Here is a 57,671-nt window from a genome sequence, read left to right as displayed (position 1 = left end):
TACCTGTTATGTTTTGCGCTTCTCCCTTCAACCAGTACCTTTGCCTGCACTTTCAGAAAAAGCAATCGCAATGAGTACAAATTTGTCAGAACAGGAACTATTAAGAAGGGAAAAACTGAATTCTATAAAAGAGATGGGCATTGATCCATACCCTGCGGCATTATACCCGGTTAGTCATCAATCTGCATTTATTAAATCAAATTTCACAGAAGAAAGAAAAGATGAGTTTGCAACAGTAAATGTAGCGGGACGTATCATGAGCATAAATGATAAAGGAAAAGTTTGCTTTATTAAGATCCAGGATACAACAGGGATCATTCAATTATATGTAAAGCGGGATGAAATTTGTCCAGGCGAGGATAAATCTTTCTTTGATAAGCTTGTTAAACACCTTCTTGACCTCGGAGATATTATTGGTGTATCCGGTTTTGTATTTATTACAAAAACCGGGGAGACTTCCATACATGCAAAAACACTTATGCTACTTTCAAAGTCATTGAAACCTTTGCCTGTTGTAAAACGGGATGAAGAAGGTAATGTGTTTGATGAAGTAACAGATCCGGAATTTAAATACCGTCAGCGTTATGCAGACCTGATCATCAATGCTGATGTAAAAGAAACTTTCCTGAAAAGAACAAAGCTGATCAATTCCATTCGTGAGTTTTTAAATGATCATGGCGCTATAGAAGTGGATACACCTGTGCTCCAGGCAATACCCGGCGGTGCCGCTGCAAGACCTTTCAAAACACATCATAATGCACTGGATGTTCCGTTCTATTTGCGCATCGCAAATGAACTATACCTAAAACGTTTGATCGTTGGAGGATTTGATTGGGTGTACGAGTTCAGCCGCAACTTCCGTAACGAAGGAATGGATCGTACGCATAATCCTGAATTTACTATTCTTGAATTCTATACAGCGTACAAAGATTATTTCTGGATGATGGAAACAACTGAGCAACTATTGGAAAAAGCAGCATTGGATGTTTGCGGCACTACTGATCTGCCGGTAGGAGATAAAAACATTTCATTCAAAGCGCCATTCAAACGTATTTCTATTTTTGATGCTATAAAAGAACATACAGGGATTGATGTAAGTGAAATGGATGAAGACGGATTGAGGGCTGTTTGTAAACAACTGCATATACATACAGAAGCAAGCATGGGTAAGGGAAAATTAATTGATGTATTGTTCGGTGAAACCTGTGAGAAAAAATATATACAACCAACTTTTATTATTGATTACCCGGTAGAAATGAGCCCACTTACCAAAAAGCACAGAAGTAAACCTGGACTGGTGGAAAGATTTGAACTAATGATCAATGGTAAAGAAGTAGCTAATGCTTATAGTGAGTTGAATGACCCGATCGATCAACGTGAACGGTTTGAAGAACAAACAAACCTGATGAAACGTGGCGATGATGAAGCGATGTATATTGATTACGATTTTCTCCGTGCATTAGAATATGGTATGCCTCCAACATCAGGAATCGGTATTGGTATTGACAGGTTGTGTATGCTTATCACTAATCAGCCTTCAATTCAGGATGTATTATTATTTCCGCAGATGAGGCCAGAAAAATTTGAAGAGTAAGCATTGGAATAAATCTTGTTATTAAAGTTCTGTCTTTGACAGAACTTTTTTTTGCTATCATGAAAATCTTCTTATCTTTCATTATCCACAGTCACTTTTTTGCTTAATCTATTCCACCCTCTGAATTCATTTTTATTCATCTTTAAATTATTTTTTATTATGAAAAAATGGATTTTATGTTCATGCGTTATTGCTATTTCCTTTTTAGTAATAACAGCATGCAACGATTCAAAAAAAGAACCTGCTGCTGAAGCAAAACAAAGTTTTGGCAGTTTTGAAAGCCAGCTAAAATGGGGCGAACATCTTGTTAAGGTAGCCGGTTGTAATGATTGCCACACCCCAAAAAAAATGGGACCTAACGGTCCAGAGCCTGATATGAGCCTGTTGCTTTCGGGGCATCCTTCGCAAATGCCTCCAGCTGATTTTAATAAAAATGAAGCAGCAAAAAAAGGTCTCATAATTACCCAAACATTTACTGCATGGACCGGACCATGGGGAATAACTTATGCGGCCAATCTTACATCTGATGCATCAGGAATTGGTGGTTGGAAAGAAGAACAATTTCTGAAATGCCTGCATGAAAAAAAATGGATGGGTCTTGAAGGCACAAGGCCTCTCATGCCGCCTATGTCTATGATGCCTGCGACTGAAATGAGTGATGATGAGCTTAAAGCAATTTTTGCTTATCTCAAATCAACACCCCCGATTAAAAATGTTATTCCGGAAGCAGATTTGTTGCCACCGCCGCCACCGGTTGCAAAATGATATCACCCAAAAATAGAAAGAGGATTGAACTATATAGTTCAATCCTCTTTTGTTGTAAGACCATTTTACTCAGTAAATAAATCAGTATACAATTTGGCTCCGGGCACAACAGAATATTTACTTAGATCAGTAATTCCTTCTTTAGCCAGCACATCTTCATCTAAAAAAGTATTGCCGGTACATTCAGTTGATGGTTTACTTAAAATGGCATGTGCTGTATCAGCCATAATGTCGACCGTGCGGCTCATGTTTGCAAGCGTTGAGCCGCCCAATAAGTTTCTTACTGCTGCTGTATCAATTGTTGTCTTTGGCCACAATGCATTGGATGCAATTTTATATTTTTTCAATTCTGCGGCCCAGCCAAGTGCCATCATACTCATGTTATATTTTGCCAATGTATACGCCAAATGATTGGCAAACCATTTCGAGTTCATATTTATTGGCGGCGAAAGTGTAAGTATATGAGGATTCTCTGCTTTTTTTAAATGTTCAATACAAAACTTCGTTACAAAATAAGTTCCCCGTACATTAATGTCATGCATCAGGTCAAAACGTTTGGGTTCTGTTTGTTCTGTATTGGTAAGATAGATGGCTGATGCATTATTGATCAAAATATCAATACCACCAAAGGTTTCTACTGCTTTACTAACAGCATTTTGTATCATATCTTCCATCCGAATATCACATTGCACAGCCAGTGCTTTACCACCTGCGTCTTCCATTTCTTTTGCAGCTGTAAAAATTGTTCCTCCCAATTTGGGGTTTTCTTCTACACTTTTCGCAGCAATAACTATGTTGGCGCCTTCTTTTGCTAAACGCAGGCCAATAGCTTTACCAATGCCTCTTGTTGCGCCGGTAATAAAAACTGTTTTATTTTTAAATGACATAAGTAAATTTTAATACTCCGGCAATACCGGTTTGGTTTGAATAATATTTTCTATCTCGTTCATGAGTTCTTCAGAAAGCTTTGGATAAATATCTAATGCCTTTAAATTTTCAGTCAGTTGTTCTTTCTTAGTGGCACCAAGAATTGCGGTAGTTACATTCGGGTTTTTTATACACCATGAAACAGCCAATACTGCTAATGAAGTACCGAGCTTATCAGCAACAGCTTTCAGTTTTTTTACTTTGTTGAGTTTTTCTTCTGTTAGTGTTTTATCCGCCAGCCAGTCAAACCCAGCAATTGCCATGCGGGAACCTTCCGGAACGCCGTCATTATATTTTCCCGTAAGCAATCCACTTGCAAGCGGACTCCAGATGGTAGTGCCCAGACCAACTGTTTTAAAGATCTGGAGGAACTCATTCTCTATTTTATTCCGATGAAACATATTATACTCCGGCTGTTCCATTGCAGGACCGATCAAATGATTTTTTTCAGCAACCATATGTGCTTCCATTATTTCCTGTGCACTCCATTCACTGGTGCCCCAGTATAAAATTTTTCCCTGCTGTAATAAAATGTTCATTGTCCAAACCACTTCTTCTATCGGAACATTTTTATCAGGCCGGTGACAGAAAAATAGATCAAGGTAATCGAGCTGTAATCGTTGTAATGCCTCGTTGCATGCTTCAGTTAAATGCTTACGACTAAGCCCAAGCTGATTGGGTTTATTATTTTTACCACGCCAGCCCCAGAATGCTTTTGAAGAAATGACTAATGAAGTACGATCCCAGTTTTTCTTTTTTAATATCCGGCCCATCATTTTTTCGCTTTCGCCCAACGCATATACTTCTGCATTATCAAAAAAATTTACGCCATTGTCGTAAGCAATGCTCATCAGTTCGTCTGCTGTGCTATCATCAATTTGTTTGTGAAAACTAACCCAGCTTCCATAACTCAGTACGCTTAGCTGTAAACCGGTTTTGCCCATTCGCCTGTATTCCATCTTCATTTATGATTTGAAGTTTGAAGTTAAGGGAACTCGTCCAAATGCAGCTATGCCGTTAAATGGTGATTATGATAAATGCTTGAAAGAAAAACACTATTGAGGAAACCCGCTTCCAGATGATTTAATAGTTCCGGTTGGATATTTGAACTGAACGCTACGCATATCCTGTGTGGCACGTAGCCCTTTGCCGCCGTAGATCGTTTTGGTGCTGCTATAATATTCTGCGTATTTATCAGTGTAAAATATTTTTTCATTTTGGTCCCACCACAGGTCAGGAGTTTTTAATGTATCTCCCTGCATCGTAATTGCAATTACACTATCCCTGAGGTAAACTTTGCCGAGTGTTTCAAAATACTTCGCATACTTACAATCAAGAAAGGTTTCAATTTCCATACTGTCATTATAAAAATCAACATGCAGGTTTTTGGGAAACTCAACATAAGGACTGTCTGATGCAGGTACTTTGATCATTAACGGAGCCGTTAGATTTGCTTTCATCTTTCCATTCTGACTGAAAAGAGTTTGTACATTTATTGCCACATCTTTCAGCACAACATTTTTTGTCAATGCATCTACTGCCTTTCTATCATTTTCGCAGCTATTAAAAAATATCGTAATGAAAACAGCTAAACAGAGAATTGAACTCCGAACGGAGTCCTTCGGCAAGCTCAGGATAAACTTGCAACAAAGTTTAATAGTATTGTTGCAGCCGGTAATCAAATAAAAATTATTTCGGGTTAAATGACAATGTCCTTATTCATATTTCTGCTTAGTAAACCAAAGGTCGCTGAGTGAAAGTCCAAATGATATGCGCATTACATCTTCTTTCAACACATTACTGTTGTTTCCTCTTTTAGTGTATTCAAAAGCAAAATTAATGATGGTTGCCTGTGTTCCTGCAAGACGGTTGTAATTGGCGATCGGCAGTCCCATTCCGAATGTAGCGCCAAACTGTGTAAGGCTTTTGCCGGTATTGATATAATCAGGGCCGCCAAATAATCCTGCACGGTAGGTAACATTACTGAAATAGCCATTACCTGCAGCCGGACGAAATTGACCACCAATATTTGCCTGCCATGTGTCCTGGGTAAAATCTGTTTGCCCATAATAACGGTAATCACCCCATGCTGTGGCAGTGAAGTCTGCACCAAACATCCAATTAGATCTTTTATACTCAGGTTCGCTACCTATTGTAAATCCAAAGGTGAATGAGCCTGGATATTGCATGGTTCCTTTTACATCAGATCGTGTATATACACTATCCAGCCTTAGATCGAGACCTACAGTTGTACGTGTAAATGTTTCAACAACACGATCTTCATGCGCATTTAATGTAGTACCTAAGTTACCTGTAGCGCCAAGAGTAATATTGATTTTGTTCTTGGTTGTATGTTTGTATTGCAAACCGCCCTGAAGGAAAATACTTCCATACGTTGCATTTGACTCGTGATTGGACGGGTTGTATTCAATCGTATCATTCACAAAACCGCGACGGGTACTGTATTCTTTTTTGCCAAACAAATAACCAGTATTGACACCGATACTAAATTTTCCCAATTTTACGGCTGTACCAATATTAGGAAGATAAGCCCCACCATCACCTTTGTAAACAGTAAGTACGCTGTCGGTGGTATTGGTCAGTTGTACTCTTTCCCGCATTTCAATTTCGTAACTGATCCGTGATACAGGACGTATACCAAATGTAAGCCCCCACTTTGAACTCAACGGCATACCAACCTGCATATAGGAGAAAAAAGCATTTTGTGCTACAAATTTTTCGGGGCCATCAGCCTCACGCAGTGTCCTGCGATCATAGTTAATTCCAACATCAAATAATACCCGGCCCGATTGCAACTTGTTTGACCTTGCTTCTTTTAATGATTGAAAGTGGGCATACGATGCTGGATTGCTGAAATTGATAGCCAAAAAATCGGTGTATCCTGCAGAGATACGTCCCATACCACGGCTAATAACATTCGTAGAAGGAGACAGGTCACCAATACCATAACGGCTATAGGGTGAGTTGTCCTGGGCGGTGGCGAACTGACAGTAAGCCATTGATAATAAACCGATAAGAGCTATCCTAAGGGAAAAATTTTTCTCAATTGTTAGTTTCACTAATTGCATACAAACCTTTAAAGATTAAATCAGGGTCTGCAAATATCTTGTTTTTAAGGTGGGGAGCCAAATGCGATAAATCACCCCCGGTTAAGGCCACGTTAAAGTTCCCGAACTTTTGCTGGTAAGCATCTATCATTCCATCGATTTCCATTGCCATACCAATGACCACTCCGCTTAAAATATTGGTGTTTGTATCATAGCCGATCAACGGTGCATTGCTATCGGCTTTTATTAATGGCAATTTTGCTGTGTAATAATTCAACGACTTCAACCGCATTTCCATACCGGGAGAAATGCCTCCTCCTATGAACTCATGATATTTATTGATGAAGTTGTAAGTAATGCAGGTACCCAGCCCGATGATGAGATTGTTTTTCTTTGGATAAAAATGAACGGCAGCTGCTGCCAATGCTAAACGATCGGCGCCAATCGTTTCAGGTTTACCAACAGGTGTAGTAAAAGAAAGTTTGGTAAGATGACTGAGTTTGTGAAATTTAGTTTGTGATGATAAAATTGTTTCGATCTCAGCGTTATGATTAATAACTGATGAAAGAATTGATTTCTGTGGTTTGAATTGATCAATGAGTGATTGAACCGAGTCATTTGTATCATCATTCAATACGATAGCTTCTTTTATTTCATCGTTGTGAAATATACCGGCTTTTTTTCTTGTATTACCAAAATCGAGGCAGAGGGTGATTTGCATGATCAAGTTGAATTCGGGATTAAAAATAAGAATTTAGAAAGTATCCAATAATTTAAACTATAAATAGAATTAAATAGCTTTATCGAACACACTTAAATCAAATCAGATGACCACACAAGAATTTATTGAATCAATAAAAGTAGTAGTAGTTGATTCTTCAATTGAAGGATTAAAATCTGTTTTAACCAAACCAGCAGGAAGAAGCCCGAATAAAGAAACAATAAAACTATCAAATTGGTATAACAGCTTAACTGAAGATGATCAAGAAATGGTTCAAAAGGTAATTAAGGAAGCTGTCAATGCTAGTGTTTTTGGTTTTTTATGCGTTTTAGATGGCGTAAAAGCAATTGAGGGTCTTGGTGAAAAAGGAGTCTTGGAATTGCATTACATTAAAGAAGGCAAAAGGAGTTTATTAAATGATAGAGAAAAAGAGTACTCCACAACTTACTTTAATCGGAAAAGCTATCCTTCAAAATTAAATCCCTTCAGGTTTTTAAAGTGGCCGTTCTGTTTTACTTTAAGTTTTAAGCCTTCCATTTCTGCCACCATCGGTATTACTTTGGTTAAATATCGTTTCAGGTATTCCTGCCGCTGTAGTTCTTGCATTAATTGCAATAATTCATATTCCTCCCGCAGGCTCAGGCCGATATGATGGGCCACATCATATGCATTGATCACTTCATCAGCTTTTTTAAAATCCTTATCCACCTCAAGCAGTTTATGCAATTCAACAATGCTGCTCATTACTTTGCGCATCAGTTCACGGTTACCATTGTCAATATTATCGGGATAGTTTACAATAGCGCCACTGTAGAGTTTATCCGGTATTTCTTTTATAAGTTCCAGGGTTCTGAATATTCTTACGCCGGCGGTTTTTATATCCATCTCGCCATTGTCATACAGTTTACTCAGTTCAGTTATCTGCACCATCGAACCATACTCCTGCACTTTATTTTCAATTACCGTAGGAATGCCAAATGGTTTTTTTGCCTGGTGACATTCAGTGATCAGTTGTTTATAACGAGGCTCAAAAATGTGCAGGTTTAGTTTTTCACCGGGATAAACAACGATGCCGAGAGGGAATATGGGAATGAAATTGGTCATTTCAATGCAAGGTAAAAATTATTGAATATTGAACAAGGAACAGGGAATGTCCAATTGAAAAGGATTGCTTAAAATTCTATTATTCAGTATTCTTTGTTCCTTGTTCAATATTCCTGAGTTCATTTAATCGTTTGTATTTTAAAAAAGTATAATAAGCTGTCATCTTTGCACAAGTAAATCCAGCCCGGCCATCCAAAATACCGAGTTTAAAAATATAGTTCTGTATAAATGAAAATGCCGGCGATAACCATTGCTTCAACATTGAAGATCTTTTTCCTTGTCGGAAATATTTCTCCGCATTCAGCCGTGCATAGTTTTCCATTTTGTTTTTGTAATCTGTTTCATCCTTCATAGTGTAATGAAGTACGAAGCCATTCAATTCTTTTATCTTTACATTGGCTGGAAATATCAATTGCTCATGCACTTCTGCGTCGTTCCATTTTACCTGTTTGCGGTTAAAGAGGCGGATATGTTTATCATTGCCCCATTCACCATAACGTATCCATTTATTCTGGAGAAAATTTTTAAACCTGAATTTAAAAACCGCTGCTTCATCAGCACCAGAAAGATTTGATATTATTTTTTTCATTTCTTCATCCGGTATTTCATCTGCATCAAGGCCAAGTATCCAGTCATGCTTTGCATAGCTGTTGGCTTTGTTTTTTGTTTTACCAAAACCTTCCCAAGGACCTTGTACTAAATTCGCCGGGTATGTTTTTACAATTTCAATTGTATTATCTGTGCTGCCATTATCATATACAACTATATCCGGCGCAAAGCCCTGCAAAGACTGCAATGTCTTTCCGATAATAGCTTCTTCGTTTTTACAAACTATGACCACAGAAAACTGAAACATGGTGCAAGTATAATTTATATTGGTGTAATTAGTGCCCAGATTCAGTAACTTACCACCCGATTATTATGTGGCAGGAATTACTTAATCAAATCAAACAGGGCGATATAAAATCGCTGGCTAGGGCAATTTCGCTGATAGAAAATGAGCAGGAGGGTTATCATAAATTGCTGGAAAATATTACTGCACACCATCCTACAAAGATCATCGGCATCACTGGTCCGCCGGGTGCAGGCAAAAGCACATTGGTTGATTCATTGATCGGTGTATTGACCTCCACAGGGAAAAAAGTTGCAGTACTATGTGTTGATCCCTCCTCTCCATTTAATTTGGGTGCTGTACTGGGTGACCGTATACGTATGAGTGACTGGTATGTAAATCCCAATGTTTTTATCCGATCATTAGCTACCAGGGGAAGCATGGGCGGCTTGCACCCGAAAATTATTGAGATAAGTGATCTGTTAAAAGCGGCACCATTTGATCATATCATTATTGAAACAGTGGGTGTAGGCCAAAGTGAAATTGAGATCGCCGGGCTTGCTGATGTAACTGTTGTTGTGATGGTACCGGAGGGTGGCGATGAAATACAAACAATGAAAGCAGGGCTGATGGAAATAGCAGATGTATTTGTTGTGAATAAAGCAGACCGGCCCGATGCTGATCTGTTTGTAAAAAACTTAATGCAGATGCTGGCACCAACATTCAGCAAACATTATAATGAAGTGCCGGTAGTAAAAACGGTGGCTTCACAAAAAACAGGAGTAAAGGAACTGGCTGAAATTATTTTGAACCAGTTACACAAATCCCATTTAACAGATAAACGTTTCTGGCTGCTGGCAGAAAAAGCTTACTGGCTTATTCAACAAAAACGAATGAAGGGTGTTTCTAAAGATGATCTGAAAAAAAATATTGAAGAAGAATTCGTAAAAACTAAATCATTCAACCTGTACCAATTCATTAAGCAATTCTAATTATACCGTATGGAAAAAATACCAAATGAAAATTTACCTAAATCAACAGACTGTGAACCTATTGGTATCGATGTGGTACCCGGGAAGGTTTATTCCTGGTGTAGTTGTGGATTGACTGCAACAACTCCCTTTTGTGATAATGCTCATCGTGATATTGAAGATGAGCCTTACCGAAGTATAAAAGTTCAGTTTGACAAAGCCGAAACTGTCTGGTTTTGCCAATGTAAGCACACTAAAACACCTCCGTTTTGTGATGATACTCACAAAAGTCTGAAGTAGTCATAATAGTTGATCAAAACCTCAGGGCTCAACATAACCGTCTTGACGTAACTATAAATTTTGCGTTGTTAACTTAATACTGTAGATTCAAATTATTTAACACCAGTATGTCCATCTTAAAGAAAATCATTTTTTTACTTTTGCTTATACTTTACTTTTCTTGTCAAACCCAACTCGAAAAACAAGGCTGGCAACGAACGACTATAGTTTCACGATTGGATACATCAACCATAAATAAAAAGGATAAAGAACTATTTGTTATCAAGATTCAAGGTTTTCCTTCTCGGGATTCTGCTGGCGAGATTATAAATCAACCATTTTCATTTCAGGATAAAAATCAAGCTTATGCGTTCAATATTTTTGTGAGGGACTCTGCTGGCAAGATCATAAATGAACCGTTTCCAGTTATATGGGGGAGTATATCATCTAAATCTGATTTAGCCTATTATAAGTGGGAATCGGATTCCGTGTGCCTGGTAAATATATTGAATCATGGGAGTGTTCAGGATTCCTTTAAGCTTACTTATTCTCATAATTCTAAATCATTGAAATATCTTAATGAACCGACGAAATAAAATCTACGCTTTAAAAAATAGTTTGTTTGATTTAACATGTTTGAACCCTGCAAACACTTCCATAATTGCATGTTCATCGATTCTGCAATACTGTTTATCGAAAAAGTTTCTCCTCGGCATTTACAGAAGATACTTTGGTGGCATGAACCAAAATCTTCAAAATGCGAATCTTATCAATCCTTCTTTTATTAATAGCGTCACAAAGCTCGGCGCAAAAGAATGAAATTGCCAACCGCCTTCTTTATAATATTACGGTTAGTATTGATCATATTTCTTACCCGGGTAATAAAAAGTACCGGCCTAAACATACTGAGTACCCCCGGCATTCTCTGCATAGAGGATGGGGAATATCAGCCGGCGTAGATATACCATTTTCAAAAAACAATTCTAACCATTTCCAGTGGAGTCAAAGTTTTCGGGCAGGATATCTTAATAACCCCGGAATTCAACATGCATTCAGATTGTATACAGAGCCAACACTTTTATACAAATTATCTTTTGAAAACTCTCAAATTCTGCAAACGGGCTTACAACTGGGCTATATGAGAGTTTACCCCAAAGGTGGTATGATCAGCAGGCAACAGGGAAAAAATTATATTGATCGAAACGGCAGAGGACAATTTACAGGTGGAATTATGCTGGGTGCCGGTCATCGTTTTCAAAATGTTTCTGCAGAATTACAAAATACCTTGCAATATCATTTCTGGTTACAGGGGCCGTTCATTCCCAAACGTGCTCCCCTATTACCACATCAGTCCTTTTCTTTTTCATCCTCTTTTCATCTATAAATATTTTATTATGAAAAATTTATTTTTCCTGGTAGTGGCAGTTTTACTTACAGGACACACAGTGCTCCAAGCACAACCATCCGTTCAAAATATTATTAAAAACCAGAACTCTGTTTTCAAAACTTCGAAGCTTCAAGGATTGGTAAATGATTACGTAAATAAAGGTTTACCCGGGATGATACTATTGGTAAAGAATGGTGATTCCACCTGGCAAACAGCCGCCGGATTTTCTGATATAGAAAAAGGGGTCGCTATGGAAACCACGAATAAATTAATGATCGCCAGTATTACCAAAATGTTTGTAGCTGTTGTTACGCTCAGGTTGCAGGAAGATGGAAAACTGGATATTGACAAACCGATCAATACTTTTAAGTGCGGGTATAGATTTAAAGACATTCCAAATGCAGAGAAAATCACCATCCGGCATCTATTGAATCATACAAGTGGGTTACCTGATTTTATCAAAACCAGTCGTTTTGTTACCAACCTGCTTGATCATCCTTTAAATAACTGGAAAAAGAATGACCTGTTGAAATTTCTGGCGAACACAAAGCCTGAATTTATTCCCGGAGAAAAAGGAATGTATAGCAACTCGAATTTTTTATTATTATCGGTAATACTTGATGAAGGATTTAAGGACTCGATCGATCATGCATCCTTGATCCAGAGAGATATCATTGACCCACTTCTTTTAGATCATACACATTATATTGATCGCAAGGCTCCCCCAAAAAATTTGGCCCAAGGTTATGCCGACCTGTACAGCAATAACCATCTTATTAATCTCACACACCTGAATATCGGTGGATCAGGGAATGGGTTCAGTGGAATGTTTAGTACCGTTGCAGATCTATCTAAGTTTTTGGATGCGCTATTGATCAAAAAGACCTTGTTGAATGATAGCAGCTTAAAGCAAATGCTGAGCTTTACGCAGGATACTGAAGAAAAAGCAGTAGCATTTGGGTTGGGCATTTGGAAAGATTTCCAGGATACAGGAACTGACAAATTTGCTTATGGCCATAGGGGAAGAGAAGCGGCCTATACTGCTGACCTGTTTTGGTTCCCAGCCCAGGATATTATGTATGTTTTAATGATGAATTGTGGTATTGGTACGGATTCACCCTTCAAAGAAATGTTTCTCGAGTTTCGTAAAGAATTGGTCACTGAATTACTCAGGGGATCAGAAACTGATCAGAAATGATACTCTACTTTTAATTCGTCGTCAAAATGCCCATGTACAACGAAATAATTTCCCTTCTCTCAGGGATACCAATAGTTTTGAATTATAAAAATTGAAATATGAAAAAAGTAGCTATAATTCTCGGTTTCACTTTTCTAATTATTTTCTTAAGCGGTTGCCTTAACACCCTTCATCCCATTTTTACTGAAAAAGACCTGGCTTACGATCCAAAACTTATCGGTACCTGGAAAATCGAGAACCAGGGAAATAAAGGCAGCGCAGTTATCAGCAATCTTACTACAGAAAGCTCTTTAGATATCCCGGGAACTATTTCTTCTATTAAGCAAAAAGGCTATTTTATCAGTTACCGGGATGAGAATGGAAAAGTTTCAGAACAGTATATTGCCTTTCTTGCACGGATCGGTAAACACCTTTATTTTGATTATTATCCGGCTGATAAAAAAGAAGACCGGAAGATCGATGAATTCTTCGGAGTGCATTTAGTAAAAATGCATACATCTTATCGTGTCGAAATTTTAAATGACGGAAGTTTTGAATTAAGCCAATTAGATGGATCGTATGTAAAAAACCTGATCGATGAAAAAAAGATCCGGATCAGTCATGAAACAGATGCTGATGATAATATAACAATAACTGCTTCTACTAAAGAGCTTCAGCAATATCTTCTTAAATATGGTGATGAGCCTTCGGCTTACAGAAGTGAAAAAACAGCTTTTAAAAAATAACTATTATATCTAAATATAAATTTTTAGAAAATGAAAAAGATATTCTTCGCTTTATCCATCCTGGTTGTTACGGCTTCTTCCTGCGTTACTTCTCTTCAGCCTCTTGTCACCTATAATACAGCCATTGCTGATAGGAGGCTTGAGGGGGCATGGACGCAAGACGGGCAGGAATATATTGTTCAAAATGTTTTCAATAGTGACTTCTACAAAAAGAACCAAAAAGACCTTGAAAAGAGTCGTAATGAAAATAATGGTCAATTATCGAAAAAAGATAAAGAAGATTCCGCTCTTTTTTCCAAATCTTATATGATAGAATATACTAAAAATGGAATACGATATCTGTTGTTTGGAAGCATGATCAAACTGAACGGTCTTTTATTTATGAACTTCACACCTGTGGTTATGACAAATACAGATAGTGCCAATAATGAAGCTGTAATCGATCTTCCTAACCGAATCAATTCTTATACTATTGCCCGTATACATTTCAGCAATACGAACACACTGCAATTTGATTTTATTGATGGAGGTTATCTGCATGACCAGATAAAGTCAGGTCGGATGAAAATAAAAAATGAAACCGATGAGTTCTATGATACCTTCTTGATCACTGCCTCCACCACAGAATTGCAAAAGTTTCTTGAAAAGTATGGTAATGATAGTCGTTTCTTTACCAAAGAAAATTCTGTTACCTTGATTCGTAAAAGCTGAGGAATGAAGAAAAAGTATTGGGAACTCAATCATCCGATATTGAGAATTATTCAGCACCTGGCATTCTGGGTGCTATCATTCTTTGTGTTCCTTTATCTTTTTAAAACTGGGGCTAAGCCTGAAAAGATAGATTACATCTATACAATCCTATTCCAGCTTACACTCTTACCGGCTGTTTATTTAAATATAGAATTGCTTTTACCAAAGCTGGGAAACAAGAAACGAATCCTGTTTTATTTATTTTCATTAGTTGTCCTTATCATTCTTTTTGCATGGATCAATTATAGTTTTTTTGACGACTGGTCTGCAAAACTATTCCCTGATTATTTTTTTATCTCCTATTTTACTTACCGTGAGATTGTTCTTTTTTTTATTGTTTACACTATCATCACAATGCTGCTCAAGCTTTCAAAATCATGGTTCCTGGTAAGCGAATTACAAAAAGAATTGCTGGAAAAAGAAAAACAAAAAACTGAAGTGGAACTAAAAGCGCTGAAAGCGCAGATCAATCCGCATTTCTTTTTTAATACACTGAACAGCATCTATTCCATGGCGCTGGATAAAGATGAGCGATTACCCGGTACAGTATTACAACTGTCGGACCTGATGCGATATTTTCTTTATGGGTCCAGAGACAATTTTATTCCGTTAGAAAAAGATCTGACCGTTGTGAAGGAGTATATTGCTCTCCAAAAGCTGCGTTCGGATGCACAATTAGATATTGAAACAAAAATATCCGGAGAGATCAACGATCAGCAAATTGCACCATTGCTTCTTATTACATTTCTTGAAAATGCATTCAAGCATGGCGCTAAAGGAAGTTCAGAAAATACATTTATAAAGCTTGATATAAAAGTGGAGAAGAATAAGCTGAATTTTACAGTGGAAAATAATAAAGGCTACATTGATGATGTAAAAACAGGCGATCATAATGGCCTTGGGCTTGAAAATGTAAAACGCCAGTTAGAGTTATTGTATCCGGGCAAACATTTGCTGAACATAAAAGATGAACAGGATCGTTTTGTTGTCGCATTACAATTAAGTTTATGAGCCGATATAAATGCCTAATAATAGAAGATGAACCCTTGGCACAGAATATCCTTAAAAAATATATTTCTGACCATCCTTCACTAGAACTGGTTGCAGTATGTGCCGATGCATTGGAAGCGCAGCCAATATTATCACAGCAAAATATTCAATTGCTTTTTCTTGATATCAATCTGCCAAAACTATCAGGGATCAATTTTATTAAAACGCTTATTCATCCTCCGCACATAATTTTTACAACAGCTTACCCGGAATTTGCGGTAGAAGGATTTGAATTAAATGCGGTTGACTATTTATTAAAACCATTTTCATTTGAACGCTTTCTGAAAGCTGTAAATAAAGCAATTGAAAAAATAAATTCCTCCGTGACCCCATCTCAAAGAATTGAGCCGTCTCCTCCATCTTTTGCTTTTCTGAAAGCAGATAAAAAATTACATAAAATTAATCTTGATAGCATTCTCTATATTGAAGCAGTGGGGGACTATATGAAAGTGATGACTGAATCGGAAACGTTATTGGTAAATGAAACTATGAAAAAAATGCTGGAAAATCTTCCTGCAAATAAATTTATACGGGTACACAAGGGCTTTATTGTAGCTATCAACAGAATTAAATACATTGAAGGAAATTTTATACGAATTGCTGAAAAAGATATTCCCATAGGTGCTACATATAGTGATGATTTTTTTTCAAAATTTGAAAGAAAGGCAACTTAACCGTTCGACCGGTTTTACTGTTTCTACTATTTAGCAATTCTCTTTTTCGTAGAATCCCAACACCTGTTATAAGAGGTTTACGTCAATTGCAGGATTAATACGGCACTTTACTTCTATTACTAAGGAATTCTTTCTATTTTTTATCCCTGTGAAAGCAGGCTGTTTAAACATATCATCAATTGTCAGGCATTTAAATAAAGCAACACTTTTTTTGATAGCCGCATGCTTATACAGTCAATTAAGTATTGCACAGACCACTAATATCAGCGGGGTGGTCAATTCCTATTACCAGGTGATTGAGGTAATGCCCACTATTTATGCCTTGAAAGTAAGTAACCCCGCCGGCTTAGGTGTAAATAACAGGGTACTGATCGTTCAAATGAAAGGGGCTTCGGTTAATACTGCCAACGACACCGGATTTGGTGATACAACTACACTGAATGAAGCGGGCAATTATGAAACAGCGGTAATCTGTAAAATAAAAACAGATACCATTTATTTCCATCATACATTTTTGAATACTTACTCACCCGTAACTGGTAAAGTTCAAATGGTAAAGATGGCAGAATATTATTCAGCCAATGTTACGGATACTATCAAAGCAACATCCTGGAATAATACATCGGGTACCGGTGGTGTCATCGCAATCTTCTGTGATATGAACCTTACATTGAATGCGCCAATCTATGCAGATTCATCGGGCTATCGAGGTGGAGCATTTGTTGCAAGCAGTGGTACCTGTTCAAACTTTTTTCCGGCCAGCGCCTATTATTATACAGCATCATCCACTTCTCCACAAAGCGGGGCATGGAAAGGTGAGGGTATTACAGCAGTTGTTGCATCACAAAGTGGTGGCCGCGGTGCACCAGCTAATGGTGGCGGTGGGGGTAATAATCATAACAACAGCGGTGGTGGTGGTGCCAATTTAAATGGAGGTGGAATCGGTGGCGGTAATTCAAGTACAGCCGGATGTACAACTATGCTCCGCGGATTAGCAGGAAAAGCGTTGAGTAATTGGAGTGGTCAAAAGGTTTTTTTTGGTGGCGGTGGCGGTGCCGGTCATTCCAACGGAGGAATTTTTATAAAAGGTGGTGGCAATGGTGGCGGAATTATTTTTATTCATGCGGAAAATGTAATTGGTAACGGTTATAAAATTTCCGCTAATGGCGGTAGTGGTGGGCAATCATTATCCGATGGTGCAGGTGGTGGTGGCGCCGGGGGAACCATCATTTCTGATATAACAAATTTTACAGGCAGTATAACCTTACAAGTAAATGGCGGAAATGGAGGTAACTCTGATGACGGTGGTACTGTGGACCGTTGTTATGGCGGAGGGGGTGGCGGCAGTGGAGGTGTTATTTATTTTTCTGCAACAACTCCTGGTATTACTGTTAATAATAATGGTGGAAATGCAGGCACTGAAACAGGAAGGAGTGCAGGTTGTGCGGCGGCCGTTGCAGCCGGTCCAGGCAATAATGGGCAAATCATTCAGAATTATTTTTATAAACGATCTACTGAACCTGCTTCTAATTGCGGGGGTGCTTTACCCTTTAAGTTTTCCTATTTCACTGCAAAAGCTGCGCAACAAAAAGTTTCATTGGAATGGAGAATAACAGGAGCCGAATCAATCAACCATTTTGTTATTGAAAAACAAATTACAAATAATGATTGGGCAACTATTCAAACAATACCCGCATCCCGTCTTTCAGAGATTTACAAAGCAGAAGATCTATATCCCGCGATGGGAAAAAATTATTATCGCATCAAAATAATTGAGAACGATAATAAACAAACTTACTCATCTGTACGATTGGTTGATTTTAGTAGTAGAGCAACTGAGTTCTCTGTTTTTCCGAATCCTGCACAGCATACTATTACCATCAGCAGAAATAACACGGCCCCGGTAAATTTGAGAGTGTTGAGCTTAACAGGTAATCTTATTTTGCAAAAACAATTAACCGATCTTCAAACTACAATTTATCTTCCTTCGTTAGCCCCGGGTGTTTATATCCTTCAATCAGCAGGGGTAAATAAAAAATTGATCATTCATTAATCCCAGTCACATCCAATCGGTGCGCCGGGCGGAATGGCACGGTGAATTGTTGGTTTTGCATCAGCAGGCTTATTCATTCTTTCCAATGCTAGCATCAAATGCCCTTTATAGGTTTCATCTGTTACAGTTTTAAGGGAAGATTCTATAAATGTTTTGAGATCTTTCAGCGATTTGGTTAAAACTGATTTTACAGCAAAAGAATTATTATCATTTACACTTGCTGATAATAAATAAGTCAACAACACCTGCTCGGTCTGTAGCTGAATTAATTTTTCTACTCCGGTCATCCTGCTTGCTTTCCATGTTTTTAAAATAAGAATATTCATCATTTCTCCAACTCCTAAGCCGTTATTCACCGCCTCATACTGTACCATTCTATTCAAACGTTCTGAATTAAATAAAAATGACAGTGGCAGATCAGCTGCTGTTTCAGCTGGTGATAAAATATCAAATGCTAATCCTGTTTTTTTCTTAAATAATTCTCTTGTAAAATCATATCCTGCCGGTCGTGGAGGAATCAATTGTGCTATTCGATCCGGCAACAATAAAAATTTCGGGTCTAAGCAATCTATTACAGCATTCAAAGCTCTTCGTTGTTCATCTTTTGTCAATGCTTTTGTAATGAGCTGTCCATCTCCACGTAATGCATATGTATAATTCATGCCGCCAACAAGTTTAGTAGCGGCCTCAATTTGATAACGATGATAAAAATAAATTGGCACCAGCACATCTTCAAGCATTGCCATTGGCATACCGGGTCTTATATTTTTTTCTCCAAAATCAGATAATGCTTTTGCACGAACTTTCATTACATCTTTTAATTCTGTCACGGCATCGTTGCCGTTATCCCATAAATGTGCCTGCGGGTGTAAGCCACCGGGTGCTCTTGCATCCTGGTCAGAAATAAACTGTAATCCTTTTTTCTCACCATCGGCTAGAATTTTATTCAATGCACTCGCTTCATTTGTACCAGAAGAAAAATCCTGGTAACCGAATGTAACTGCTACCTTATCCCAATCGCCAATCTTATTATCATACGCATCACTTAAATCTATTTGCCCTGCCGCATTCAGTTTTGCCATCGGGTGTGGATAATCCATCACACTTGCACGATTACTTACACTTGCTGCATAATTATGCATAAGTCCAATTGTATGTCCCACTTCGTGTGCCGATAATTGTTTCAACCTTGCTAATGCCATTTTAAGCATTTTATCATCAACAGGAGTTCCGTTTTCAAACGGTGCCAATAATCCTGTTGCTATTAAATAATCTTGTCTTACCCGTAATGAACCCAATGATACATGACCTTTTATTATTTCTCCTGTCCGCGGATCAGTCACTGATGCACCATAACTCCACCCTCTTGTGCTGCGGTGTACCCAGTTGATCACATTATATCTTACATCCATCGGGTCTGCGTCCTCTGGCAACAATTTTACCTGGAAAGCATTTTTATATCCAGCTGCTTCAAATGCTTGGTTCCACCAACTTGCCCCTTCAAGCAGCGCACTGCGTATCGGTTCTGGCGTTCCGTTATCTAAATAATAAATAATTGGTTTTACCGCTTCACTTACAGCAGCATTCGGGTCTTTTTTCTTCAGCCGATGCCGCATGATAAAATATTTTTCAATCGGCTCTGATACAGGTGTACTATAATCAAAATAAGAAACAGGAATAAAACTACTGCGGGGATCGAACACTCTTGGTTTGTAATCATTATCCGGTAATTGCACAAAGGAATGATGAATGCGCAATGTAATAGCTTCAGATGATGGGGTAACTGAGTTCACGAAATTCCCGGTATTGCCGTCATTATTTACAAATGTGACCGTTGCTTCAAACTCTGTATTCTGCGGAAAATTTTTTGTACGTGGTAAATAAAATGCTGAGCGGTTTTTATCGAAAGAATAATTTCCCTGCTGGCTACCCCGAATACGGTTGGCTACCTGCATTGCATCACGTAATAAAAAATCAGTTGCGTCAACTAAAATATGAGTGCCTGTTTCCGCTTCTGCTGTAAAACCCCAGATAGTTGATTGGGCAAAAGATTGTTCAACGGCTCTTTTCTCAGCATTATCATTTGTTATTGCCCGATAATTATAGTTAGGCTGTATCAGTAAAATTTTCCTTCCAACTTTTGAAAACTTAACAATGCGTTCGCCACCAAGCAAACCGCGGTCGAGACCAATATCGTTGGAACCTAAGCCAGCCGGCAATGATGTAACGTATAGGACTTCTGTATCCAGCTTATCGACTTCAAGAAAAATCTTTCCGGCGTTTTCATCCCAATAAAAATTTAAAAAGCCTTCATACCTCTTCAGGTCTTTGGTTTTTTCTTCTATTGAAGGAAGCTTTTGAGAAAATATGGATAATGGGAATAAGAATATTAGCAGCAGTAATTTTTTCATAATAGCAGTTTAGCTGCTGAAGTTATGAAATGTGAAAGATGAAAAAATGGTTTTGGACAAAAGGCTATACCTCACGGTTATTTTTTCTTGCCTGGTAATAAATAAAACCAGCAATAAGAAATGGCGCAGCCGCCAGGTAAAGTATCCCCGAGTTCATCCCTTTTGCAGGTTTATCACCCATTTGTTGTGCTGTTTTGGTACAGATAGAGCATTGGGCTGATGAATCCTGAACAAGGAACAGGGAATTGAAAACAATAAACAATAGTATCAGCACAATCTTTTTCACTATAGAAATTTTGACAAAGATAAGCCAACCGGATTTTTAGCAGCCTATTTACCGCAGATTATTAACCGGGCATCACCAAACAGTAACCGTAGCTGAATAATGCGGATTTTCTGCCTGAATTTGTTGAAAATTCCAGACCATGCTTATTAAATCATTCAAAAGCTCGTTACTTTTTGTTATCCCTGTGTTCTTTGTTATTTCAGTTAAAGCCCAAAATGTTGGGATAGGTACTACTGCTCCTGCCGGCAAATTGCATATAGACCTGACCGGTGCGGCAACAAATTTTGCCATATTAATTGACGATGATGATGCCGATAACCCAACTATCCGGTTTCGTAAGGCATTAACATCAAAAGGGTTTATGATGATTGATGGCAATGATTTTAAACTGGGTACTTATAATAGTAACCCTACTGGTAAGCTTATCCTTGAAACCAGCAGTATAAGCCGGATGTATATTTCACCGGCTGGTAATATAGGTATTAGCCAAGCGGATCCAATAAGCAAACTTCAAATAGTGGGTGGTACTGATGCCAGTTCTACACAACACGGATTTATAATGCTTGGAATTGAAACAGCCGAAAATCTTGTAATTGATAATAATGAAATTCTTGCTCGTAATAATGGGGTCGTTTCTACTTTATTTCTCGGAAGAGATGGAAGTAAAGTGCAGTTAGGGAATGGAGCTGATGAGGCAGGCACCAAACTACAGATCACTTCAGGTAATGATGTGGGGCTACCCGATGCTCAAAGCGGATACATGATGATGGGTACGCAAGGAAGTACAAATATGGTTTTGGATAATAATGAAATCCAGGTTCGTAATAATGGAGCTGGTGGCCATTTGTATTTACAAAATGGTGGTGGTAATGTTTTCATTGGTGATGCAACCAACTTCAACAGCTCACACCGCCTTGGTGTAGATGGCAATGCCGTTATCCTTGGCGCTGTAAGGATCGGTGAAACAGTAACACCCGGTGGTTACAAATTAGCTGTAGATGGCAAAGCTATATGTACTGAATTGCTTGTTCGGTTAGTTCCCAACTGGCCTGATTATGTTTTCAATAATCAATACAAGCTGCGTGGTTTAAATGAAGTGGAAGAGTTTATAAAAAAGAATAATCACTTACCGGGTATTCCTTCCGCAAAAGAAGTAGAATCAAACGGCGTCAATGTGGGTGAAATGCAAAAATTACAAATGGAAAAGATCGAAGAACTCACTTTATACATTATTGAACTGAAAAAAGAGATCGAAAAATTAAAAGCAGCAAATTAAATCATCGCTTTTAAAAAACTGCAAAACAATCTGTATGAAAAAAAGACTTTTAACTCTTTTTAGTTTATTGCTGATTTTTATTTCAGCTGCCGATGCACAGGAAGATCTTGTATTGAAACAACAACTACAAGGAAAAACTAATTTAAATGATGTAATGAGTGTGATAAATACTTATTACAAAAATCCTGAAACCATCAACCGGCTGGGGCAAAGAAATGCAAACCGTGATCTTAAACATTGGAAAAGATGGGAATGGTATATGAGCAGTCGTATTGGCATTAACGGAGATTTTGTAAACATCAATCAAAAATTAATAGAAGCAACAGGCTTGCAACAAAATCGTTCTTTACGTTCAGCAGGTACAAGTAATAATCTTTCAAATGCTACACAAACAGCTTCCGGTAACTGGACATTGGTAGGGCCTAACAATACAACAGTTGGAATTGGTCGTGTCGATCGTCTCGCTTTTCATCCAACAGATGCAGATATTGTTTATGCAGGCAGTGCAGGCGGTGGATTATGGAGAACAACAAATGCTGGAACAAGCTGGTCAAATCTTACACCTGATATTCCTTGTCTTGGTATAAGTGGTATTGCTATCAACCCGGAAAATACAAATAACATTTATATACTTACAGGTGATGGTGACAGCAATACAAGCGGATTAGTAGATGATTTTGGATATATGCGTTTATCAATTGGTGTTTTAAAAACAACCAATGGCGGAGCAAGCTGGACAAAGATGGGAGTATTTCCCGGAGCTAATTATTCTACATTAGTAGGTTATCGTCTTACAATGCATCCTACTAATCCTGATACATTATTTGCCTGTACTAACCAGGGTATTTTCAGAACAGGTGATGGGGGTACAAGTTGGACATTGGTTGAAGATGAAGGCCGTTTCTATAATCTTAAATTCAAACCCGGCAGTTCAACTATTTGTTATGCTGTTTCATTAGATGGAAATACAGCCAAATTTTTTAAAAGCACAAACTCAGGTAACACCTTTGTTGATGATCCTGTCATTACAGGACAGATAAACAATCCTACTTCAAGAGTGGACTTGGCAGTAGCCCCTTCTAATTCATCGGTTGTATATATATTATGTGGCGGCGTACAAAATGCAGGCGGTACGTATAAAGGATTGTTCAGAAGTGGGGACTCAGGTGATAGTTTTGTATCGCAAAGCAATTCACCTAATATACTGGGCAGGGCCAGTGACGGAAGTGATAATGCAAGCCAGTCATCCTACGATCTTACAGTTGCAGTAAGCAATATTACAAGTAATACGGTTGTAGTTGGTGCCATTGAAACATGGCGCAGTTTAGATGCCGGTGCCAACTGGGCCTTTCGTGGTACTGGAATACATGAAGATGTTCATGAAGTTGGTTTTCATCCGGCAGATAATAAATTATGGGTAGCCAATGATGGTGGCGTTTTTAGCAGTACTGATAATGGTGCTAACTGGACCACCCATTTTGAAGGAATGAGTAATAGCCAGTTTTACCGGATAGATGTAAACCCAGATGACTATATTGAAATAATTGGCGGCTTGCAAGACAATGGTACTAAGAAAAGAAATGGCAACACTTCTACATTTGACCGCACCAGCGGGGCAGATGGTTTTACAGTAGGGTATGATAATGCAAACTCTTCGATTTTTTATGCGGTGATCAATTCAACCATTACAAGATTTACAAATGGAGGTTCCAATTCAATTGATATCACTCCACCGAACACAAATAATTTTGCACCGAGTATGGCTGTACATACTTCATTAGGCAATGCACTTTTCTTTGCTGCCGATTCTTTCTGGAGAACAACCAATGCAATATCACCGAATACCTGGACAATGACTCCTAACCTGAATGGCGGATGGTTTATACGCACCTGCCCAAGTAATGGCAACCGTGTATATATGGCCGGTGGTAATAGTTACCAGGCTACATCTGGTGTCTTAAGAAGAAGTGATGATGGTGGTGCAACCTGGGCAGGAGCAGGAATAATAAGTAATAACCCGGGGTTCCCGAATAGTTATCCAAAAATCACTTCCATTAATGTTGATCCCAATAATTCAAATAATGTATGGGTCACTTTTGGTGGTTATATGGATGGAGTGAAAGTTTATTATTCCAATGATGCCGGCGCTAATTGGTTTCCACGAAATGGAACATTACCAAACCTGCCGATAAATTGTATTGCAATTGATATTAACAACAATGCCTATATCGGAACTGATAACGGTGTTTACTATCGCAGTACAACGATGACTGATTGGGTTCCTTTTTATAATAATCTTCCTTATGTTCCTATAACCGATCTTATTCTTTCCGAAGCAGATAACAGGATACGGGCATCAACATTTGGCCGTGGAGTATGGAGCAGCGACCTATATAGTACCTGTGTAACTGATCTAAATATTACAGGTACACTCGAGGGGCAGGAATTTCATGAAGCATCTAACAATATTTCATCAACAGCATCATTGCTTACATCAGAAGGAAGTAAGGTACAAATGCGTGGAGGAAATGAAGTTTTATTACAACCGGGTTTTACAGCAAGAGAGATGACTTCATTTCGTGCAGCAATCGGCCCTTGTGGTAGCGGTGGTGTGGCAGGCTTTTTTGTATCGGAAATTAATTCATTAACTAAATTGCCGGCAAAACACTTCCTTCCTCCACCTGGTGGTAAAAGATCAATGATACATATTCACTCTGTATCTAATGGCTTAATACAATTTGAAGTAAATCAGAAATATAATGGTGAAACGGATGTAGTAATTACTAATGAAGCAGGGGCAATTGTCAGTACTAAAAACTTTCCATCGACTCAAACGGGCAAATGGAATAATACAATAAGTACTACGGGTTTACAGCCGGGATTGTATTATCTCAGTATAATGCTGGACAAAAGAGTTGAACATATGCAGGAATTAGTTATCAGATAAGAGGTAACCAAAATATTTTACTAACTTATAAACCCAAACAAAAACATTTTTTCTGGCTACAATCAGGTTCCAACTCGTTTTTCCGCGGCTCATTTTGGTAGTTGCTTTGCTGGTATGTATAAACAATATACCGGCACAGGATATTTCATTTTTTCACCTCAACACTTCAAACGGGCTTAGCGATAATCTTGTGTCTTCAGCAGCAAGAGACAAAAATGGCATCTTATGGATCGGTACGGCCGAAGGTTTGAATAGCTACGACGGATACACAATAAAAAAATACTATAAAGAAGATTACCCTACGCTAAGCAGCAACAATATTTCTTCATTGTACATGGATGATTATAACCAGATATGGGTCCGTGATATAGCAGGAAAAATTACATTGATTGACGAAAAAAGAAATTTCATTCCTATTTCTATTTTGGAAGATGGCAAAGAAATAACCCCCATTACTTTTTTTAAAACCAAGCAACGGGGTTTCTGTGCCGTATCCGGTAGTAAGATTTTTACACTCAGCAAACAGAAACCTCACACATTTGAAAAATTACAATGGAATGAAGACACGGCCTTGCTGAAAGGTTATGTACAGGTAAAGAGCGATAATAATGATACCGTAATTCTTGTAGGCGCTGACAGGTTATGTGTATTTGATATAGGACAATTGAAGGTTTTAAATTCTGTATTTATACACGATATCATCGGTGCTGCGTGGCTAAATAATAACGAACTATTGGTAACAACTGGACATGACAGAGAGTTGTTGAAAGTGGATCTCGGTAAAAACGAAGTTGTCCATAATTATGGAGATCTAAAAGACCAGTATGGTCAGGATATATTTGGCTACCTGCGCCATATGAGAAAATTGGCTGATGGAAGATTCATCATGACCAGCGGATATGGTGGTGTGTACATTTTCGATGCTGAACATGAAAAGATCTATCGCTACGGTCATGATCCGCTTAATGTGAGAAGCATTTCTGCCAACAATACCGCACATGTATTTACTGACAGCGGAGGATATGTTTATATCACTACCCGTTCTGCAGGTTTAAATTATTTTAATATCAACTATCAACTAGCCGGTTATCGTTCTGCATTCCAGGAAACAGTTACAGGTAAAATATTTCATGGCTTTGTAAATTATATAACCCGTCATAAAAATGGCAATTACTGGTTGGGCACACAAACCGGTCTGATAGAGTGGAACCGTGAAATGAATACAGCAAAATTTCATGAATATGGTATTATTAATAATGCCCCTTTAAACGGGGTTGAAGAAGTACGGGCATTATGTTTTGATAAGAATGATAATCTCTGGGTTGGACTAAACCGTTACGGAATTGTGGTGTTGAACAAAAAAAGAGAAGTGATAAAGTATTTTAGTGCGGATAAAAAAACAGCTCCCAATAATCTGCCCGGAAACTGGGTAAATAATATCGTTTTATCACCCGATAATAAATTGTGGGTAGCAACTGCAGGCGGGTTATGTATCATTGATCCTGATAAGATGGCTGTAGAAAAGGCAGATGAACAACATGCATTAAAACAACTTGAAAAGATTTATTGCTACAATGTTTGGTTTCGTAATCCTTCTGAAACATGGATTGGAACGAACAGGGGAGCATTTCGTTATCGTCAAAACACAGATCAATTGACTAAATTTTCTACAGAAAATGGTTTATCCTTTAATGGTGTCTTATGTTTTGCTGAAGATAAAAATGAAGTTGTTTATGCAGGAACAAGTAATGGTCTGAATTTGATAAAAGGCGATTCAATTATTAAAATTTATAGAAGGCAAAACGGATTAGCCAATGACCGTTGTTTTGGTTTACTAAATGATGATAAAAATAATATCTGGATCGGTAATGATAATACATTGCTCAGGTATAACGCCAAAGACAGCAGCTTTACAAAATATGATGAAAGCGCAGGGCTTAATCCGGGCGGCTTTCGTTTGCTTTCATATTACCAATCCACAGATGGTGAACAGTTTTGGGGAAGTGACCTGGGGTTAAGCTATTTCAAACCTGATGAATTGGAAAAACTGAGTATTCCGCTTTCTGTTAATATCAGTTCATTCATCGCAGGTAATGAAACGATGAGTTTTTCAGGCAACGAAAAAATTGCATTACCCTATTCACAGAATAATTTATTGTTCGGCTTTTCGGCTGTTGATTTATACAGCAATAAGAATATTTTATATGAGTATAAATTAACCGGTGCTGATAAAGACTGGAAAAGAACGACATCTCCGCAACAGGTGGCTTACACAAACCTGTCGCCCGGCACTTATACATTTTTTGTTCGTGCTACAAGGGATGGTGTCAAATGGATTGAAGCGTCCAATTCATTTTCCATTATAATAAAAACACCCTGGTGGAAGAGCACGGGTTTTATTGCAGCTTATATTTTTTTGCTGGCAAGCATTATCTATTTCTTCATCCGTAGCCGAACGAATAAAATTAAACAACAGAAAGAACAGCTAGAGACCGAACAGGCAATAAATTATTTTGCTACTTCTTTAAATGAACAAAGTACGATTGATGATACCTTATGGGATGTTGCCCGTAATTGTATTGGCCGATTGAATTTTGAAGATTGTGTGATCTATTTACTGGATGAAAAAAGAAATGTGTTAGTGCAAAAAGCAGCATGGGGACCCAAGACAACGAAAGAAAATAAAATTCTTAACCCCATTGAAGTCCCGATCGGGGAAGGTATTGTAGGTCATGTAGCGAAAACAGGTAAAGCAGAAGTTATTCATGATACTTCAAAAGACGAAAGGTATATTGTAGATGATGTGAGGCGTTTTTCAGAGATCGCCGTGCCACTTATTTCCGATGGAAAAGTATATGGTGTAATTGACAGTGAAAATTCAAAAAGGAATTTCTTTACACATAAACATCTTTTCATTTTATCAACTATTGCTTCTTTATGTGCTAACCGTATCGTTCGGGCAAAAGCCGAAGCAGAAAAACAAAAAGCAGAAAAAAGTCTACTGGAAACACAACGACAAACAGCTGAAATGGAAATGCAGGCTTTAAGAGCACAAATGAATCCGCATTTTATGTTCAATAGCCTGAACTCCATCAATAACTTTATTTTAAAGAACGATCCTGATAATGCATCGCAATATCTTACCCGTTTTTCAAGATTGATGAGATTGATACTTGACAACTCAAGAGAAGAATGGGTATTACTGGAAAACGAGATCAAAGCATTACAACTGTATGTTGAAATGGAAGCAATTCGTTTTGATAATGTATTTGAATATAAAATAAGCACTGCATTAGACGTTAATCCTTCATCCGTAATCGTTCCGCCGATGATCGTTCAGCCTTATGTGGAAAATGCCATCTGGCACGGATTATTACATCGCAAGGAGCCGGGCAGCAAATTGGAAATTGATATCTGGAAAAATAACGGTGAGTTATTTATTAAAGTTGAAGATAACGGTGTAGGAAGGGAAGAAGCTGAGCATTTAAAAAGTAAATTCAGCAGTCATAAAAAATCACATGGCATGAAGATCACCGCCAAGCGGTTGGATATGGTAAATAAGATATATAATGTAGATGCACGGGTAAAGATCGAAGATTTAAAAAATGGTAATGAAAAAACGATTGGAACATCAGTCCTGTTACAATTGAAATACAAGACAAGTCACAATGATTAAAATAGAAGTTATGAAAGCAGTTATAATTGATGATGAAAAACATTGCCGGGAAGTACTAACTACATTATTGGGCAAATACTGCTCCGATGTGGAAATAACAGCTACTTTTTCAAACGGTGCAGAAGCTTTGGAGTCAATGGATAAAAATAGTCCTGATATTTTATTTCTTGATATTGAAATGCCAGGCATGAATGGTTTTGAGTTTCTTGAACGTACTACGCATAAAAACTTTGGAATTGTTTTTACCACTGCTTATAACGAATACGCCATAAAAGCAATCAAGCACAGTGCACTGGATTATCTGTTAAAGCCTATCGATAAAAATGAACTGATTGAAGCTGTTGAAAAAGCAAAACAACAGAATGCACAGAAAACATCATCTCGTGTAGAGCAGTTGCTTTCTTCATTAAACCTAAAAAAAGAATCCAAACGTTTTGCTGTACCTACACTCGAAGGGTTAATTATGTTGAACTCCGAAGAGATCTTATACTGCGAAAGTGATGGTCCTTACTGCACTTTTCATTTTACCACACAAACAAAACCACTGCTTACTTCCAAAACACTGAAGGAAGCGGAAGAAGTGTTACAGGGCAGCGGCGAATTTTTCCGTGTTCACCATTCATTTCTTATTAATTTAAAATTTGTACAAAAGTACATTCGTGGTGAAGGTGGTGAAGTGATCATGAGCAATGGAAAAAATATCCCTGTAGCCCGTAGCCGTAAGCAGGATTTTATGAAAGTGCTGGAAAGAATATGATGAAATAAAAAAAGAAGTCCGTGGACTTCTTTTCGTGAATAATTTATACTGCCTGCGCTTCCATTTTTTTCTGCACTTTCTTTCTGTCATCTTCATTCAGTATCACCTTCCGCATACGGATGAAGTTTGGAGTTACTTCAATACACTCATCCTGCTGAATGTATTCCATGCATTCTTCCAGTGTCATTAAAGTTTTAGGAGCAATGCGTGTAGCATCATCACTGCCGCTTGCACGGTGGTTGGTCAGTTTTTTTCCTTCTGTAGCATTTACTACCAGGTCACCAGGTTTAATATTTTCTGCGATGATCTGTCCAGCATACACTTCTTCACCCGGATCCACAAAAAAGGTTCCCCTATCCTGAAGCTTATCTATTGAATAGCCGGTCGTTCTATCTTGAAGTTTTGAAAGTAATACACCGTTATTTCTTCCGGGAATCGGGCCTTTCCATGGTTTGTATTCAGTAAAGCGGTGAGCCATTACTGCTTCACCAGCCGTATTTGTGAGCATTTGTGAACGTAGACCGATCAATCCTCTTGAAGGAATTTCAAATTCAAGATGCTGCATTTCACCTTTTGTTTCCATTACATGCATCTCGCCTTTACGTCTTGTTACGAGATCAATTACTTTGCTGGCAAATGCCTGCGGCACATCCACTACTAAATTCTCATACGGTTCACTTTTCACACCGTTGATCGTTTTTACCAATACCTGCGGCTGACCTACTGTCAACTCATATCCTTCACGGCGCATAGTTTCAACTAATATTCCTAAGTGCAGGATACCACGACCATATACATTAAAACTATCGCCGCTATCTGTGTCTTCTACTTTTAATGCAAGATTCTTTTCTGTTTCCTTCATAAGCCTGTCACGTAAGTGACGGCTGGTAACAAACTTTCCGTCTTTACCATAGAAGGGTGAGTTGTTAATGCTGAACAGCATACTCATCGTTGGTTCGTCCACACTGATAACCGGCAATGCTTCAGGGTTCTCCGCATCAGCAATTGTATCGCCGATATTAAAATCTTCTATTCCTACTACCGCACAAAGATCACCTGCTATTACTTCAGTTACTCTTTTCTTGCCCATTCCTTCAAACACATACAGCTCTTTAACTTTCGTCTTTTTGATTGAGCCATCTGCCTGCATCAATACCACCTGCTGATTTTCTTTTATTACTCCACGACTTACTTTACCAATCGCAATACGGCCTAAAAAAGAAGAATAATCCAGTGAAGTGATCTGCATTTGCAAATAACCTTCATTCACTTTTGGTGGAGGCACATGTTTCAAAATACCATCGAGCAGCGGATCGATTCCTTCGATCTGCGTCAGCGTATCATTGAACCAGCCATTTTTACCCGAACCATAATAAGTAGGAAAATGCAATTGTTCTTCTGTTGCATCAAGGCTGAAGAATAATTCAAACACCGCATCATGCACTTCATCTGGACGACAATTTGGTTTGTCAACTTTATTGATTACAACGATCGGGTGAAGATTTAACTGCAAGGCCTTCTGCAGTACAAAACGTGTTTGCGGCATCGGACCTTCAAAAGCATCCACCAGCAGCAGCACGCCATCAGCCATTTTCAAAACCCTTTCTACTTCACCGCCGAAATCGGAGTGACCGGGAGTATCAATAACATTAATTTTAACATCCTTGTACACCACCGCTGCATTCTTACTGAAAATGGTGATACCACGTTCCCTTTCCAGATCGTTACTGTCCATGATAAGCTCACCAGTTTCCTGGTTATCGCGGAACACTTTAGTAGCATGTAAGATCTTATCTACCAGGGTAGTTTTACCGTGGTCAACGTGGGCTATAATTGCAATATTTCTAATATCCATACTCATTTTTAAACGAGCGGCGAAGGTACGCCAAATCAGCGGGGCAGCGAAGAAAAAGGAGATGTTTATTATGTATCAAATTGTTAAGCCTTGATTGGGCTGATGTTGCAAGTTTATCCTGAGCTTGTCGAAGGACACTCTTGTACTGAAACAATTCTACTCAGCAATTTTAATAGTATCTTAATCCCATGAGATTAAAACTGGCTATTGTCGCAATAATTCTCTTTGCTTTCTCTCAAAAACGGGAAGAAACCAACTCGTGGATTCGTATCAATCAACTCGGCTATCAACCCAACGGAGTGAAAGTAGCTGTATGGTGTAGCAAGGATAGTGTGCGGCTTAAAATATTTCAATTAATAGATGCAAATACAAAAAAGATAGTGCTTACAGACAGCACAAGAAAAGCATTTGGTAAATACGGTCCATTCAAACAAACTTATCGCCTCAATTTTTCATCATTTAAAAAACCGGGTAGATATTATTTACAGGCGGGCGGGGCAAAATCCCCGGAATTTGAAATTGACGAAGACGTATATAAAGGAGCCGCTGATTTTTGTTTACGTTATATGCGACAGCAGCGTAGCGGATTCAATCCTTTTTTAAAAGATAGTTGTCATACACATGATGGTTATGTGTTGTATGGTGAAAAAGCAGGTATACTTGACAGTACATATATAGATGTTACCGGCGGCTGGCATGATGCAAGTGATTATTTACAATACAGTTCAACTTCTGCCAATGCAACATATCATTTACTTGCGGCATACAGGGATTTTCCAACTGTGTTTGCTGATGAAAAACTGGCTAATGGCCTGGATGGGAAAAACAATTTACCTGATGTATTAGATGAAGCGAAATGGGGGCTCGATTGGTTATTAAAAATGAATCCAAAATCAAATTGGATGTTCAACCAACTCGGTGACGACCGTGACCATATGGGCATGCGCATACCAAAAGAAGACACAAACTTTTATGGAAAAGGATTGGAAAGACCTGTATATTTTTTAAGTGGTGAACCACAGCAGCGGGGAAAGTTTATGAACAACACAACTGGTACTTCATCTACTGCTGGAAAGTTTACAAGCGTATTTGCTTTAGCCCAGACTTTATATATCACTGATAGCTTATTTAAAAGAAATGCAAGAATCAATGGATACTATGATAGAGTAATGGAGGCATACAATTATGCAAAGAAGAAAACCGGCACAACACAAACAGCTTCTGTCAGATCGCCTTATATATACGCAGAAGATAACTGGACTGATGATATGGAGTTAGCCGCTGCATCTATGCATTCGATGCTTTCAAAAGAAAAGAATAGCACAGGTGCCCACGGGTGGTACCTCGTTCAGTCAGTTGATTATGCAAAACAAGAAAAGATCACACCCTGGTTGGGTGCAGATACAGCCAAACATTATCAATGGTACCCTTTTATTAATGTGGGTCATTATGAATTAGCAAAAGAATTAAAGACTAAAAAAAATGGGCCTAAACAGGAGGGAGGTTATTATAAAAGTTTTGTAGATAATTTCTGGAACAATTCAGATACGATCATTGGCTTTTACAAAGAAGGAATACAACGTGTATGGAACAAAGCAAAACAAAACGCTTTTTATCGCGGCATTCCTTTTATCTGGTGCAGTAATAATCTTACAACTTCATTTGCTATTCAATGCTATTGGTACAAACAACTCACTTGTGATAAAATATTTGATGAGCTGGAACAGGCCAATTTCGACTGGTTGTTTGGTTGCAATCCCTGGGGAACTTCAATGGTATATGGTTTACCATCATGGGGTGATACGCCTGTTGATCCGCATTCTGCATTTACGCATTTAAAAAACTACCCGATAGATGGTGGATTGATTGATGGCCCTGTATATACAAGCATTTATAAAAATCTTATCGGCATCAAATTGTATGAACCCGATGAATATGCAGAGTTTCAAAGTGATCTTGCTGTTTATCATGACGATTATGGTGATTACAGTACTAATGAACCGACAATGGATGGAACTGCATCATTAATTTATTTACTAGCTGCGAAGGAGGCACAAAGCAAAACAAAAAAGTAACTGCCTCCGGTACAGGAGGCCTTAGCTATAGTAATGGCGGAATCATAAGAGGCGATTCAACACAAAAGAAAATTGCATTGGTTTTTACCGGCCATGAGTTTGCCGAAGGCGGCGATTTTATTGCCAGGAAATTAAAAGAAGAAAATATAAAAGCGTCTTTCTTTTTTACCGGTAGCTTTTACAGAAACCCTCAGTTCTGGCCTGTTATCCGGCAATTGAAAAAAGACAGTCAATACCTGGGTGCACATAGTGATGATCATCTATTGTATTGCGACTGGCAGGACAGAAAAAAACTACTCGTTACAAAAGATCAGTTTATGATCGACCTGTTGAATAATTATGGGCAGATGACGATGTTTAAAGTCGAAAGAGAAGATGCACCCTTTTTTCTGCCACCGTATGAATGGTATAACGACACTATTTCTACCTGGACAAAAAAAATGGGGCTTCAACTTATCAATTACACCCCCGGTACACTCAGTCATACAGACTATACCAATGAAAACGATAAAAATTACCGCAACAGCGAAACCATTTACAACTCTATTATTAATTATGAAAAAACAAAACAAGCCGGGCTGAATGGATTTATTCTGCTTATGCATATCGGCGCAGGGCCTGGAAGAACTGATAAATTTTATGATCATTTGCCTGAGCTGATAAAATATTTAAAATTAAAAGGTTATCAGTTTCAAACAGTTGACAAGCTTCTTAAGACTGATTAAAATCATATCAGTGATTTAACAAAACCCCGCTATCCCCTCACTACTTACCACTCTCCATTCCTTATCTTTGCGCCTTCAAGTTCAACTTATGCAGTTCGAAAAAATTCACAACAAAGGCCAGGCCCAACTCTTTAAAAATCCCTGGCTGGAAATGCTTACCAAAACCCATCCGTTGGTTATCTGGGGTATGTACACACCTGTTATAATTTATATGTTATACTATAGTGGTAACAGTCTCGGTTTTACAACTACGTGGATCCTTCTTACATTTTTGGGCGGTATGTTTTTCTGGACCCTGTTTGAATACATTGCTCATAGGTTTTTATTCCATATGATAGCTAATAGCGGCCGTGCAAAGAAATTTGTTTATACACTTCACGGCAATCACCATCATTATCCTAGAGACAAGCAGCGACTTTTTATGCCGCCGGTTCCAAGCATTATTTTGGCTTCCGTCATTTTTGGTTTGATGTACCTCATCATGCGTCAAACTACTTTTATGTTCTTCCCGGGTTTTATTCTTGGCTACCTTATGTATGGCACCATGCACTATGCTATCCATGCATGGAACCCGCCATTCAAATGGATGAAACCACTTTGGAGAAATCATCACCTGCATCATTATAAAAACGAACATAATGGTTATGGCGTAAGCTCTACCATCTGGGACCATATATTCGGTACTATGTTCGATCTGAAAAATGAAAAGGAAGATAAAGAGAAAGTGAAGGAGCTGATGTTTGAAAAGAAAGACTAATTACCATTTTTCTTCATCATTAATATTATTATCCCGCTTACTGAATTGTTGGCGGGATTTTATTTTTTGCACTTGCCTTTCAATCATCAAGTCAGCAATAATAAGTCCGGCATTGCTATCCGTGTTTTCTTTCAGTAGCAACTTGAGTTTAGGTTCGCTTATATCCATCCGGTAAAGTATACCAACCAGTTTTTCAAAATCAGTTTGAATCAGGTGGTTAAGATGCGCAGAAAGTTTTTCCCTCAGCTCATCCATTGAAATGGATTCAGGCAAATCAATATTCAATGTCTGGCTTAATGCTGGTATCAGATCTGCGCTAATCTGTGTCATCTGTAGTTAAAATTTTTCTATCACCCCGAGACTAAACAAGGCAAAATCATATTTCACCGGGTCATCTTTATCCAATTTACGCAAAGCTTCTGTGAGTTCAAGGGCTGTTTGCCAGTCCGTCTGTTTTCTTTTTATCAAACCCATTTTTCTGGCCACTCTTGCCACATGCACATCTATAGGGCAGATCAATGCTGAAGGTTTAATATTTTTCCAAAGACCAAAATCAACTCCCCTCTTATCATTTCTTATCATCCATCTTAAAAACATATTTACCCTTTTACAAGTTGATTTTTGTAGCGGGGAGGAAATATGTTTCTCTGTTCTTTTCAAATGATCATATGCAAAGAAGTATTGTTTAAAATGATTTAAACCTTCTTCTGTACTCATATCGACTTTTGGAAAGAACGCTGTTTCCAGCGAATCATGTTCTTTAAAATGCCGGCAAAAGAAATCAATGAAATAATACAGATCATCTGTATTAAATGTTCTGTGCTTAAATGATCTTAATTTTTTTAAATCGGTTGGACTGTGATTAATGCAAAATTCATAAGGTTGCTTACCCATCAGGTTCAACAACTCTCTGCTTTTATTGATAATTGTGGTGCGGTTACCCCATGAAAATATAGCCGCGAAGAATCCGGCAATTTCTATATCCTGTTTTTTTGTAAACAGGTGAGGAATGGAAATGGGATCGTTTTTAATAAAAGAAGGTTGATTGTATTCATCAACCTTCTTATCAAGATATGTTTTCAGCTCCCTTAATGTCATACGCAAAAGTAAGACACCCGTCAATTACATACGAACTACTCGACAACTCTATCGCCTCTGATAAGCCGCAATATTATTGCAATTATTGCAACTACAAGTAACACATGAATTAAGTTTCCTGCTGAAAAAACAAAAAACCCAAGAAGCCATCCGATTATTAAAATCACTGCAATTAAATATAGCATAGCCTGCAATTTTAGCGTTATCAAATACACAATTTCCTTACACCTGATAGGATTTACTAATATAATGCCAAAGTTGAGGATTGATGTTTACCCAATTGCTTTCCTTAAATCTTCAATAAGATCATCTGCATCTTCAATGCCTACACTTAACCGGATCAAAGAATCGTGTAAGCCATTCTTTATTCTTTCTTCTCTTGGAATAGAAGCATGTGTCATTGAGGCTGGGTGATTGATCAAACTTTCTACACCGCCAAGGCTTTCTGCCAGTGAAAATAAATGGGTTGATGATAAAACTCTCCTGGCCTCCTCTACACTGTCGTTTTTTAATTCAAAAGAAATCATCCCGCCAAAATCTTTCATTTGCCTTTTTGCAACCGCATATCCTGGATGATCTTCAAAACCGGGCCAGTAAACTTTTGCAACTTTAGGATGTGCTTTTAACCAGTGTGCAATTTTCGCCCCATTCTCACTATGCGCTTTCATGCGAAGTCCCAGTGTTTTTATTCCCCGCAATACTAAAAAACAATCCATTGGGCCGGGTACAGCGCCACAGCTTTTTTGTATAAAGTATAATTTATCACGCAGGTCTTTATCATTCATCATTAATGAGCCCTGTATTACATCACTATGACCACCGAGATACTTGGTAGCGGAATGCATTACAATATCTGCTCCCATATCAAGCGGATTTTGCAAAGCTGGAGAAGCAAAAGTGTTATCAACTGCCAGTAAAATATTTTTTGATTTGGCAATTGATGCAACAGCGGTAATATCTGTAATATTCATCAATGGATTGGTTGGTGTTTCAATCCAGATGAGTTTTGTGTTGGCGGTAACAGCATTCTTTATATTATCTGCATTTGTCGTATCTACATAAACGAATTTGATCCCGAATTTTTCAAACACTTTTGTGAATAAGCGATAGGTGCCGCCATACATATCATTAGCACAAATCACTTCGTTTCCGGGTTCCAATAATTTGATCACTGCATCCGTTGCTGCCACACCACTGCTGAATGCTAATGCATATTTCCCGTTCTCGATCATTGCATAAGCATCTTCCAATGCTTTGCGGGTAGGGTTTTGGCTTCTTGCATATTCGTATCCTTTATTTACTGCCGGTGCTTCCTGTACATAAGTACTGGTTTGATAAATGGGCGGAATAATAGCACCCGTTGAAGGATCAGGGCTCATTCCTGCATGGACGTATTTTGTTGCTGACTTCATATTTAATTATTTCAGAGCGGCAAAGATGAGAAATTATAATTTAAAAGATCATTTGACTTGCTGATTGTTGTATTCATTTACCACTCATCAGTGACAAATTTCCTTTAACAGTTAGTTAACCCTATGTTTAAAATTGAGTAATCATGCTTCAGCAGCTTTGCTTATTCTTTCATCGCTCAAGTTTCAGGCTTCATCGGCCTTAACCTTTATTAACCTGTTTTCGGGAGCTGTGACAGATACCGGTTATTGATATTCGCTTGTTATCGCTTTGTATAGCAGGTATATTTAAGTAAATATTTGTTCATTATAAAACCTTCAGCCATGAAAAAAATCTTATTATCAGCAGCAGTATTATTGTTCATCAACGCCAGCTTCGCTAACAATCCTCCCGAAGTAAATGAAAAAGTTCTGGAGGCTTTTAAGAAAACATTTAATACGCCACAGGAAGTAACCTGGTATGAAAATGAAAATAGTTTTGAAGCCCGTTTTGCATCTGATGGAATAAGAACAATTGTCTGGTATAATAAAAAAGGAATCCTGGTCCTCACACACAGAAATTATGATGCCTCCAAATTGCCTCCGATGATTTTAAACAAGCTGAGTACCGAACTACCGGATCAAAAAGTTTTGGGTGTAACAGAAATTACCAATAAAACAGGCATGCAGTACTACATTACTCTTGAAGGTGAAAAAACCTGGATGAAAATAAAAGCCGATGTGCAGGGTGATTATGAGATTTATGAAAAATTCAAAAAAGCATAGTGGCTACTTATTGAAAAGACTGGCAGCAGAAAGATAACGCCAGTCAAAACTCTCAGCCGCATGTGCATCATGCGGCTGAATTTTTTTATTCAGCACTTCCGGTTTCAGAATTCTCTGTTCCACCAGTTTTGCTTTTGCATCCTGTATCATTTGCTGAACGACGGAATGTTGCATCCATTTTTTTTGAGGTGGTTCAAAACCTACCTTATCTGTCCGCCATACAATTTCTGCAGGTAGTTTTTCCTTCATGCTTTCCCGCAGCAGCCATTTTGTTCTTCCTTTTCGTATTTTAAACTTTGATGGCAGTGCAAATAAAAACTCAACCAGCTCATGACTTAAAAAAGGCAAGCGAACTTCTCTTCCATGTGCCATGCTGTTACGATCTGCATAACGCAATAATTCTTCAAGACCATGAGTGAATGTATTAAACCGCAACACACCATTGAGATTGTAATGTGCCGGAGTGGTATAATAAGCCTCCTTGCTTTGCAGTTGCACAAATTCTTTTGACAAATCAGGCTGGCGCAGTGCATTGAGCAGGTACTGTCTTTCTAAAACAATAGAAGCAAAATCAGGAAACCAGGCTGCAATAGCATTTTTAAAACCAAATTTTTCATTTATTCCCAGTTGATGAGCCGCTTTCAATTCTCCACTCCGAAAGAGTTTTAGCTTTCTGAACAACTCCTGCCAGTACCATTTATAGTATTTCGGATAACCTGCTAATATTTCATCTGCGCCTTGTCCATCTAGTAAAACCTTTATGTTATGTTGCTTTGCCAGGCCATATACTTTATACTGTGCCATTATACTTGCACTTCCAAAAGGTTCTTCCTGGTGATAACAAAGTTTTTCAAAATCATTTACAATATCTGATTCATTTACTTCTGTAGTGTATTGCTGAAGATTAAATTTTTCAGCGATCAATTTTGCATACTTAAATTCATCTCTTTCAAAACCGGGAAATACGGCGGTGAATGAAGTAAGTGGATTAATCAGTGAAACAATTGATGAACTATCCAGTCCGCCACTTAAGGAGCTGCCGATAGCAACATCACTTCTCAATCTTTTTTTAACAGAAGCCTGTAACAAATAGTTGAACTGTTCAACTGCATCTTTATCACTGATCTTGTCATTTATAATTTCAGCATCTACCTCCCAATACTGATCAATGCTTAATTCATTTTGATGCGCATAAAAATTCAATCGGTGTGCCGGTGGCAGTTTAAAAATATTTTCATAGAAGGTTTCTTCCGGTTTATCAGGATTATCTGTATACCCGATCGTAATAAAATTGAAAAGCAGCTTCAGGTTGGAGGTACGTTCAATGCCGGCTGCCCATAGCCCCTTCATTTCGCTGGCAAATGTGAATATTGAATCCTGGTAATGATAAAAAAATGGCTTCTCGCCAAACCGGTCACGGGCAGCAAACAATACCTCGTCTTCACTATCCCAGATAGCAAATGAAAACATCCCATCGAAATGCTCTACACATTCATCCTGCCAGTAATCATAAGCAGCAGCAATTACTTCAGTATCTGTTTTCGAGTGAAAGCTGTAACCGTTCTTCTGTAACTCCTCACGCAGTTCAATATAATTATAGATCTCACCATTATGAATAATTGTGTAGCGGTTGAGATAATGCATCGGTTGTGAGCCTGCATCGGATAGGTCGATAATTGATAATCGCCTGTGACCAAGTGCTGCGTTTGCTTTTTCATTTATCCAATGCCCTTCACCATCCGGTCCTCTGTGCGCCAAGGCGTCAGTCATTTGCTGAATACTTTTTTTCAGCAATAACTTGTTATCATCATTTCTTTCAGGAGAAGATTGAATTATACCTGCAATACCACACATGCAATGAAGGTAACAATCATTGCGGAATGACAGTTATTCAAATATAAAATCGATAGGCAAATTTATCTCGTAGTTATCCCAGCCCACCAGCATATCAGCACCTTTATCACTTTTATCAAATATAATGGTGAAGTACTCTGTTTGATGATCTACCATTTTAACCGGCGCTTCAAAGCGGAATAGGTCTTTTGAAATATCGGGGTGAAGCCCCCATGTATCGACGTTGGAATTAAAGACAATCGTCCATGTTTTTTCATTAGGAATGCAATACATGATGTAACGTCCGGGCTTTATCTTTTTATTCTGGATAGTTACTTCCTTAAAGAATTGTATTTCGGTAGATTCATTGGCTCCTAAACGCCAGGGTTCGCCGTATTTTAAAATATCAGTAAATAATTTTCGTCCGTTCAGATGTGGCCTGCTATAAATAACCCTTACGACCAAAGGAGTGGTAGGCTCACGACTCATATTGAGTTTATAATACTCAACCGGAAAATAACTCATGTCCATTGGTGACACATCAACTGTAGCATATACATTGACACCATAATTATGATTGTGCTGAGTGACTGGTATGCTATCAACCTTTGGCGTTTCCTCTTTTTCTTTTGGAATAGTTTCATCCGTTGGTTTGTTGTTATTACAACTCAGGATCATCATGCAAATAAATACCCAAAAAGCAGTCTTATAATTTTTCATACACTTAATTAAAATGTCATCGGTATTGAAATTTTTACATTATCCCAGGCAACAACCAGGTTAGCCCCGGTAAATGTTTTATCAAAAACCATTGAAAGCGATTCGATCACCTCAGTTGTTTTTTCCACAACTACATCTGTCCGCAACACATCTTTTTTGGCATCATATTTAAATGCACCCCATATATCGGTGTCCTTATTGAGAATAATCGTCCATTTATCTTTTTCCACTATGGCGTACAAAGTATATCGTCCTTTCTGTATTTTTTTCCCGGCTATTTTTACATTTTGATATAGTTCGATCTCTGTTGCTTCATTGGCACCCATTCTCCACACTTTTCCATACTCCACCAGCTCACCAAATACGATACGCCCTGCCTTTTGAGGACGACTGTAAATAACCCTTGCTATAGGGTAATCAGCGGCCTTATCCCTTATTTTCAGTACCGGGTAATTATCCGGGTAGTAAGAAATGTCCATTGGCGATTTATCAACCGCCGGCAATTTGGTTCCTTCTGTTTGCGCTGTTGAAATGACAACCATCGATAACAAAACGCAGCTTAATAACAAGACTTTTTTCATGTGTATAGAAATTATAAGATTCAAAAATAACTGAAACCCCTTTCAGAATAAAACCATTTATCTAAATCATTTGTTTTCCAGCAATGCCTTGAACCTGCTTTCGGTAAATTTCTTAATATCCTTTTCAAACAGGTCATAGCATTTCTGAAATGTTTCAATATGTGTTTCAAAAAGCCGGAAAGCAGTTTCACTTTCTGAAATATAGCTGGCCCTTCTTACCAGCCCGCCAAAACTTTTTTCAATACCCCAGGCTTGCCTGTAGTTAAATAACCAGTTTTGTGATTTCATATAAGGAAACATCCGGGCAAATTTTTCAGGAAACCAGTTTTGTCTCTCCTCAAGTTGCTGGTAGGTGTGTTGGGTAAATTCAAGAAGCGATTTTTCATTAAACAGTTGCTCATCGTTTGCAATAAAATAATCATATACCACATCTACAAAAGCAGCTGCGTATAAACGGTAATGCGGCCGGAAAATTTCCTTAGCCTGCCGGGTTGCTTCGTGTGTGTCTGTGAACTCATCTATTTCCCGGTGTAATTGAATACCATGTTGAATACCGGGGGGGTAAGCAAATTTCTTTTTCCCTTTTACAAAATCACTGATCATATTGCCCACCAGTATTTCGGGGTTGTTGTAGGAGAAATATGCATGACCGAGATAATTCAAAATAGAGAATTAAGCTTTAAAGTTAATGAGCCAAATGTTAAGTAAATGACAGTTCTGTTAACTATGATTAACAGATGCTACCGTTAATCAAATTTGTCTTGTGTATAGGTGTAACACAGGATAGTTTTGTATCGTCTAACTAAGAAAGGATCTAAAACCATAAAACCTTAAACCAGAATCATGAAAAAGATTGTTTTAGCAGCAGCGCTGCTGATAAGTACAGGCATCACTACAGTTTTTGCAGGAGTGCCGGAAATAACCGCCCAGGTAGTCGCAGCATTTAAAAACCAGTTTCCCTCAGCTACAGAAACAGAGTGGTCAACAGGAAGTAATTATTATAAAGCAAGTTTCCTTTATAATAACAATTATGTGAACGCTTATTATTCACCCGAAGGAAATTTTCTCGCCACCCTCCGCAATATTTCATCTGTTGACCTGCCGGTATTGTTGCAGGCAAATTTGAAAAAAGATTATTCCTCTTTTTGGGTAAGCGATCTGTATGAAATGTCAAAAGAGGAAGGGAGCAGCTATTATGTAACACTTGAAAATGCCGATCAGAAAATTGTATTGAAGTCTTCAAACGGAAGTGTATGGACTCAACACAAGAAAACAGGTAAAGTTTAGCAGTTAGTTTTTATATATTCTATGCGAAAGCATAAACAGTAGTTTTGGTGTGTGGTAAAACAAGCCCTGATGTGCCAATGGCAGTCAGGGTTTTGTTTTATACAGTCAGTCCAAATCATTTATTTTTGCAGCCCCGCAATGTCTCGGTTTATTTCGATCTGAAGGCGGTCTTTTAAAAAAATCAATTATGAACAAAGGACCCGTTTCCAAATTTGTTGAACATCATTATCGTCACTTCAACGCTGCCGCCCTGGTAGATGCAGCCAAAGGCTATGAAACGCATTTGCTTGAAGGCGGTAAAATGCTTGTATCTCTTGCAGGTGCTATGAGTACTGCAGAACTCGGTATTTCGCTTGCTGAAATGATCCGCCAGGATAAAGTGCATATTCTTAGTTGTACCGGGGCTAACCTGGAAGAAGATGTAATGAACCTTGTTGCACATTCACATTATAAAAGAGTGCCCAATTATCGTGACCTAACCCCACAGGAAGAATGGGATCTATTAGAGAATCATTTTAACCGTGTAACTGATACATGTATTCCGGAAGAAGAAGCATTCCGTCGTTTACAAAAACACTTACACAGGCAATGGGCAGAGGCGGAAGCAAAAGGCGAACGTTATTTTCCACATGAATTTTTATACAAAACCGTTTTAAGCGGCGATCTGAAACAGTATTATGAAATTGATCCTAAGGATAGTTGGATCGTAGCGGCTGCTGAAAAAAATATTCCGATCGTTGTACCGGGTTGGGAAGACAGTACTACCGGAAATATTTTTGCCAGCTATGTAGTAAAAGGCGAACTGAAAGCCAGTACTGTAAAAAGCGGAATTGAATATATGGTATGGCTGACAGAATGGTACCGCAATAATTCATCCGGTAAAGGGGTAGGTTTTTTTCAGATTGGTGGGGGTATTGCCGGCGATTTCCCGATATGTGTAGTGCCTATGATGTATCAGGACCTGGAATGGCATGACGTTCCTTTCTGGAGCTATTTCTGCCAGATAAGCGACTCTACTACTTCTTATGGTTCATACTCAGGGGCTGTGCCTAACGAAAAAATTACCTGGGGCAAGTTGGATATTAATACGCCCAAATTCATAGTAGAAAGCGATGCTACAATTGTGTGTCCGTTGATCTTTGCGTGGATATTGGGGTGGTAAACAACACTCTTCTCGCTAAAAAGGCGGATTAGGCCGAAAAGTCTTCACCCGTTGCTTCGTTAACAAAAGCAACGGGTCTCTTTCCTTTCTTCGTAAATACAGGCCGGAATGGGTTTGTATATTTGTATCTATAAAAATTCAGTGAGTTATGATCAAGACAGGTAATCCAATTATCAGCATTTATACAGAAATGACGCCTAACCCGGAAACAATGAAGTTTGTGGCCAACAAACTTTTATACCCTGGCAAGAGCATTGATTTTCCTGATGCAGAAAGCGCCAAGCCTTCACCACTTGCGGTAGAATTGTTTGGTTTTCCTTTTATCAAAGCTGTTTTTATTGCCAGCAATTTTGTTACGCTGAGCAAAACACCTGACACTGACTGGCAAGATGTAATTCCTTCTATCCGACAATTTTTGAAAGATTACCTGGAAGAAGGAAAAGCGGTGATCAATGAAGATGAGGTTGTGAGCATAAAAAAAGAAAGCAGCAACGAAATAAGTGCCGATGATGATGACGTGGTAAAACGTATAAAAGAACTACTGGAAAATTATGTAAAGCCTGCTGTTGAAATGGACGGTGGTGCTATTCAATTTAAAAGTTATGATGATGGCGTGGTAAACCTGATGTTGCAGGGAAGCTGCAGCGGATGTCCTTCGAGTATGATCACATTAAAATCCGGAATTGAAGGAATGATGAAGAGAATGATACCGGAAGTGAAAGAAGTTGTTGCAGAAGCAGAATAACCATTCATAAAGATTTTAAGAAATAACGGAGCGAACCTGGTGTTCGCTTTTTTTATTTTAATATGTTTACCGGATAATAAATAGCCATGAACCAAACAAATGCTCATGCAATTGAGACTTCAGAACTCAATTACATGTTTCGCCACGGAAGAAAGGTGGTGAACAATGTAAGTTTAAAAGTTCCCGTAGGAAGTATATTCGGATTCCTGGGTCCGAATGGCGCCGGTAAAACAACTACTATACGACTGCTTACCGGTATGCTTGAAAATGATCGTGACAATATTACTATTTACGGCAAATCATTAAAGAAAAATCTTCCCGGCATTTTTGAAGGAATCGGTTCGTTGATAGAAACTCCTTCACTCTATCTTCATTTGAATGCCCGTGACAATTTAAAAGTGATCACCCGTTTAAGAAAAATGGATGAAAAAAAAGTTGATGAAGTTTTACAGGTTGTTGGTCTTTACAATGACCGCAAAAGAAAGGCGAAAGAATATTCACTTGGTATGAAGCAAAGATTGGGCCTTGCAATGGCCTTGTTGCCTGATCCATCCTTACTAATTCTTGATGAACCAGCAAATGGGCTTGATCCTGCAGGTATCATTGAAATAAGAGAACTGCTGAAAAGACTGAATAAGGATCATGGTAAAACAATTTTTGTATCGAGCCATTTATTGAATGAAGTAGAAAAAACCTGTACACATGTTGGTATCATACATAAAGGTGTCATGCAATTCCAGGGAACAATGGCTGACTTGCAGGAAAGTGCCGGTCATGGTAAACTGGTAACGATAAAAGTGGATGATACAGCAAGATGGAAAAATTTGTTTACAGAAAAATATCCGCAGGCAACAGCTTTATTAAGTAACGAATTTGTTTTGCCGGTTGAGAATAGTGATGATATTACAAACATCACCCGTGAATTGGTGATGCAGGGAGTTCCGGTAAGAGGGGTTCGCACTAATGAAGGATTGGAAGAATGGTTTATTAAAATGACATCAAACTAATTGTTATGAATTTCTTTTCTGATTATATAAAAGCATTTAAAGCAGAGTGGTTAAAGTTGAGAAACTCTGGAACATTTTGGTTGGTACTGCTCATGGCTGCGTTTATTCCTGCGATCTTTACATTGGTCGGTTTATTAACAACTGAAAGTGATTTTACATTTGTTGCTTCGGAAAATTCATGGAAAAGGCTTGTCACCAGTTGCTTTCAAGGTTTTGGTCTTTTTCTCTTTCCAATTTTTCTTACACTTCTTGTGATACGTCTTACACAAATGGAACATCGCGGAGGTGGGTGGAAGTTGATAGAAGTACAACCAATTTCTAAACCTTCACTTTACCTGAGCAAATTCAGCATATCTGTACTGGTGGCATTCCTATGTATAGTTGCCCTTTTATTTTTTAGTTTACTAGGTGGCACTATTATTATGTTGGTAAAAAACAGTCCGGGTTTCACCCAACATTCAATTCCACTTGAATTCATCACTCGTTTCGGACTAAGATTACTCGTTGCGGGCTTGGGTGTTTTGGGTATTCAATATTTATTTTCTGTTGTCATCAGCGGATTTCTATTCCCCTTTTCTATAGGGTTGGTTGGCACAATTGCAGGATCAATATTTTTTGCAATGCGTAAAGTATTATGGTGGCCATACATGGCTCCGGGGCTTACGGTACTAAATCCGGATGGCAGTAGTGCAGGAAATTTTCTGATGTATTATGAATGGCTAAGTATTGCGTGGATGGTGACTGCATTATGGCTTGGCTATCAATGGTATGTGCGAAAAACTTTTAAAAGAGCTTTCTTTAAACCCATTCCAAGGATCCTTTATATGCTTGTGCCCTTGGGTTTGTTCGTCGCAGTCTTTTTATATATAAATAAGCCAATTCAGCTCCCTTCACATAGTCGTACTGTAATTGCCGGAACTGTTGAATCAAAAGATAAATTCCAAACGGCATATTTGTTTGCTGAGCCCCTGATGGATACTGTTCTTGAAATTCCCATAACTGATAATCGATTTAGTGCAAGCACGGAAAAAAATATTCCTGCGGGTGTTTATTCATTTAGACTGGGTGCCATCAATCAAAAGATCTTTTTTGGAAACAAGGATAGTTTGTTCCTTAAGGTAAAAATTGATGGCATTAGTAATCGGCTTACTTCATCAGGAACCAGGATCCCCGAAAATGAGTATTTAAGAAATGGAACCGATAATAATGACAATGGTAGTGATAAATATAGGCTGGAACATTATGGTTCTGAAATGACACCAAAAGCATTTGCGGCTGAGGTCATGCGGCTTTGGAATGACGAGGTTGATAACCTGGATAATTATAAAACAGCAGATAATTTTAAACCAAACAATGATTTTATTGCTTTACAGAAAAAATTACTTTCTCTATACTACATAAAGTTACTCGATGGTAAGTATGCACAGTGGTTCAAAGTGTATCATCCAACCGAAACATTGGAATTTCCAAAATCTGTTGATGCGATCAGGAATGCAGTTAGTTATAATGATAGCACTCTTCTTAGTTACTCTATGTATCGTGATAACATTGCTGACTATTATCAGCAGAAATATAAATTGAATCCTTCCAATGATACGGCTTATATCTCAAAAGTAGCAACCGTATTACCAGCAAGCACATTAAGAGATTATCTTGTTTATAATAAAATAAAAGGACTTGTTGGCAGAACAAGGGATAGTGCAAGCAGGGAAATGCTGATCGAAAAATATCTTCCGGTTATCTCACAACAAAAAACACAGCAGCAAATACTGGCGCTGCATTACACGTTAAATAGTTTAACTCGTGGAAGTGCCGCTCCTGATTTTACTACTACAGCATTAAATAAAGACTCTTTCTCTCTTAAAAATTTTAAAGGACGTTATGTGGTGATAGATGTATGGGCGACCTGGTGCAGAACTTGTACTGGGCAATCGGCCATCTTTGAAAAGATTGCAGAACAATATACAAGTCCTTCGGTTGCATTTGTTGCATTATCCATTGACGATAGTAGATGGGAATGGCAAAATGAAGCTAGTCAAAGATCAATGCGGGTGTTGCATTTGCGTAGTAATAATAAGGACCAGTTTAGCAGATCTTATGGCGTTGATTATATGCCTCGTTATATTTTATTAGACCCGGATGGTAAGATATTGAATGCACAAATGCCCGAACCAGGTAACCCTGCTTTTATAGAGTTATTAAAAAGAGAAATTCCCGGATTTACAAGCTTATAAGAGATGAAACATTTCTTTTTTATTCTTATTTCATTTTTAAGTTTCTATTGCTGTGTTGCACAGGAAGAATATTCTATTCAGGATCTGAAGTCAGGAAAATTTAAAGAAGACAGCAGTTATATTTATTTGCTTCCTTTTGAAAACAAAAAGAAAGTTTTTTTAATACAAGCCTATGAAAGCAAGATGAGCCATAAGGGTGAACGGGCATTAGATTTTAAAGTAAAGAAAGGAACAAAAATTTGTGCAGCAAGAGATGGTGTGGTTATTGCAGCAAGAGAAGATTCTGATGAAGGCGGACTAAAACCGGAAAATCTTTCTGATGGTAATTATATTTCTATACAACACAAAGATGGGTCTGTTGCGCATTACTGGCATTTGAAAAAAGAAGGAGCAGAGGTTAATGTTGGTGATACTGTTTCTGCCGGTCAACTGATTGGTGAAAGCGGCAACACGGGTTACTCTGCATTTCCTCATTTACATTTTGAAGTTGTGGGCAATGATGTAAGTGGCAATTACAAACAATTGGCTACACGTTTTAAAACAAAGAAAGGAATTAAATACCTGCGGCCATCAAAATTTTACCGGGCTATCCATTGATGGAAAAAGGTTTTTAGTCCGGGCATTATTGTTTAACTTTCAAAAAACAAGGCTATGTTAGTAGTGTATATTATTTTAGGTATTATCCTCGGCATTTTACTGCTTGCTTACTTAATGCCTTCAAAGTTCATGGTTGAAAAAACAACGATCATAAAAAAATCAGTGGCCGAAGTAATGGACAAAGTTGGCAATCTTAATTTTTACAGTCAATGGAATCCCTGGCAGCAGGCGGATCCGACAGCCAAAGGAACGATAACGGGTACACCCAAAACACCCGGACATAAATATGGATGGGTGGGAAAGAAAACAGGGGTCGGATTTTTAACTCTCAATTCTATTGACGACAAACATATTCACTTCGATCTGGAATTTATAAAACCATGGAGCAGCAAAGCAAAAGATAACTGGTTGTTTGAAGAGTGGGGCGATGGCAGCGAAGTAAAAGTAACCTGGCAAAACAGTGGTGAATTACCCTGGCCAATGGCGAGATTGATGGGTCCGATGATCAATAAACAACTCAATCAACAGTTTGAAGCAGGACTGCGTAATTTGAAAAAAATGTGTGAAGCATAATCGCAGATCGATCTGAATTTCATGAATTGCCTATTGTTTTTGTTTTCCAGTTTACATTTCTTTCATTCAGGTAATTCAACACAAAATCAAAACAGTTTTTATATTTACCAACCAGTTCAGGTGGAAAAACTCCTTTCTCTGAAAAAAGATCTTGCGCCAGTAAGTTCACAACAGCGGTACAGGTGTATCCTGTAGTACGTGCCATAGAGGATGTTTTTGTTTCCTTGTCGTAATAATCAAGCAGGCTCCACTCAATCGTTTTACCTTCTCCATGCAATATCACTTTCATCACAGTCAGTTCTTCTTCTTCCAGGCCCAACTTCCATTCATTAAATAAAATCTGTGAAGTGACTTTTAAAGGTGAAATTTCTACTCCATTTACCTGGATCGGCTTTTCACTAAAGAAATTACTTTCCTTCAAAGAAATAATTATATCAACATGACCCGGATATCGCATTGTTTTCTCTTTTTGGTTTTTGATATGTGGCATTGTATATAATAAAGAACGCAACCCATCTGTGTTAAATGCTTCCAATGTGCCTACTTCATCAAACTGCAACCACTCTACTTCGCTTAAAGCAGGCTTGGTAAAAATAAACCCATTTTCCATTAACCTTGCTGGTCTTATGTATTCTTCAATTACATCTGCCGGTGAAAACGGAGCTTTGTATTGAAATGGTTTCTTTCTCACTTTCGGTAAACCACCGACATATATTTCAATCGCATCAATTTTCATTTCTTCATTATATCGGCCGACAATGAAATTGCTCATACCTGGTGCTACGCCACAATCAGTAATAACTGTAACCCTTTTTTCTTTTGCCAGTTTATCCAGTTGCAAAACATCTTCAGGAAAAAAAGAAATATCAACAATATTCTTTCCGCAATTGATCGAAGCTTCCAGTACTTTATAGCCCATAAAGCCCGGAACCGCGTTAACAATTATATCAAATGAAGAAAGATGTTGCGGGTAAGATGAATAATCACTGAGATCTGCCTGCTGTGTTTCAATTCTTGGGTTTCTTTTTTTCAGCATATCGAGATTAGTATTGCTTACATCAAATGCAGAAACATGATGACGGGAAGCAAGATCCATTGCGATAGCACTGCCAACCATTCCAGCGCCTAACACTGCAACTTTCATATAGCAAATTTTTGGGAAAGCAAAGATGCAGAAATTAAAATTTATACCACGGCGACGTTTATTTTTAAGCAAGTTTCGGGTTGATTTGGCTTTTGTATGTAAATAGTTTTTTGTTAAATTGAAAACAATGATAGATTACGAACGCATAAAAATGCAATTGAATTCATTCGATCAAACTTCCAGTAACAGCCGGATCTTGATGCGGTGGCAAAAAAAGTTTATCTAAGTCCGTTTTATCGGAGTCTCTTTTTTGTGAAGGCGCCGACTGAACAGAAATTTATATTCCTATATAACTATTACGATAGTACTTCCCCCGTTACATGTAGCAACTTTACCTGTGACATAAAACCCCCAATATTTATTGATAGTGGAGAATTATCCTCATCTTATAAGAAAGGGAATGTGGCAAGTCAAAAAACAGCCAGTATTAAAATGAGGCCGAATTTTTGTTCTGCAAACATTACACTAATCGACCCCTACTAATGTTAGCTAAAACCGCGATGATAATTGATGATGATGAAGACCTTGGCCGTCTGTTAATTCCGATGCTCGAAGCAAGGAAGATATTGACTTTACCTGTCTATTCGTTACACGAAGCTGAAGAATACCTGAGTTATATGAAGCCTACTGTTATCTTTCTCGACAATAGTTTTCCGGAAGGATTAGGTATAAACTTTATTCGCAATATTCATCTCGCAGATGAAGAGATAAAAATTATTATGATGACAGCCGAGTCAGCGAAATGGATAGAAGAAAAAGCAAAGGCAGAAGGTATCAACTACTTTCTCAGAAAACCATTCAGCATGAAGACGATCAATACTATTCTCGATAAGCTCGAACTTGGCAGAAAGTAGATGATGCTTTTACACCACTGTGGTGAGTCTGTATATTTAGCGTAGCATCAAACCCTCCCCAAATTCTCCATAGTCATTTCATTCTTAATATTTCCAGTGTTCAATGTGGTTCCTGGTTCAAACAAAACAACATGCACTTCGTCTTTTGCATTGGGCCTATGTTCAACACCCCTGGGCACTATTATAAATTCACCTTCATTGACAGTAACTGTTTTATCCAGGAACTCCATATCAAAACTTCCTTTCACTACATAAAACAATTCATCCTCCTGCTCATGATGATGCCAGACAAATGGGCCTTTGAACTTCACAAGCTTTACTTGCTGGCCATTCAGCTTACCGGCGATCTTTGGATTCCAATATTCGGAGAAGAGAGAAAACTTTTCGGATAGATTGACTTTTTCCATTTACTAAAATTAGTAAATGAAACCGAAAGTGATTCGGGGTATAGTTCTATTCTAGATCTTCAAAACTCCCTGGAAATAATCCAGCAAACGGGTACGGAAAACATATTCATACCGTGCCTGTGTTAAATTGACCTTTGTTCTGTCAAGATTATTTTTACTGATGAGGTATTCAGCAGAATTAATTACACCGTTCTCAAAACGTACCTCTGCAGCACGGAATGATTCTTCAAAATCCCTGACCTGCTCTGTTAAAATTTTATACCTGTCATAGGAAGAAGTCATATTAAGATGCGCCTGTTCAATTTCACGTTTCAGCTGAGTTTTAGAATTTTCTGATTCAAGTTCTGTGTTCTTCAAACTGAGATTAGATAGCTTCACCTGGTTCCTTGATTGAAAACTATTGAATAATGGTATCTGCATATTAACCCCGAAGTAAGTACCAATGTTATTATTAAGCTGTTTGGTATAAGCTGTTTTAGTTGATGAGTAATTTTGCTCCTGTTTTAATACCGGGTTATGAATTCCATTAATGATCACATAACTACCGGTTTGTACTTCATTAGTTGTTGTTGGTGTTAATGTTTCTGCAAGACTGGAATAACTGCTGAAAAGATTTCCGTTAAGGCTGATAGTGGGGTAAAAACCGGATCGTGAAACCTTGAGTGCTTTTTCAGCGCTTTTTACTCTTAATTCATTTGCCCGTATCAAAGCAAACTGCTGCAAGGCTGTATTATATATATCTGATGAACTAGCCGCATAGCTTGTAATAGATAATGATGCTTCATCTCTTTCTAATTGCAGTTTTGAATTATAATCGATATTCATCAACTGGCACAGATTCAATTTGGCTTGTTCTACAGCATTTGCAGAATTAATGATAGAAATTTCCTCAGTTGCCAGTTGTCCTTTTAGATCTGCCAGCAAATAGTTTCCAGATGCGCCTTCCTTTACCATTACATCCATTCTCTCCACTTGTTTTTTAGTTACATCAGCCTGTCCTTTACTTATAACAAGAATATCTTCATTGCTTAACACCTGCAGGTAAGCAAGAATAATATTAAGCGTTAAATTATCTTTCGATTGCTGCAGATCCATTTTGGTAGCTTCATAAGTCAGGTTGTTTTGTTTGATCAAATTCTGCAGACGCATACCGTTAAATAAAACAACGCCGCTGCTCAATCCAATATTGGATGATGTGAGTTGTTGATTGATGTAACTGTTGGTCAGTGGGTCAACATTTCGTCCCTTGTTAAGTCCATATCCAAAACTTCCATTTAGGTTTGGAAGCATATCAGATTTTGCCTGCTGGCTGTTAATGGCCGCAGCTTCTGTTTGCAAGCCCGATTGTTTTACACGTATATTATTATTTATACCTGTTTCAATACATTGCTTCAGCGTCATTTTGTTTTCCTGTGAATACAGTTGAACAGAATATGTTGCTACAATAAAAAATAAAACTACGATCCGCATATCTTGATGTTTAATATTATTTATTCTTCCGGAGTTTTAAGCCCGGTAATTGTTATTAGTTTTCGATCCTTCCGTCAAGCAGGCTAATTATCCTTGAGCCATAACCTGCATTTTTTTCTGAGTGAGTAACCTGGATAATGGTAACACCCTCATTATTTAATTGTTTAAATAATTCCATGATCTCTTCTCCCTGTTTTGAATTGAGATTACCTGTAGGTTCATCTGCGAGCAATAGTTTTGGTTTTGCGATCAATGCTCTCGCAATACCTACCAGTTGTTGTTGTCCGCCTGATAGCTGGCTTGGGAACAGATCTTTCTTACCAACAATATTAAAACGATCCAGCATATCGGCTACCATTGCTTTACGTTCAGAAGTTTTTAGATCCTGGTAAATAAGAGGTGTTTCAATATTTTCATAAACAGTTAGCTCATCGATCAAATGATATTGCTGAAAAACAAACCCGATATACTGTTTATACAAAGCAGATCTTTGCTTCTCTTTCATTTTATGAACCGACTCATGCAGGAAATGATACTCGCCTTCATCAAAACCATCCAGCATACCAATTACATTCAGCAAGGTTGATTTACCGGAACCAGATGGCCCCATGATAGAAATAAATTCTCCTTCTTTTACTTCAAGGTCAATATCCTTCAGCAAAAAAACTCTTGCCCCGCCTACATTAACCCATTTAAAGATTTTCTTCAGATTTAATAACATAGTTTTTATTTTATTCTATTCGCAATGCTTTAACCGGTTGCCGCCAGTTATTTTAGTACAAGATTTATACGACCGCTATTTTTAATAGTAACCGGGATTCCCCCACCGTTTAGTTTACCGTTTATCTCATCGTCTTCAATTGATCCACTGAAGTTGCTCAGCTTTTCTGTTTTAATTTTTGATCCTTTCACTTTCAGGTCTATCCCTTTATTTGGAATTTCTGCATTAATACTACCTCCTGAGTTACTTATCTTAGCATATTTGCCCAGCTCGATTATTTGTATATCAATATTTCCACCACTCGTTGAAGTTTCAAGGCTGCATGATAATTTTTGCAAATCAATATTTCCACCCGAAGTATGAGCCAAAAGCTCTCCTTTAATAAGTTCTCCGCGAACACTGCCTCCACTGGTAGTAGCATCAATATTTCCATTTAGATTATTAAGTCGTATTGAGCCGCCGGAGGTAAGCAGCTTTATTTTGCCGGTGCAATTATCTGCTTCGATGCTGCCGCCACTTGTGGTGAGATCAATGTCTTCATTACAATCTTTTGCATGAATGCTGCCACCCGATGTTCGCCCCTTTACATTTCCCTTTAATTTATCAACATGCAAGCTTCCACCGCTAGTAGTAAAACGTTGAGTGCCGGATAGATCAGTAAGATGAATGCTGCCTCCGCTTGTTGTTAGCTCAGTAGAAACATTTACCGGAGTATATATTTTAAAAGAAATAGATAAAGCGTTCTTCCAGTTATTGTTTTTCTTCTTTGATTCAGCAATTGCTGTAAGTTTTCCGTTAACAACAGAAACTGTTAAGTTATAATCCTCATCCAGTTTCTTTTGTATTTCCTCCTTAGAAAACGAAGCGTTTTTACCTTTGTTAGATGGCCATACAAATACTTCAACCTTCGCCTGGCCTGCTGAGCCTGTCACGGTTATACTACCACCTGATGTTTCTGCTTCAACATTTTTAATTGATTCACCGGCAAACGATTTGGTTAAATAAGGTGCGTCGTTTTTATCCTGTGCGGATAATGCTATTGAAAAGCAGCTTATCACTAAAAGAAAGAAATACTTTTTCATATTAAAATATTTAAAGGTTTAAATTTCATTTATTCGGTTCTCAATGATTTTACCGGGTTTGCAATAGCTGCTTTGATTGCCTGGAAGCTTACCGTAAACAATGCAATAGACACAACTAGTAATGAGGCGAATGCAAACAGCCACCAGCTTATTGTAATTCGATATGGAAAATTTTGCAACCATTTGCTGGCTGCAGTGTATGCTAAAGGTGATGCAATAACCAAAGCAATTATTACCAGCTTTATAAAATCGGTCGAAAGCGTTGTAGCAATATGTTGCACGGATGCACCAAGCACTTTGCGTATGCCGATCTCTTTGATTCTTTTCTCTGCCGATAAAACAGATAATCCAAACAAACCAATGCATGAAATAAATATGGTAAGTAATGCGCCGAATAAAATAATCTGTTTCCATTTTTCGACATCGGCATATTGTTTCCTGTTTTCATCGTTTTTAAATACATACGCATAAGGGATCATCGGGTAAAACTGCTGATATGTTTTTTGTACCCATTTTAAACTTGAAGTTGCTGTGTTTGGTTTTATCCTGATATAATAAGTTCCATATGAGCCATTCATGTTAAATAATTGCGGCGTTATTTTTTTGGTTAATGATGCAAAGTGATGATCTTTTACCACGCCGATTACATGATACGTTTCATTGCTGCTTCCCAAAATCTGTAAAGTTTCACCAACCGGGTTTTTCCAGTGTGCCGCTTTTACAAAACTTTCGTTCACGATAACAGATTGTGTAGCATCTGCGGGAAATGCTGTTGAAAAATTTCTTCCTGCTGTTAACGGAATTTTTAATAAAGGCAAATAATTTTCATCAACAGTTTCACCGGCAAAGTATACGCTAGAACCAACCGGGTTTTTTGTCCCTGAGCCCCATTGGCCGGCATTCCTTACACTAACGCCGGCAATGTTTGGGTTCTTGAGCAATTCATTTTTAAAAGCAGCAGCATCGCCAGGTTTTAGTCCGTTTTTATTTACAACAACAAGATTATTGTCATCATATCCCAAGTTGGTTTTGGTTAATAAATTAAACTGTGCATAGATTATACCTGTGGCAATGATTAAAAATGAGGCCAGCGTAAACTGCAATACCACCAACGATTTTTGCAGGTAATTTTTTCCTGTTATCTGAAAACGGCTATACAAAGTTTGTACGGAATTGTAACCCGATAGCACCAATGCAGGATAAAAACCTGCAAGCAAACCTGTGATGATATACAAAGCAATATAACCTGCAATCAATTTTGCATCGAACAAATAAGAAATGGCCAATGCTTTATTGGCAAGCTCATTAAACAATGGCAATAACAATTGCACCAGGGCAATAGCTAATAGAAATGCAACCGTGCAGAGAAAAAACGACTCGCCGAGAAACTGAAATATCAATTGCTTTCTATCACTGCCCATCACTTTGCGGATGCCGATTTCTTTGGCCCGCTTTACAGACCGTGCAATAGTGAGGTTCACAAAATTGATACAGGCAATCAACAACACAAACAATGCAATGCCCGAAAGTAAATAGGAATACATCGGGTTGCTTGCGTTAGTTAAACCATTGTTCGCAGGCAGTTGCGTGTTCAAATGCATGTCAAGATACGGTTGCAAAAAATAGGTGCCCATTGGAATATCATCAGGATTGCCACCATCATTTTTCAACATTTCATAAAAAGTTTCTTTCGCATCTGCAACATAAAAGCTTTGCATTTGTTTTTCCACTGCTTGCTGGTTTACGTTATCATCCAATACTACAAATGTGGTCAGAAAGGAATTAAACCAGTTATGTGTGTCCTTTGCATCAGCATCAGATACTTTGAATGGTAGCAGGACGTCAAATTGCAGGGAAGAATTTTGCGGGCAACGTTTTGCAACGGCTGTTACTTTATAAGGAACAAAGCTGGTATCTTCTTTTACCATCAGCACTTTGCCGGCAGCATCGGTTGTGCCAAAATATTTTTTTGCGGCATCTTCGTTCAATACAATGGAATGTGGTTCTGTTAAACAGGTTTCAGGGCTTCCAGATAATAAAGGGAATGTAAGTACAGAAAAGAAATTGGAGTCAACATGTAACACTCCATTCTGTTCCTGCACGCCGGTTTCATTTTTTATGTCTTTAGCTCCGCCCTGCACACGAACAAAAGATTTTATTCCGGGAACATTTTGCGTAAACCTCGGTCCCTGTAAAAAACCAGTGGTGCCATTTACATTGTTGCCGTTTGATTTTCTGGCAATGCGGTAAATATTGTTTACATTTTTATGAAACCTGTCGAAGCTTACTTCATCTTTTACATACAAAACTATAAACATGGCGCATGCAAGCCCGATGCTTAAACCAGCAATGTTGATGAAAGAATAAATCTTGTTTCGTGCAAAATTTCTGAATGCCGATTTGAAATAGTTTTTTATCATTACGATAATTTTATTCGCTTCTTAATGACCTTACGGGGTTAACGGTTGCTGCCCGCAAAGCCTTATACCCGACAGTTATCCATGCAATCAGTATCGAAGCTGCCATTGCAATCACGAAGACACCAGCGCCAATGTCAATCCGGTAAACGAAGTCTTTTAACCAGGTATTCATTAAATACCATGCAACAGGCGCAGCCAGCACAAATGCAATGGTGATCAGAATTGTAAACTCACGGGAGAATAAATACATAATACTCTGCACACTTGCTCCCAATACTTTTCTTATGCCCACTTCTTTTGTTTTTTGTACTACCATAAATGAGATTAACCCATACAAACCCAGGCAACTGATAAAAATGGCAAGCAGCGCATATACTTTATACATATTGCTCAGCCGCTGCTCTGTTTCATAGAACCGGGTAATATTATCATCCAGGAAAACTGAATTATATACATACTCGGGAAAATATTTATCCCAGATAATTTTTATTTCATCATTAGCCTTAGCAAGGTTGGCGCTGGAGAGCTTGATGCCTGCAGTTCTGTAAAATCTTTTTTGTGGGGACAGAGCGATTGGTTGTATTACATCCCGCAAAGATCCCTGCTTAAAATCCTTTACCACACCCACTACCGGCATAGGCTTTCTTCCACCAAGCCGAAACATTTTTCCAATAGCATCCTGCGGATTCGTTACGCCAC

At 38.1% G+C, this 57,671-nt stretch carries 49 protein-coding genes and 2 pseudogenes (1 of these 51 running past the window's edge); 26 read left to right on the top strand and 25 right to left on the bottom strand.

Features of this window, described 5'->3' with window-relative positions:
• Window positions 1-70: 70 nt before the first annotated feature.
• Together lysS and E6H07_05975 are read left to right on the top strand one after the other, a co-directional pair.
• The gene (gene lysS, locus E6H07_05980) at window positions 71-1,594 is read left to right on the top strand and encodes a lysine--tRNA ligase (GenBank protein TMI66479.1); all 1,524 of its coding nucleotides are present in this window, start codon (window positions 71-73) and stop codon (window positions 1,592-1,594) included.
• A 159-nt stretch (window positions 1,595-1,753) separates the two neighbouring features.
• On the top strand, window positions 1,754-2,359 hold the full coding sequence (locus E6H07_05975; GenBank protein TMI65463.1) for a c-type cytochrome: 606 nt from the start codon (window positions 1,754-1,756) through the stop codon (window positions 2,357-2,359).
• A gap of 65 nt (window positions 2,360-2,424) precedes the next feature.
• Here the strand turns inward: E6H07_05975 and E6H07_05970 are convergent, their stop codons facing one another.
• The 5 genes from E6H07_05970 to E6H07_05950 all read right to left on the bottom strand — a co-directional run bounded on the left by E6H07_05970 (window position 2,425) and on the right by E6H07_05950 (window position 7,075).
• Window positions 2,425-3,246 (bottom strand): NAD(P)-dependent oxidoreductase, encoded by an 822-nt coding sequence (locus E6H07_05970; GenBank protein TMI65462.1) that lies wholly within the window; start codon window positions 3,244-3,246, stop codon window positions 2,425-2,427.
• Window positions 3,247-3,255: 9 nt separating this feature from the next.
• Entirely contained in the window at window positions 3,256-4,245 is a 990-nt protein-coding gene (locus E6H07_05965) for an aldo/keto reductase (GenBank protein ID TMI66478.1), read from the bottom strand.
• Window positions 4,246-4,341: 96 nt separating this feature from the next.
• On the bottom strand, window positions 4,342-4,968 hold the full coding sequence (gene lptC, locus E6H07_05960) for an LPS export ABC transporter periplasmic protein LptC (protein TMI65461.1): 627 nt from the start codon (window positions 4,966-4,968) through the stop codon (window positions 4,342-4,344).
• A gap of 33 nt (window positions 4,969-5,001) precedes the next feature.
• A complete protein-coding gene (locus E6H07_05955; GenBank protein ID TMI65460.1) occupies window positions 5,002-6,375 on the bottom strand; it encodes a hypothetical protein in 1,374 nt (457 codons plus the stop codon).
• Window positions 6,350-7,075, bottom strand: coding sequence for a type III pantothenate kinase (locus tag E6H07_05950; GenBank protein TMI65459.1), 726 nt, complete (start codon window positions 7,073-7,075; stop codon window positions 6,350-6,352). Before E6H07_05950 ends, E6H07_05955 begins: the two co-directional genes overlap by 26 nt.
• A 106-nt stretch (window positions 7,076-7,181) precedes the next feature.
• Here E6H07_05950 and E6H07_05945 point away from each other — a divergent pair.
• Window positions 7,182-7,496, top strand: a pseudogene (locus E6H07_05945) (hypothetical protein).
• Between the two features lie 41 nt (window positions 7,497-7,537).
• Here the strand turns inward: E6H07_05945 and E6H07_05940 are convergent.
• Window positions 7,538-8,179 (bottom strand): peptidase S16, encoded by a 642-nt coding sequence (locus E6H07_05940; GenBank protein TMI65458.1) that lies wholly within the window; start codon window positions 8,177-8,179, stop codon window positions 7,538-7,540.
• A 79-nt stretch (window positions 8,180-8,258) separates the two neighbouring features.
• Entirely contained in the window at window positions 8,259-9,035 is a 777-nt protein-coding gene (locus tag E6H07_05935; GenBank protein ID TMI65457.1) for a glycosyltransferase family 2 protein, read from the bottom strand.
• A gap of 65 nt (window positions 9,036-9,100) precedes the next feature.
• Between E6H07_05935 and meaB the strand changes: the two genes are divergently transcribed.
• From meaB to E6H07_05895, 8 genes are all read left to right on the top strand, one after another.
• The gene (gene meaB, locus E6H07_05930; GenBank protein TMI65456.1) at window positions 9,101-10,003 is read left to right on the top strand and encodes a methylmalonyl Co-A mutase-associated GTPase MeaB; all 903 of its coding nucleotides are present in this window, start codon (window positions 9,101-9,103) and stop codon (window positions 10,001-10,003) included.
• A 9-nt stretch (window positions 10,004-10,012) separates the two neighbouring features.
• Complete coding sequence (locus E6H07_05925; protein TMI65455.1) at window positions 10,013-10,282, top strand: CDGSH iron-sulfur domain-containing protein; 270 nt, start codon at window positions 10,013-10,015, stop codon at window positions 10,280-10,282.
• A 1,172-nt stretch (window positions 10,283-11,454) separates the two neighbouring features.
• Window positions 11,455-12,846 carry a beta-lactamase family protein gene (locus E6H07_05920; protein TMI65454.1) on the top strand — a complete coding sequence of 464 codons (1,392 nt, stop codon included), beginning with the start codon at window positions 11,455-11,457 and terminating at the stop codon, window positions 12,844-12,846.
• A gap of 98 nt (window positions 12,847-12,944) precedes the next feature.
• Window positions 12,945-13,571: a hypothetical protein gene (locus E6H07_05915; protein TMI65453.1), complete on the top strand. Its 627-nt coding sequence runs from the start codon at window positions 12,945-12,947 to the stop codon at window positions 13,569-13,571.
• 30 nt (window positions 13,572-13,601) lie between these two features.
• Window positions 13,602-14,282 (top strand): hypothetical protein, encoded by a 681-nt coding sequence (locus E6H07_05910; protein TMI65452.1) that lies wholly within the window; start codon window positions 13,602-13,604, stop codon window positions 14,280-14,282.
• Between the two features lie 3 nt (window positions 14,283-14,285).
• Window positions 14,286-15,332: a GHKL domain-containing protein gene (locus E6H07_05905; GenBank protein ID TMI65451.1), complete on the top strand. Its 1,047-nt coding sequence runs from the start codon at window positions 14,286-14,288 to the stop codon at window positions 15,330-15,332.
• A complete protein-coding gene (locus E6H07_05900; protein ID TMI65450.1) occupies window positions 15,329-16,045 on the top strand; it encodes a response regulator transcription factor in 717 nt (238 codons plus the stop codon). The genes E6H07_05905 and E6H07_05900 overlap by 4 nt, the downstream gene beginning before the upstream one ends.
• A gap of 211 nt (window positions 16,046-16,256) precedes the next feature.
• The gene (locus E6H07_05895) at window positions 16,257-18,098 is read left to right on the top strand and encodes a T9SS type A sorting domain-containing protein (protein TMI65449.1); all 1,842 of its coding nucleotides are present in this window, start codon (window positions 16,257-16,259) and stop codon (window positions 18,096-18,098) included.
• Here the strand turns inward: E6H07_05895 and E6H07_05890 are convergent.
• Window positions 18,095-20,509 carry a zinc-dependent metalloprotease gene (locus E6H07_05890; GenBank protein TMI65448.1) on the bottom strand — a complete coding sequence of 805 codons (2,415 nt, stop codon included), beginning with the start codon at window positions 20,507-20,509 and terminating at the stop codon, window positions 18,095-18,097. The genes E6H07_05895 and E6H07_05890 overlap by 4 nt on opposite strands.
• A gap of 64 nt (window positions 20,510-20,573) precedes the next feature.
• Entirely contained in the window at window positions 20,574-20,777 is a 204-nt protein-coding gene (locus tag E6H07_05885) for a hypothetical protein (GenBank protein ID TMI66477.1), read from the bottom strand.
• A 157-nt stretch (window positions 20,778-20,934) separates the two neighbouring features.
• Here E6H07_05885 and E6H07_05880 point away from each other — a divergent pair, with 157 nt between their 5' ends.
• From E6H07_05880 to E6H07_05865, 4 genes are all read left to right on the top strand, one after another.
• A complete protein-coding gene (locus E6H07_05880; protein ID TMI65447.1) occupies window positions 20,935-22,071 on the top strand; it encodes a hypothetical protein in 1,137 nt (378 codons plus the stop codon).
• A 34-nt stretch (window positions 22,072-22,105) separates the two neighbouring features.
• On the top strand, window positions 22,106-25,018 hold the full coding sequence (locus E6H07_05875) for a hypothetical protein (GenBank protein TMI65446.1): 2,913 nt from the start codon (window positions 22,106-22,108) through the stop codon (window positions 25,016-25,018).
• A 94-nt stretch (window positions 25,019-25,112) separates the two neighbouring features.
• Window positions 25,113-28,694: a GAF domain-containing protein gene (locus E6H07_05870; protein ID TMI65445.1), complete on the top strand. Its 3,582-nt coding sequence runs from the start codon at window positions 25,113-25,115 to the stop codon at window positions 28,692-28,694.
• A 10-nt stretch (window positions 28,695-28,704) separates the two neighbouring features.
• A complete protein-coding gene (locus E6H07_05865; GenBank protein TMI65444.1) occupies window positions 28,705-29,451 on the top strand; it encodes a response regulator transcription factor in 747 nt (248 codons plus the stop codon).
• Between the two features lie 43 nt (window positions 29,452-29,494).
• Here the strand turns inward: E6H07_05865 and typA are convergent, their stop codons facing one another.
• Window positions 29,495-31,306 (bottom strand): translational GTPase TypA, encoded by a 1,812-nt coding sequence (typA, locus tag E6H07_05860; GenBank protein ID TMI66476.1) that lies wholly within the window; start codon window positions 31,304-31,306, stop codon window positions 29,495-29,497.
• Window positions 31,307-31,494: 188 nt separating this feature from the next.
• On the opposite strand from typA, the pseudogene E6H07_05855 reads away from it, so the two are divergent.
• Both E6H07_05855 and E6H07_05850 read left to right on the top strand, forming a co-directional pair.
• Window positions 31,495-34,106: pseudogene (locus E6H07_05855) on the top strand (cellulase).
• An 88-nt stretch (window positions 34,107-34,194) separates the two neighbouring features.
• Window positions 34,195-34,863: a fatty acid hydroxylase gene (locus E6H07_05850; GenBank protein TMI65443.1), complete on the top strand. Its 669-nt coding sequence runs from the start codon at window positions 34,195-34,197 to the stop codon at window positions 34,861-34,863.
• On the opposite strand, the gene E6H07_05845 is transcribed toward E6H07_05850, so the two are convergent.
• The 4 genes from E6H07_05845 to E6H07_05830 form a co-directional block, all read right to left on the bottom strand.
• Complete coding sequence (locus E6H07_05845; protein TMI65442.1) at window positions 34,864-35,193, bottom strand: hypothetical protein; 330 nt, start codon at window positions 35,191-35,193, stop codon at window positions 34,864-34,866. It lies immediately after the preceding gene.
• 6 nt (window positions 35,194-35,199) lie between these two features.
• Window positions 35,200-35,961: a TIGR02757 family protein gene (locus E6H07_05840; GenBank protein ID TMI65441.1), complete on the bottom strand. Its 762-nt coding sequence runs from the start codon at window positions 35,959-35,961 to the stop codon at window positions 35,200-35,202.
• A 35-nt stretch (window positions 35,962-35,996) separates the two neighbouring features.
• On the bottom strand, window positions 35,997-36,155 hold the full coding sequence (locus E6H07_05835) for a lmo0937 family membrane protein (protein TMI66475.1): 159 nt from the start codon (window positions 36,153-36,155) through the stop codon (window positions 35,997-35,999).
• Between the two features lie 78 nt (window positions 36,156-36,233).
• Window positions 36,234-37,373: a cystathionine gamma-synthase gene (locus E6H07_05830; protein TMI65440.1), complete on the bottom strand. Its 1,140-nt coding sequence runs from the start codon at window positions 37,371-37,373 to the stop codon at window positions 36,234-36,236.
• A gap of 321 nt (window positions 37,374-37,694) precedes the next feature.
• Between E6H07_05830 and E6H07_05825 the strand changes: the two genes are divergently transcribed.
• Complete coding sequence (locus E6H07_05825; GenBank protein TMI65439.1) at window positions 37,695-38,135, top strand: hypothetical protein; 441 nt, start codon at window positions 37,695-37,697, stop codon at window positions 38,133-38,135.
• Window positions 38,136-38,138: 3 nt separating this feature from the next.
• Here the strand turns inward: E6H07_05825 and asnB are convergent, their stop codons facing one another.
• The 4 genes from asnB to E6H07_05805 form a co-directional block, all read right to left on the bottom strand.
• Window positions 38,139-39,989 carry an asparagine synthase (glutamine-hydrolyzing) gene (asnB, locus tag E6H07_05820; GenBank protein TMI65438.1) on the bottom strand — a complete coding sequence of 617 codons (1,851 nt, stop codon included), beginning with the start codon at window positions 39,987-39,989 and terminating at the stop codon, window positions 38,139-38,141.
• Between the two features lie 33 nt (window positions 39,990-40,022).
• On the bottom strand, window positions 40,023-40,688 hold the full coding sequence (locus tag E6H07_05815; protein TMI65437.1) for a DUF2911 domain-containing protein: 666 nt from the start codon (window positions 40,686-40,688) through the stop codon (window positions 40,023-40,025).
• A gap of 8 nt (window positions 40,689-40,696) precedes the next feature.
• A complete protein-coding gene (locus E6H07_05810; protein TMI65436.1) occupies window positions 40,697-41,269 on the bottom strand; it encodes a DUF2911 domain-containing protein in 573 nt (190 codons plus the stop codon).
• A gap of 66 nt (window positions 41,270-41,335) precedes the next feature.
• Window positions 41,336-41,872, bottom strand: a complete 537-nt coding sequence (locus E6H07_05805) for a DUF479 domain-containing protein (protein ID TMI66474.1) — start codon at window positions 41,870-41,872, stop codon at window positions 41,336-41,338.
• 240 nt (window positions 41,873-42,112) lie between these two features.
• Here E6H07_05805 and E6H07_05800 point away from each other — a divergent pair, with 240 nt between their 5' ends.
• The 7 genes from E6H07_05800 to E6H07_05770 all read left to right on the top strand — a co-directional run bounded on the left by E6H07_05800 (window position 42,113) and on the right by E6H07_05770 (window position 48,874).
• Window positions 42,113-42,556 carry a hypothetical protein gene (locus tag E6H07_05800; GenBank protein TMI65435.1) on the top strand — a complete coding sequence of 148 codons (444 nt, stop codon included), beginning with the start codon at window positions 42,113-42,115 and terminating at the stop codon, window positions 42,554-42,556.
• A gap of 187 nt (window positions 42,557-42,743) precedes the next feature.
• Window positions 42,744-43,718 (top strand): deoxyhypusine synthase, encoded by a 975-nt coding sequence (locus E6H07_05795; GenBank protein TMI65434.1) that lies wholly within the window; start codon window positions 42,744-42,746, stop codon window positions 43,716-43,718.
• A gap of 148 nt (window positions 43,719-43,866) precedes the next feature.
• Window positions 43,867-44,463: a NifU family protein gene (locus E6H07_05790; GenBank protein TMI65433.1), complete on the top strand. Its 597-nt coding sequence runs from the start codon at window positions 43,867-43,869 to the stop codon at window positions 44,461-44,463.
• Window positions 44,464-44,549: 86 nt separating this feature from the next.
• Window positions 44,550-45,470, top strand: a complete 921-nt coding sequence (locus E6H07_05785) for an ABC transporter ATP-binding protein (GenBank protein ID TMI65432.1) — start codon at window positions 44,550-44,552, stop codon at window positions 45,468-45,470.
• A 5-nt stretch (window positions 45,471-45,475) separates the two neighbouring features.
• A complete protein-coding gene (locus E6H07_05780; GenBank protein TMI65431.1) occupies window positions 45,476-47,704 on the top strand; it encodes a redoxin domain-containing protein in 2,229 nt (742 codons plus the stop codon).
• 3 nt (window positions 47,705-47,707) lie between these two features.
• Window positions 47,708-48,301: a M23 family metallopeptidase gene (locus E6H07_05775; GenBank protein TMI65430.1), complete on the top strand. Its 594-nt coding sequence runs from the start codon at window positions 47,708-47,710 to the stop codon at window positions 48,299-48,301.
• 54 nt (window positions 48,302-48,355) lie between these two features.
• Complete coding sequence (locus E6H07_05770) at window positions 48,356-48,874, top strand: hypothetical protein (GenBank protein ID TMI65429.1); 519 nt, start codon at window positions 48,356-48,358, stop codon at window positions 48,872-48,874.
• Between the two features lie 19 nt (window positions 48,875-48,893).
• On the opposite strand, the gene E6H07_05765 is transcribed toward E6H07_05770, so the two are convergent.
• Entirely contained in the window at window positions 48,894-50,018 is a 1,125-nt protein-coding gene (locus tag E6H07_05765; protein ID TMI65428.1) for a saccharopine dehydrogenase, read from the bottom strand.
• 482 nt (window positions 50,019-50,500) lie between these two features.
• On the opposite strand from E6H07_05765, the gene E6H07_05760 reads away from it, so the two are divergent.
• On the top strand, window positions 50,501-50,872 hold the full coding sequence (locus E6H07_05760; protein TMI65427.1) for a response regulator: 372 nt from the start codon (window positions 50,501-50,503) through the stop codon (window positions 50,870-50,872).
• Between the two features lie 47 nt (window positions 50,873-50,919).
• On the opposite strand, the gene E6H07_05755 is transcribed toward E6H07_05760, so the two are convergent.
• The 6 genes in view from E6H07_05755 to E6H07_05730 are tightly spaced (at most 55 nt apart) and all read right to left on the bottom strand, a layout consistent with a single transcriptional unit that may run on beyond the window.
• Window positions 50,920-51,279, bottom strand: a complete 360-nt coding sequence (locus tag E6H07_05755) for a cupin domain-containing protein (GenBank protein TMI65426.1) — start codon at window positions 51,277-51,279, stop codon at window positions 50,920-50,922.
• 51 nt (window positions 51,280-51,330) lie between these two features.
• Window positions 51,331-52,749 (bottom strand): TolC family protein, encoded by a 1,419-nt coding sequence (locus E6H07_05750; protein ID TMI65425.1) that lies wholly within the window; start codon window positions 52,747-52,749, stop codon window positions 51,331-51,333.
• 55 nt (window positions 52,750-52,804) lie between these two features.
• Entirely contained in the window at window positions 52,805-53,470 is a 666-nt protein-coding gene (locus tag E6H07_05745) for an ABC transporter ATP-binding protein (GenBank protein TMI65424.1), read from the bottom strand.
• 47 nt (window positions 53,471-53,517) lie between these two features.
• A complete protein-coding gene (locus E6H07_05740; protein ID TMI65423.1) occupies window positions 53,518-54,552 on the bottom strand; it encodes a hypothetical protein in 1,035 nt (344 codons plus the stop codon).
• Window positions 54,553-54,581: 29 nt separating this feature from the next.
• Window positions 54,582-56,972 (bottom strand): FtsX-like permease family protein, encoded by a 2,391-nt coding sequence (locus E6H07_05735; GenBank protein TMI65422.1) that lies wholly within the window; start codon window positions 56,970-56,972, stop codon window positions 54,582-54,584.
• A gap of 10 nt (window positions 56,973-56,982) precedes the next feature.
• A protein-coding gene (locus tag E6H07_05730) for an FtsX-like permease family protein (protein ID TMI65421.1) crosses the window boundary here: on the bottom strand, window positions 56,983-57,671 show its final stretch. The gene runs 1,723 nt beyond the window's last position; 689 of the gene's 2,412 nt are visible here — the last part of the coding sequence; its start codon lies off the right edge, out of view; it ends in the stop codon at window positions 56,983-56,985.

It is taken from the genome of Bacteroidota bacterium (assembly GCA_005882315.1).
GTDB lineage: Bacteria > Bacteroidota > Bacteroidia > Chitinophagales > Chitinophagaceae > VBAR01.
Note: the sequence above shows the minus strand (reverse complement) of the source record. Positions and strands in the feature narration are given on the sequence as shown.

Excerpts from the sequence above, each read along its gene's own strand:
- lysS (TMI66479.1), top strand. The coding sequence starts at position 71 with ATGAGTACAAATTTGTCAGAACAGGAACTATTAAGAAGGGAAAAACTG.
- E6H07_05975 (TMI65463.1), top strand. The coding sequence starts at position 1,754 with ATGAAAAAATGGATTTTATGTTCATGCGTTATTGCTATTTCCTTTTTA.
- E6H07_05970 (TMI65462.1), bottom strand. The coding sequence starts at position 3,246 with ATGTCATTTAAAAATAAAACAGTTTTTATTACCGGCGCAACAAGAGGC.
- E6H07_05965 (TMI66478.1), bottom strand. The coding sequence starts at position 4,245 with ATGGAATACAGGCGAATGGGCAAAACCGGTTTACAGCTAAGCGTACTG.
- E6H07_05955 (TMI65460.1), bottom strand. The coding sequence starts at position 6,375 with ATGCAATTAGTGAAACTAACAATTGAGAAAAATTTTTCCCTTAGGATA.
- E6H07_05950 (TMI65459.1), bottom strand. The coding sequence starts at position 7,075 with ATGCAAATCACCCTCTGCCTCGATTTTGGTAATACAAGAAAAAAAGCC.
- E6H07_05940 (TMI65458.1), bottom strand. The coding sequence starts at position 8,179 with ATGACCAATTTCATTCCCATATTCCCTCTCGGCATCGTTGTTTATCCC.
- E6H07_05935 (TMI65457.1), bottom strand. The coding sequence starts at position 9,035 with ATGTTTCAGTTTTCTGTGGTCATAGTTTGTAAAAACGAAGAAGCTATT.
- meaB (TMI65456.1), top strand. The coding sequence starts at position 9,101 with ATGTGGCAGGAATTACTTAATCAAATCAAACAGGGCGATATAAAATCG.
- E6H07_05925 (TMI65455.1), top strand. The coding sequence starts at position 10,013 with ATGGAAAAAATACCAAATGAAAATTTACCTAAATCAACAGACTGTGAA.
- E6H07_05915 (TMI65453.1), top strand. The coding sequence starts at position 12,945 with ATGAAAAAAGTAGCTATAATTCTCGGTTTCACTTTTCTAATTATTTTC.
- E6H07_05910 (TMI65452.1), top strand. The coding sequence starts at position 13,602 with ATGAAAAAGATATTCTTCGCTTTATCCATCCTGGTTGTTACGGCTTCT.
- E6H07_05905 (TMI65451.1), top strand. The coding sequence starts at position 14,286 with ATGAAGAAAAAGTATTGGGAACTCAATCATCCGATATTGAGAATTATT.
- E6H07_05900 (TMI65450.1), top strand. The coding sequence starts at position 15,329 with ATGAGCCGATATAAATGCCTAATAATAGAAGATGAACCCTTGGCACAG.
- E6H07_05890 (TMI65448.1), bottom strand. The coding sequence starts at position 20,509 with ATGAAAAAATTACTGCTGCTAATATTCTTATTCCCATTATCCATATTT.
- E6H07_05880 (TMI65447.1), top strand. The coding sequence starts at position 20,935 with ATGCTTATTAAATCATTCAAAAGCTCGTTACTTTTTGTTATCCCTGTG.
- E6H07_05875 (TMI65446.1), top strand. The coding sequence starts at position 22,106 with ATGAAAAAAAGACTTTTAACTCTTTTTAGTTTATTGCTGATTTTTATT.
- E6H07_05865 (TMI65444.1), top strand. The coding sequence starts at position 28,705 with ATGAAAGCAGTTATAATTGATGATGAAAAACATTGCCGGGAAGTACTA.
- typA (TMI66476.1), bottom strand. The coding sequence starts at position 31,306 with ATGGATATTAGAAATATTGCAATTATAGCCCACGTTGACCACGGTAAA.
- E6H07_05850 (TMI65443.1), top strand. The coding sequence starts at position 34,195 with ATGCAGTTCGAAAAAATTCACAACAAAGGCCAGGCCCAACTCTTTAAA.
- E6H07_05845 (TMI65442.1), bottom strand. The coding sequence starts at position 35,193 with ATGACACAGATTAGCGCAGATCTGATACCAGCATTAAGCCAGACATTG.
- E6H07_05840 (TMI65441.1), bottom strand. The coding sequence starts at position 35,961 with ATGACATTAAGGGAGCTGAAAACATATCTTGATAAGAAGGTTGATGAA.
- E6H07_05830 (TMI65440.1), bottom strand. The coding sequence starts at position 37,373 with ATGAAGTCAGCAACAAAATACGTCCATGCAGGAATGAGCCCTGATCCT.
- E6H07_05825 (TMI65439.1), top strand. The coding sequence starts at position 37,695 with ATGAAAAAAATCTTATTATCAGCAGCAGTATTATTGTTCATCAACGCC.
- asnB (TMI65438.1), bottom strand. The coding sequence starts at position 39,989 with ATGTGTGGTATTGCAGGTATAATTCAATCTTCTCCTGAAAGAAATGAT.
- E6H07_05815 (TMI65437.1), bottom strand. The coding sequence starts at position 40,688 with ATGAAAAATTATAAGACTGCTTTTTGGGTATTTATTTGCATGATGATC.
- E6H07_05810 (TMI65436.1), bottom strand. The coding sequence starts at position 41,269 with ATGAAAAAAGTCTTGTTATTAAGCTGCGTTTTGTTATCGATGGTTGTC.
- E6H07_05805 (TMI66474.1), bottom strand. The coding sequence starts at position 41,872 with ATGATCAGTGATTTTGTAAAAGGGAAAAAGAAATTTGCTTACCCCCCC.
- E6H07_05800 (TMI65435.1), top strand. The coding sequence starts at position 42,113 with ATGAAAAAGATTGTTTTAGCAGCAGCGCTGCTGATAAGTACAGGCATC.
- E6H07_05795 (TMI65434.1), top strand. The coding sequence starts at position 42,744 with ATGAACAAAGGACCCGTTTCCAAATTTGTTGAACATCATTATCGTCAC.
- E6H07_05790 (TMI65433.1), top strand. The coding sequence starts at position 43,867 with ATGATCAAGACAGGTAATCCAATTATCAGCATTTATACAGAAATGACG.
- E6H07_05785 (TMI65432.1), top strand. The coding sequence starts at position 44,550 with ATGAACCAAACAAATGCTCATGCAATTGAGACTTCAGAACTCAATTAC.
- E6H07_05780 (TMI65431.1), top strand. The coding sequence starts at position 45,476 with ATGAATTTCTTTTCTGATTATATAAAAGCATTTAAAGCAGAGTGGTTA.
- E6H07_05775 (TMI65430.1), top strand. The coding sequence starts at position 47,708 with ATGAAACATTTCTTTTTTATTCTTATTTCATTTTTAAGTTTCTATTGC.
- E6H07_05770 (TMI65429.1), top strand. The coding sequence starts at position 48,356 with ATGTTAGTAGTGTATATTATTTTAGGTATTATCCTCGGCATTTTACTG.
- E6H07_05765 (TMI65428.1), bottom strand. The coding sequence starts at position 50,018 with ATGAAAGTTGCAGTGTTAGGCGCTGGAATGGTTGGCAGTGCTATCGCA.
- E6H07_05760 (TMI65427.1), top strand. The coding sequence starts at position 50,501 with ATGTTAGCTAAAACCGCGATGATAATTGATGATGATGAAGACCTTGGC.
- E6H07_05755 (TMI65426.1), bottom strand. The coding sequence starts at position 51,279 with ATGGAAAAAGTCAATCTATCCGAAAAGTTTTCTCTCTTCTCCGAATAT.
- E6H07_05750 (TMI65425.1), bottom strand. The coding sequence starts at position 52,749 with ATGCGGATCGTAGTTTTATTTTTTATTGTAGCAACATATTCTGTTCAA.
- E6H07_05745 (TMI65424.1), bottom strand. The coding sequence starts at position 53,470 with ATGTTATTAAATCTGAAGAAAATCTTTAAATGGGTTAATGTAGGCGGG.
- E6H07_05740 (TMI65423.1), bottom strand. The coding sequence starts at position 54,552 with ATGAAAAAGTATTTCTTTCTTTTAGTGATAAGCTGCTTTTCAATAGCA.
- E6H07_05735 (TMI65422.1), bottom strand. The coding sequence starts at position 56,972 with ATGATAAAAAACTATTTCAAATCGGCATTCAGAAATTTTGCACGAAAC.